Source organism: Streptomyces sp. CA-278952 (assembly GCF_028747205.1).
In the GTDB taxonomy this organism is placed as follows: domain Bacteria; phylum Actinomycetota; class Actinomycetes; order Streptomycetales; family Streptomycetaceae; genus Streptomyces.
Genome location: NZ_CP112880.1, coordinates 7,176,843 through 7,234,513, shown reverse-complemented (window position 1 = coordinate 7,234,513; position 57,671 = coordinate 7,176,843). Strand labels below are relative to the sequence as shown.

The window sequence follows — 57,671 nt, the reverse complement described above, 5'->3', positions numbered from 1 at the left end:
TCGAGTTCCCGACGGTGGCGGGACTGGCCCAGTGGCTCGACGCCGCGGGGACCGGGCCCATCGACGCCCCGCGCCGCCCGGAACTGGCACCGGGGCAGCGCCCCGACGTGCTGCCGCTGTCCTACGCGCAGCAGCGGCTCTGGTTCCTCCACCAGTTGGAGGGTCCGTCGGCGACGTACAACATGCCGTTGGCGCTGCGCCTGACGGGCGAGCTCGACGAGGCCGCGTTGCGCGGGGCGCTGGACGATCTGCTGGCGCGTCACGAAGCCCTGCGCACCGTCTTCCGCGACACCGAAGGCGGCCGGCCCGAACAACTGGTCCTACCCGCCGGACACATACGCCTCAACTGGCAGACCATGCGCCCCGACGCGGCGGACCTCCAGGACGCACTCGCCGCAGCGGCCCGCCACGCCTTCGCACTGGACACCGACATCCCCATACGCGCAACCCTGTTCAGCACCTCCCCCGACGAACACGTGCTACTGATCCTCCTGCACCACATCGCGGGCGACGGCTGGTCGCTGACCCCCCTGGCCCGCGACCTGATGGACGCCTACACCGCCCGCGCGCAGGACCGCACCCCGGACCTGGCACCGCTGCCGGTCCACTACGCCGACTACACCCTCTGGCAACGCGAACTGCTCGGCCAGAGCACCGACCCCGACAGCACACTGAGCCGACAGGTGGCGTACTGGCGCGAACAGCTCGCCGACCTCCCCGAGCTGGTGACCGTCCCGACCGACCACCCCCGACCCGCCGTGGCCACCTACGCCGGCGACGCACAGCCCTTCCACATCAGCGCCGAACTGCACACACGGATCACACAGGTGGCACGCGCATGCGACGCCACGATCCACATGGTGCTCCAAGCCTCCCTCGCCGCACTCCTCACCCGCCTCGGCGCAGGCACCGACGTGCCGATCGGCAGCCCCATCGCCGGACGCACCGACGAAGCACTCGACCACCTCATAGGCGTCTTCATCAACACCCTCGTCCTACGCACCAACACCACAGGCGACCCGACCTTCACCGAACTCATCGGCCGCGTACGGGAAACAAACCTCGGCGCCTACGCCCACCAGGACGTCCCCTTCGAACACCTGGTGGAGGAGCTCAACCCGCAGCGCTCAACCGCCCACCACCCCCTCTTCCAGATCATCCTCACCCTCCAGAACAACGAACAACCCCACTTCGACCTCCCCGGACTCCACGTCCGCCCCGAAGCCCTGCACTCCGGAGTCTCCCGGGTCGACCTCACCCTCAGCCTCACCGAACAACACGACACACACGGACAACCCGCAGGCATCGAAGGCTTCGCCGAGTTCGCCACCGACCTCTACGACCCACACACCATCACCACCCTCACCACCCGCTGGACCAACTACCTCACCACCCTCACCACCCAACCCCACCAACCCATCACCCACCCCGACATCCTCACCGCGCAGGAGAGCGAACGCTTCCAGGCGGACTGGGAGGCGGCGGCGCATCCCCCCGCCGCACGGACGCTCGCCGAGGCGTTCCGCGCCCGGGTCGAGAGCGAGCCGGACGCCGTCGCGGTAGTGGCGGGCGAGGTCTCGCTGACGTACGCACAGCTCGACGCGCGGGCGGACCGGCTGGCCCGGGACCTCGTGCGCCGAGGCGTCGGCACGGAACGCGTGGTGGCGCTCGCCATGGCACGCTCGGCGAGCTTCGTGGTGGCCGTGCTGGCCGTCATGAAGGCGGGCGGCGCCTACGTCTCGCTCGACGAACGGTACCCACAGAGCCAGATCCGGCTGATGTGGACGGACAACGAGGTCACGCTCCTGCTGACCGACAGCGCCTCGCGCGTGCCTGAGTTCGTGCCCGCGTCTCAGGTGCTGCTGCTCGGCGCGGCAACCGCCACGGACACCACCGACGCCCCGGGAGCGGCTCTCGCATCCGGCGATGCAGCGAACTCTGCACCCCAACGCCTCTATCAATGCGACCAGTTGGCGTGCGTGATCTACACGTCGGGTTCCACGGGCAAGCCGAAGGGCATCGCACTCACCCACGCCGACATCACGGCGCTCGCCGACGATCCGACCGTCGGCCGGCACCCCGAGCGCGTGCTCCTGCACTCACCGACCGCCTGGGACGCGCTGCCCCTGGAACTGTGGATGCCGCTGCTGCTCGGCGGCCGGGTCGTCATCGCGCCGGACGTACGGCTCGACGCGGCGGCCCTGCGTGACATCCTCATGGAGCACCGCATCACCTCGATGTGGATCACGGCGGGTCTGTTCAAGGTGATGGCCGAGGAGTGCCCCGAGGCCTTCGTCCACATGAAGCAGGTCTTCACCGGTGGCGAAGTGGTACCGCCGCAGGCGGTCCGGCGGGTGCTGGACGCCTGCCCGCAGACCGCTGTGATCAATGGTTACGGCCCCGGCGAGACGACCACCTTCGCCACCCTGCACGTGATGGCGTCGCAGGACGCACTCGCGACGAGCCTGCCCATCGGCCGCCCGGTCACCGGCATGCGGGTCTACGTCCTCGACGACCGGCTGCGGCTGACTCCGCCCGGCGTCCCGGGCGAGCTGTACGTGGCCGGGACCGGCATGGCACGCGGTTATCTCGGCCGCCCCGGCCTCAGCGCACAGCGCTTCGTCGCCGACCCCTACGGCCCCGCGGGTGCACGGATGTACCGCACGGGCGACCTCGCCCTCTGGAACGGCACGGGCCAGGCCGAGTTCGTAGGCCGCGCCGACCATCAGGTCAAGGTCCGCGGCTTCCGCATCGAGCCCGGCGAGGTCGAGGCGGCGCTGCGCGGGCTGGACGGCGTGACGCAGGCCGCCGTAGTAGTGCACGAGGTCCAGGAGGGCGACCGCCGTCTTGTCGGCTACGTCGTGGCCAAGGAGGGCGCCGACCTCGCCGACGCGCGGGATCTGCTGCGGCTCGTCCTGCCGGAGTACATGGTGCCGTCGGCCGTCATGCCGCTGGCCTCCCTGCCGTTGACGCTCAACGGCAAGCTGGACCGTCGTGCACTGCCCGCGCCCGACTTCTCCTCCCAGGTCGGCGGACGGGAGCCGCGCACGAAGCAGGAGAAGGTGCTGTGTGCGTTGTTCGCCGACGTGCTCGGCCTGAACCGGGTCGGCGTGGACGACCGGTTCTTCGAACTGGGTGGCCACTCGCTGCTCGCCACCGTGCTCGTCAGCCGCATCCGCGGGGAACTCGGCGTCGAACTTCCGCTGCGCGCCCTGTTCGAGACGCCGACCGTGGCCGGACTCGCCGCGCGGCTCGACGAGGGCACCGGTCTGGACCTGTGGCCGCGCCCGGAACTGCGCCCGGCGGTCCGTCTGGAGGCGCCGCCGCTGTCCTTCGCGCAGCAGCGGCTCTGGTTCCTCCACCAGTTGGAGGGTCCGTCGGCGACGTACAACATGCCGTTGGCGCTGCGCCTGACGGGCGAGCCGGACCGGGAGGTGCTGCGGGCCGCGCTCGATGACGTCGTGGCGCGCCACGAGTCCCTGCGCACCCTGTTCGCGGACAGTGCCGGGACTCCCCGCCAGGCCGTCCTCGCCCCGGACGAAGCCCGGGTGACGTTCACGGCCACCGACACCACGGTGACCGAGCTGACCGGCGCGCTGGAGAGGGCAGCACGGTACGCCTTCGACCTGGCCGCCGAACTGCCCATACGGGCGACCCTGTTCAGCACCTCCCCCGACGAACACGTGCTGCTGATCCTGCTGCACCACATCGCGGGCGACGGCTGGTCGCTGACCCCCCTGGCCCGCGACCTGATGGCCGCCTACACCGCCCGCGCGCAGGACCGCACCCCGGACCTGGCACCGCTGCCGGTCCACTACGCCGACTACACCCTCTGGCAACGCGAACTGCTCGGCCAGAGCACCGACCCCGACAGCACGCTGAGCCGGCAGGTGGCGTACTGGCGCGAACAGCTCGCCGACCTCCCGGAACTGGTGACCGTCCCGACCGACCACCCCCGACCCGCCGTGGCCACCTACGCCGGCGACGCACAGCCCTTCCACATCAGCGCCGAATTGCATACACGGATCACACAGGTAGCACGCGCATGCGACGCCACGATCTACATGGTGCTCCAAGCCTCCCTCGCCGCACTCCTCACCCGCCTCGGCGCAGGGACCGACGTGCCGATCGGCAGCCCCATCGCCGGACGCACCGACGAAGCACTCGACCACCTCATAGGCGTCTTCATCAACACCCTCGTCCTACGCACCAACACCACAGGCGACCCGATCTTCACCGAACTCGTGGGCCGGGTGAGGGAGTCGAGCCTCGGCGCGTACGCCCACCAGGACGTCCCCTTCGAGCACCTGGTGGAGGAGCTCAACCCGCAGCGCTCAACCGCCCACCACCCCCTCTTCCAGGTGATGCTCACCCTCCAGAACAACGAACAACCCCACTTCGACCTCCCCGGACTCCACGTCCGCCCCGAAGCCCTGCACTCCGGAGTCTCCCGGGTCGACCTCACCCTCAGCCTCACCGAACAACACGACACACACGGACAACCCGCAGGCATCGAAGGCTTCGCCGAGTTCGCCACCGACCTCTACCACCCGCACACCATCACCACACTCACCACCCGCTGGACCAACTACCTCACCACCCTCACCACCCAACCCCACCAACCCATCACCCACCCCGACATCCTCACCACACACGAGTACCACCAGGTGCTCACGGCGTGGAACGACACCTCGCACGAGGTGCCCGACACCACCCTGCCGGAGCTGTTTGCGGCGCAGGTCGCACGCACCCCGGACGCCCTCGCGCTGGTCCACGAGGCCACGGAGCTGACGTATGCGCAGCTCGACGCCCGCAGCAACCTGCTGGCCCACCAGTTGATCGAGAGGGGCGTACGGCCCGGTGGCACCGTCGGCGTGGCGCTGCCGCGTTCGGTGGAGCTGGTCGTGGCGCTGCTGGCCGTGCACAAGGCCGGTGCGGCGTACCTCCCGCTGGATCTGGACTATCCGGCAGAGCGGCTCGCCTTCATGCGTGCCGACGCCAGGCCCGAGCTCGTACTCGACGATCGCAACGCCCTCGCCGCCCTGACCGGCGCGGCCACCTCGGACGGTACGCACGGGCCGTCCGTGGCGCTCTCGCCCGAGCTTCCCGCGTACGTGATCTACACCTCGGGTTCCACGGGCACGGCGAAGGGTGTCGTGGTCCCGCACCGCGGGGTCGTGAACCGGCTGCTGTGGATGCAGGACGCCTACCGACTCGCGCCCGACGACCGGGTCCTGCAGAAGACCCCGTCGAGCTTCGACGTGTCGGTGTGGGAGTTCTTCTGGCCGTTGATCACCGGTGCGGCGCTGGTCATGGCCGCGCCCCAGGGGCACAAGGACCCGGCCTATCTCGCCGAGCTGATCAGGACGCGACGGATCACCACCGCGCACTTCGTTCCGTCGATGCTGGACGTCTTCCTCGCCGAACCCGCCTCCGCGCGGTGCACCACGCTGCGCCGGGTGATCTGCAGCGGCGAGGCGCTGTCCGCCGCTCTGGCGGAGCGCTTCCGGTCAACCGTCGGAGCCGAGTCGACTGTCGGTGCCGAACTGCACAACCTCTACGGCCCCACCGAAGCCTCGATCGACGTCACCGCCTGGCACTGTCGCGCGGACAGCGGGGTGGTGCCGATCGGCCGCCCGGTCTGGAACACTCGCACCTATGTGCTCGACGCGACGCTGCGCCCGGTCCCGCCGGGTGGCACCGGAGAGCTCTATCTGGCCGGCACCCAGCTGGCTCTCGGCTACCTGAACCGTTCCGGGCTGACGGCCGAGCGGTTCATCGCCGACCCGCACGGTCCCGCGGGATCCCGGATGTACCGCACCGGGGACCTCGCCCGCTGGACCGGGGACGGGATGCTGGAGTTCCTCGGCCGGTCGGACGACCAGGTCAAGATCCGCGGGATCCGGATCGAACTCGGCGAGATCGAAGCTGCGTTGACCCGTCACCCGTCCATCGGCACAGCGGTGGTCGTGGCCCGCCAGGATCAGCTGGCCGCCTATCTGGTGCCCTCGGCGGACTTCTCGACGCCCCCCGGCGCGGAGGAGATCCGTGCGTACCTCGGCACCTCGCTGCCCGCCTACATGATTCCGGCGGCCTTCGTCACCTTGCCGCAGCTGCCGCTGACCACCAACGGCAAGCTGGACCGTCGTGCGCTGCCCGCGCCCGACTTCTCCGCCCGGGTCGGCGGACGGGAGCCGCGCACCGAGCACGAGAGCTCGCTGTGCGCGGCCTTCGCCGACGTACTGGGGCTCGATACGGTCGGCGCCGACGACGACTTCTTCACCCTCGGCGGCCACTCGCTGCTGGTGATGCGACTGGTGAGCAGGGTCCGGGACCGCCTGGGCGTGGAGATCCCGGTGCGCGCCGTCTTCGACGCCCCGACGCCCGCCGGGCTCGCGCTGCACATGGACGCGGACGGACAGGCCAGGAAGCGGCTGACGGCGGGCGAGCGGCCCGAGGTGCTGCCGTTGTCGTTCGCGCAGCAGCGGCTGTGGTTCCTGTACGAGCTGGAGGGTCCGTCGGCGACGTACAACATGCCGTTGGCGCTGCGCCTGACGGGCGAACTCGACGAGGCCGCGTTGCGCGGGGCACTGGACGATCTGCTGGCGCGTCACGAAGCCCTGCGCACCGTCTTCCGCGACACCGAAGGCGGCCGGCCCGAACAGCTGGTCCTGCCCGCCGGACACATACGCCTCAACTGGCAGACCATGCGCCCCGACGCGGCGGACCTCCAGGACGCACTCGCCGCAGCGGCCCGCCACGCCTTCGCACTGGACACCGACATCCCCGTACGCGCGACCCTGTTCAGCACCTCCCCCGACGAACACGTGCTACTGATCCTGCTGCACCACATCGCGGGCGACGGCTGGTCGCTGACCCCCCTGGCCCGCGACCTGATGGCCGCCTACACCGCCCGTGTGGACGGTCGTGCCCCGGACCTGGCACCGCTGCCGGTCCACTACGCCGACTACACCCTCTGGCAGCGCGAACTGCTCGGCCAGAGCACCGACCCCGACAGCACACTGAGCCGACAGGTGGCGTACTGGCGCGAACAGCTCGCCGACCTCCCCGAGCTGGTGACCGTCCCGACCGACCACCCCCGACCCGCCGTGGCCACCTACGCCGGCGACGCACAACCCTTCCACATCAGCGCCGAACTGCACACACGCATCACACAGGTGGCACGCGCATGCGACGCCACGATCCACATGGTGCTCCAAGCCTCCCTCGCCGCACTCCTCACCCGCCTCGGCGCAGGCACCGACGTGCCGATCGGCAGCCCCATCGCCGGACGCACCGACGAAGCACTCGACCACCTCATAGGCGTCTTCATCAACACCCTCGTCCTACGCACCAACACCACAGGCGACCCGACCTTCACCGAACTCATCGGCCGCGTACGGGAAACAAACCTCGGCGCCTACGCCCACCAGGACGTCCCCTTCGAACACCTCGTCGAAGAACTCAACCCCCAGCGCTCAACCGCCCACCACCCCCTCTTCCAGATCATCCTCACCCTCCAGAACAACGAACAACCCCACTTCGACCTCCCCGAACTCCACATCCGCCCCGAAGCCCTGCACTCCGGAGTCTCCCGGGTCGACCTCACCCTCAGCCTCACCGAACAACACGACACACACGGACAACCCGCAGGCATCGAAGGCTTCGCCGAATTCGCCACCGACCTCTACCACCCACACACCATCACCACCCTCACCACCCGCTGGACCAACTACCTCACCACCCTCACCACCCAACCCCACCAACCCATCACCCACCCCGACATCCTCACCACACACGAGCAGGAACAGCTCCTCCAGGCTCAGGAGCAACCCGAGCACCCCGGCCCAGAAACCGCCTGGATCACTGATTTCCAGGACCTGGCGTCACGCATCCCGGACGCCACTGCCCTGGAGCACGACGGCAGGGCCGTGACCTACGGCGAGCTCAACGCCCGGTCCAACCGCGTCGCGCACTGGCTGACGGGGCTCGGGGTCGGCGAGGGCACGGACGTCGCCGTACTGCTGGACCCGTCCTTCGACCGCGTCGCCACCTTGCTCGGCGTCCTCAAGACCGGCGCCGCGTGCCTGGCACTGGACCCGGCCCACCCAGCCGCGTACACGACACGCCTCATCAACGAGGCGCATCCCGCGCTGGTGATCACAGCAGGCCCGGCCGCAGATCACATCGTGGGCCCGCTGCCCGACGCGTGCGTCGCCGTGTCCCTCGACGGGCACGACGCGGCGGCCGTCCCGCGGACACGCCCGCAGACGGGCCCCGTGCGAACGGATCCGGCCGACCCAGCCGCCTGGACGCGCCCGGCATTCGTGACGTACGCGGCCGGCGCCGACGGGCGCCTGGCCCGCGTCGTCGTACCCCATCCGCACCTTGCCCGGCTCGCACGCTCACTGCGCCACGGGGCCGCTGTGAACGGCGACTCCCGCGTCTCGCACCTGGCATCGCCCGGTACCGGCGCCGAACTCCTCGAACTGGCTGCACTTGCGACGGGAGCCGCACTGGTGCTCGCCGGAGCGCGCGAGCCGGCGGGCGAAGAGCTGGCCCGGGTGCTCGATGAACACCGGATCACCTACACGGTGCTCGCGCCGTCGCAGTTGGCCTCGCTCGCCGGCGACGCGATGCCCTCGCCGGCCGGGGTGACCACGCTCGTGGTCACCGGCGAACCGGATGCGCCAGGACTCCTCGCGCGTTGGTCGGCGGGCCGCCGGATCCTGCGGGCCCTCGGGTCCGTCGGGCTGCCGCACCTCGACCCGACGGCCCATGTGCTGGACGGACGACTCCGCCCGACGCCGTACGGCGTACCCGGATCCCTGTACCTCGTCGGCTCCGGCCCGGCACCAGAGGACACCGGTGCGGTCGGCAGCAGCACGGCGTGGATGCCTGCCGCACTGCGCGGTCCGGCAGGGGCATGGATCTACCGCACCGGCGACGTGGCGCGCCGCGAGCGCGACGGCCGCCTGCGGCTGCTCGGCCGGGACGACGCGCGCGTCGTCCTGCGGGGGACCGCCTTCGCCCTCGCCGAGGTCGAGACGGTACTGCGCGAGCGGCCCGGCGTGACCCAAGCGGCCGTGTCGCTCCACGAGGACGCGGCGGGCGAACGGCGAGTGGTCGCCTATGTGGTCCCCGCCGTCGCCAACCAGTTCTCCGCCACCCGGGTGCACGAGGAGCTGGCGGAGCTGCTGCCCGCTCCGCTGGTGCCGTCCGCGGTGGTGGTGCTGACCGCCCTGCCGATCGCCTCCGACGGAACGCTGGACCGCCGGGCGCTGCCCGAACCGGACTACGCGCCGCTCACCGAACGCGCACCGCGCACCGCGCGCGAAGAAGTGCTGTGCGGGCTGTTCGCCGAGATGCTCGGTGTGACCAAGGTCGGCGTGGACGACGGATTCTTCGGCCTTGGCGGGCACTCGTTGCTCGCCACCCGGCTGGTCAGCCGCATTCGCAGGGAACTCGGCGTGGACCTGTCGCTGCGTGCCCTGTTCGAGACACCGACCGTCGCCGGGCTCACACGACGCCTCGACGAGGCCGACGCACAGCAGCGCGCCGCCTTGGTGCCCGTACAGCGGCCCGAGGTGCTGCCGTTGTCGTTCGCGCAGCAGCGGCTGTGGTTCCTGTACGAGCTGGAGGGTCCGTCGGCGACGTACAACATGCCGTTGGCGCTGCGCCTGACGGGCGAGCTCGACGAGGCCGCGTTGCGCGGGGCGCTGGACGATCTCCTGGTGCGTCACGAAGCCCTGCGCACCGTCTTCCGCGACACCGAAGGCGGCCGGCCCGAACAACTGGTCCTACCCGCCGGACACATACGCCTCAACTGGCAGACCATGCGCCCCGACGCGGCGGACCTCCAGGACGCACTCGCCGCAGCGGCCCGCCACGCCTTCGCACTGGACACCGACATCCCCGTACGCGCAACCCTGTTCAGCACCTCCCCCGACGAACACATGCTACTGATCCTCCTGCACCACATCGCGGGCGACGGCTGGTCGATGACCCCCCTGGCCCGCGACCTCGTCGCGGCGTACACCGCCCGTGTGGACGGTCGTGCCGCACGGCGGGAGCCATTGCCGGTGCATTACGTCGACTACGCGCTGTGGCAACGCCAGTTGCTGGGTGACGCCACTGATCCCGGCAGCACGCTGAGCCGGCAGGTGGCGTACTGGCGCGAACAGCTCGCCGACCTCCCGGAACTGGTGACCGTCCCGACCGACCACCCCCGACCCGCCGTGGCCACCTACGCCGGCGACGCACAGCCCTTCCACATCAGCGCCGAACTGCACACACGGATCACACAGGTGGCACGCGCATGCGACGCCACGATCCACATGGTGCTCCAAGCCTCCCTCGCCGCACTCCTCACCCGCCTCGGCGCAGGCACCGACGTGCCGATCGGCAGCCCCATCGCCGGACGCACCGACGAAGCACTCGACCACCTCATAGGCGTCTTCATCAACACCCTCGTCCTACGCACCAACACCACAGGCGACCCGACCTTCACCGAACTCATCGGCCGCGTACGGGAAACAAACCTCGGCGCCTACGCCCACCAGGACGTCCCCTTCGAACACCTGGTGGAGGAGCTCAACCCGCAGCGCTCAACCGCCCACCACCCCCTCTTCCAGATCATCCTCACCCTCCAGAACAACGAACAACCCCACTTCGACCTCCCCGGACTCCACGTCCGCCCCCAAGCCCTGCACTCCGGAGTCTCCCGGGTCGACCTCACCCTCAGCCTCACCGAACAACACGACACACACGGACAACCCGCAGGCATCGAAGGCTTCGCCGAGTTCGCCACCGACCTCTACCACCCACACACCATCACCACCCTCACCACCCGCTGGACCAACTACCTCACCACCCTCACCACCCAACCCCAACAACCCATCACCCACCCCGACATCCTCACCACACACGAGCGCAAGGGCATCGTCGCGGAGTGGGACGCCACCCGTGGGGAAGTCCCGTGCGAAACGGTTCCCGAGCTCTTCGCCGCACAGGCCGCCCGTACCCCCGACGCGACCGCCCTCGTCCACGACGGCACCGAGTGGTCGTACGCCACGCTCGACGCACGGGCCACCCGCATCGCGCACTGGCTGGCAGCACACGGAGCGGGTCCCGGACAGCTCGTCGCGGTACTGCTCGATCGCTCCCCCGATCTGATCGCCACCCTGCTCGGCGTCCTCAAGACCGGCGCCGCCTACCTGCCTGTCGACCCCGAGTACCCGGCATCCCGCGTGGCGCACATGCTCACCGACGCGCGTCCGGTCCTGGCGGTGACCACCGCAGTGCTCAGCGGGATGCTGATGGACGGGACGGGCACCCCCACCCTCGCCCTGGACACCCCGGACGGCCTGTCCGCGCTGGACGCGCTGCCCGACACGGCACTGCCCGGCACGACTTCGGTGGGCATCGGCGGGCCGTTCGACCCGGGCCACCCGGCGTACGTCATCTACACCTCGGGTTCCACCGGCACGCCCAAGGGTGTGGTGCTGCCCCACGGTGCGCTGACGAACTTCCTCACGGACATGGCAGTGCGGTTCCCGCTCGGTGCCCGGGACCGCTGGGTCGCGGTGACCACCGTCGGGTTCGACATCTCCGCCCTGGAGATCTACCTGCCGCTGCTGCACGGGGCGACCCTGGTGCTCGCCGGCCGCGACACCGTCCGCACGCCGGCCGCGCTGGCCGACCTCATCAGGGACAGCGGGGCCACCCTCGTCCAGGCCACCCCCACCCTGTGGCGTGCGCTCGCCGACGAACGGCCGGAGGTGCTCGACGGGTTGCGCGTCCTGGTGGGCGGCGAGGCCCTCCCCGCCGACCTGGCGGGGACTCTGGCCGGGCGTGCGAAGGCCGTGACCAACCTGTACGGGCCGACGGAGACCACCATCTGGTCCACCGCCTCCGCCGTCCTGCCGGGCACGCCCCCCGGCCTCGGTGGGCCGATCCTCAACACCCGTACCCATGTGCTGGACGAGGGCCTGCGCCTGGTTCCCCCGGGTGCGCCCGGTGAGCTGTACATCGCCGGTGCCGGTCTGGCCCGGGGCTATCTCAACCAGCCCGGGCAGAGCGCCCAGCGGTTCGTCGCCGATCCCTACGGCCCGCCCGGTTCAAGGATGTACCGGACCGGGGACCTCGTCCGCCGGACCGAGGGCGAGGGTCTGATATTCCTCGGCCGCGTCGACCAGCAGGTGAAGATCCGCGGTTTCCGGATAGAGCCGGGCGAGACCGAGTCGGCGCTGCGGGCACAGCCCCAGGTGTCCGATGCGGTCGTCGTCGTGCGCGAGGACCGGCCGGGCGACCGCCGGCTGGTGGCGTACGTCGTCGCCGACGCGGACGCCGACCTTCCCCAGATCCGTGACGCGCTGCGGCAGCGGCTCCCGGGGCACATGGTGCCCTCGGCCCTCGTACCGCTCGATGCGCTGCCGATGACGCCGAACGGAAAGCTCGACCGGCGGGCCCTGCCCGCGCCCGACTACGCGGCCTCGGTCGGCCGTGCGCCGCGCACACCGGGTGAGGAGGTGCTGAGCGCCCTGTTCCGTGAGGTGCTGGGCACCGACCGGGTCGGCGTCGATGACGGCTTCTTCGACCTGGGCGGCCATTCACTGCTCGGCGCCCGGCTGATCGGCCGCATCCGCAGTGTGCTCGGCGTCGACATCCCGCTGCGGGCCCTGTTCGAGACGCCGACCGTGGCCGGGCTGGCACGACGGCTGGACGGGGGCAGGAGCACGGGTGACGCGTTCGACGTGGTGCTTCCGCTGCGTACCCGGGGCGGGCAGGCGCCGCTGTTCTGCATCCACCCGGGTGGAGGGCTGAGCTGGTCGTACGCGGGTCTGCTGCCGTACCTGGACGCGAACATCCCGGTGTACGGCATCCAGGCCCGCGGACTGTCCACGCCCGGCCATCTCCCTCGGTCCGTCGAAGAAGTGGCCGACGACTACCTCGCCGAGATCACCCGTATCCAGCCGCACGGCCCGTACCGCCTGCTGGGGTGGTCCTTCGGAGGGGTCGTGGCCCACGCCATGGCCGCCAAGCTGCGCGAACGCGGCGACGAGGTGCCCCTGCTCGTCCTGCTCGACGCACAGCCCGCCCGCCCGCGCACCGAGGAGGAAGTGGCGGAAGAGGCCCAACTGGACACCGCCATGGTGTATCTGACGCTCCTCAAGGCCATCGGAGCCGACCCGAGGCAGGACGTGGACAGCGGGCAGGACGCAGGGGGTGCCGCGCTGACGTACGAGGAGTTCACCCGGCTCGCGCGCGAGCGCAACTCCGTCTTCGCCGACTTCGAAGAGGAGCAGTTCGCCGCGATCCTCCAGGTCATGATCAATGACATCCGGATCAGCCCCGCGTACCGGCACGCACGCGTGCGCACCGACGCGTTGGTCTTCGCGGCCACGGACAAGCCCAAGGACCGGCTCAGCGCGGACATGTGGGACTCGTACATCGACGGCACCATCGATTTCCACGAGGTCGACTGCGAACACGCCGCGATGGCGACTCCGGGTGCGCTGAGCGTGATCGGCCCGATCCTGGCCGACAGGCTCCACCGACTCGCCGGCCGGCCCCCGGCAACCGGGGAAGAGGGCACCGCCTGAGCAACCCCGTACGGCGCGGAGGGTCGGCAGTCTATTCCCTGCGCCCGGCGACGAACTGCGTGGCGGCGGTGAACATGGCAAGGATCACCACGGAGATCGCCAGCATGATCCCGGCGGGGGCGAGCAGTTCTTCCGCGTCGGAGGTCGTGGACATCAGGGTGAACAGGCGGTTGACCGGAGGCATGCCCTTGACGAAGAGAGCTCCCATCACCAGCGCGAGAGCGGCGACCAGCCCGTACCCCTGCCGTCTGAAAACCAGCCGCGAGCACAGCACGCCGATGGCGATGCCGATGAGGGCACAGGTGAGCTGCGCCTCAAGACCCACCAGAAGGTCGACCGTGGTCACCACGTAGTCGCCCATCCACAACGGGAAGAGCAGTCCGAAAACCATCAGAACGAGACAGCTCAGCAGGGCCGTGCCGATCGCCGCGAGGAGGACCGTGAGCGGTCGGCCGCCTGCGGTGATGACGACGATCGCCCGCTGCGGCGGGTCGTCCAGACTCATCAGAGCGATGGTCAGCCAGGTCGAGCAGACGAACAGCGCACCGGCGGAGGAGGCGTAGGCGGGGGCCAGCGGGCCGCTGCCGTTGACGGTCAGCACGCCCATGAGGCCCATGAAGAGGAGGAACGGGGCGAGGTAACGCTGCGTGTGCAGCACGGTGGCAAAGGTATAGCGGATGAGCGCGATCACCGCATGTCTCCCTTGGTCGCGGCGTTCGGCGTCTCGTGGTGGTCCGTGGTCGTCCCGGTGACGCGCTCGACGGACCAGCCGTGCTGGAGTGCGGTGAACAGCAGAGCGTCGGTGGACTCGCGCCCCACGCTCATCCTGACGCCCATGACGTCCCGGCTCACCGTCAGTACGCCGTCGAGTTGTTCCCAGCCGAGGTCCTGCGGTACCCGGCCGTCCCGGCCCGCGGTCAGGACGACGTCGGACACGGGCCGCTGCTCGGTGGCCCGCGTCTCGGGCCCCTTCAGGGCCACGTGGCCCCTGCTGACCGTGTAGGTCCGGGTGGCGCGGGCCCGGGTGACCGATTCGCGGTGGTCGGTGAACACGACGGTGCCACCGGAGGCCGCGACCTCGGTCATGATCTCGGCGAGCACACCGTGGGCGTCAGCGTCCAGCCCGGACCACGGCTCGTCCAGGACGAGCAGCCCGGGGTCCACCAGGAGGGCCTGGGCCAGCGCGACCTTCTGCGCGTTGCCCTTCGACAGGCTCCGCAGGGGGGCGTGCTTGCCGCCCACCAGGGCGAGCCGGTCCAGCAGCCGGTCGGCCCGCGCCGAAGCGACCGAGGTGGTCAGCCCGCGGACGCGGCCCATGTGTGTCAGGTACGCCACGGCCGACATGCGTTCGTTGGGTGAGAACCGGTCCGGGACGTACCCGACGACGGGCGGCCGGTCGACCACCGTGCCGCGAGTCGGCCGCGACAGGCCCACCGCGATCCGCAGCAGTGTCGACTTACCCGATCCGTTCCCGCCTGCGAATGCCACAACCTCGCCGGCCGGGGCCTCCACGTCCACGTCTCTCAGGATCCAAGCGCCGCGGCCATAGCGCTTACTCACTGCTTGAAGACGTAACAACTGATCTCCTTCGTCCGGCGTAGCACCCCACATGCTCGCAGATTACGGGGCTCGGTCTCCGCTGTGCACAAACCGCATATTCACGGAGCCACGACTCCGTTCGACGAAGAGAGCGGCGAGCCGGTCGAGTCCCTCCTCGATCTCGGCACCGCTGAGCGAACTGACCGAGAGACGCAGCTCGTTGGAGCCGCCCGGTCCGCTGTAGAAGTGGCACATCGGTGTCCAGAGCACGCCGAAGCGCCGTGCGGACACCTCCAACAGGTCGTCGTCGACCGTGAAGGGCACGGTCACGCTCACGAAGAACCCGCCGGCCGGGGTGTTCCAGGAGACGCCTGGGCAGTCGGCGAACCTGGCCTCCAGTCCGTCCACGACCTGGCGGAGGTTGCGCCGGTAGACCTCCTGTTCCCGGCCGTTCGCCGAGTCCAGGCTGTAACCGTTCTCCAACAGCGCTCCGCCGACCACTGCTTGGGCGATGGGTGAGGTGTTCACCGTGACCATGCTCTTGATCTTGGAGAGCTGGTCGGCGAACAGGCCGGTGGTGCCCCGCGCGTCGCGGACGCGCTGATCGGCCACCGCGTAGCCGACCCTGGCGCCGGGCAGCACCGTCTTGGCGAAAGAGCCCAGGTAGACCACGCGGCGCGCGCTGTCCAGCGCCTTGAGGGTGGGCGGCTTTCCCCCTCCGCCGTGGAACAACCCGTACGGGTTGTCCTCCAGCAGGAGGATGTCCTCCCTCTCGGCCACCTCCAGCAGCGCGCGGCGGGTGGCCAGGTCCATGCTGAGACCGGACGGATTGGCGAAGTCGGGCATCACGTAGCACGCCCGCGGACGCAGGCCCCGCTGCCTCGCGCCGTGGATCCGCGCGACAAGGTCGTCCAGGTCGATACCGGCCGCGCCGCCGGCGACGGGCAGCACCGGCATGTCGACCAGCCGTGCCGCACCGGTGAGGCCGACGTACATGGGCGAGACCGACAGCAGAACATCGCGCGGGTTGGCGCGCAGCGCCCGCAGGACCAGGAACATCGCCTCCTGGCAGCCGACGGTGACCACGATCGACTCCGGGTCGGCGTCGATGCCCTCGTCGCGCGCGAGGCTGCGGGCAACGAGGCCGTGCACGATGCCCTTTGTACGGCCGTACTGGCACAGTGTCCGGCTCACCTCCCCCTGGGAGTAGCCCAGTTCGCCGGAGAGGTGGTCGGTAAAGGTCCGCAGGCGGCGGTGGACGGACTCCACATCGAAGAACCGTTCCACGGGGCGGCCCGGCGCGAAGGACAGCGCCTCGGGGTAACGCCCGGTGATCTCGTTGAGGAAGTTCATCGACGTGAGCGCCGGGTCCTCCAGCGATCCGTGCAGCTCCGCCGTGACCAGGTCCACGGATTCCGTGTCAGGCATGGGCGCCCGTCCTCTCCGTACGCAGCGCCGCCGCGGCCGTGGCGTCAGCGCATCCGGCCAGCGTCATGCCCTGGCCCAACTCGGTTCGCACCAGGCCCAGTACCTGCTCCACGCCCCGCTCTCCGCCCGCCGCGAGGCCCCACAGCACCGGGCGGCCGAGCAGGACGCCCCGGGCCCCGAGGGCTAGCGCCTTCAGCACGTCCATGCCGCCGCGCACGCCGCTGTCCAGCAGGACTTCGCAGTCGCCGCCGACGGCCTCGGCCACGGCAGGCAGCGCCCGGGCGCTGGGCACGGCGCCGTCCAGCTGGCGGCCCCCGTGGTTGGACACCACGACGGCGTCGGCTCCGACATCCACGGCCGCGCGGGCGTCCCGCTGGTCGAGGATTCCTTTTACCACCACGGGCAGCGACGTCCTGGCGCGCAGCTCGGCCAGGTCGCGCCAGTTCAGCCCGGGCGCGAACGCGCTGCTGGTGTGCACGGCGAGCGCCGAGCCGCCGCCGAACCGGCGATGCGCCTCGGTGGCCGGACCGCTGTCCAGGTTGGCCGCCCGCACGTGGCGGGGGAGCGTGAAGCCGTTGCGGACGTCCCGGAGCCTGCGACCCATCAGCGGAACATCGACGGTGACCATGAGCGCCTCGCAGCCGGCGGCCTCGGCACGGGCGACCAGTTCGTGGTTTTTGGCCCGGTCGCGCAGGCAGTAGAGCTGGAACCAGGTGGTCGCCCCGGTCGCGGCGATGTCCTCCACGCGGTGGCTGCTCAGGGTGCTCACGACGAAGGGGACGCCGGCCGTGCGGGCCGCCAGGGCGGTGGCGAGTTCGCCGTCCTCATGGACCAGCCGCTGGTAGGCCATGGGCGCGACGGCGACGGGCATCGCGGCGTGGCTGCCGAGCAGCCGGGTGCGAGTGTCGGCCTCGGCGACGCCGGTGAGGACCCGCGGCACGAGCGCGATGTCGGCGAAGGCGGCGCGGTTCGCTGCCAGGACCGCCTCCGTACCGCTGCCGCCCTCGACGAAGTCCCAGACGCCGGGGTCCAGCACCGCGCGGGCGTCCGCCCGGACGTCGTCCAGGCACACCGGATCGGGGTCCTCGAGCACCTCGGCGACCGTCATCCCAGCTGCTCCGCTTCGACGGCCTCGTACAGCGCCTTGATGTTGCCGCTGCCGAAGGTGGTGGCCCCCGCCCGCTCGATGACCTCGAAGAACAGCGTCCTGCGGGGGTGGACCGACCTGGTGAAGATCTGGAAGAGCTGACCGGCGTGGTCCTCGTCGGCCAGGACGTCGAAGTCGGCGAGCCGGTCCGCGGAGTGCCGTACCAGCCGCAGCCGGTCACCCAGCATGCGGTAGTAGGTGGCGGGGGTGGTCAGGAAGTCGACACCCCGGGTGCGCATGGCGCCCACCGACTGGACGATGTCCTCGGTACGGAAGGCGATGTGCTGGACGCCGGCGCCGCCATGGTTCTTGATGAAGAAGTCGATCTGACCGGGCTCTCGGCGGGTGTCGGGCTCGATGAGGGTGAGCGTCACCGTGCCGGACGGGTTCTGGACGACCTCGGAGTCCATCGCCTGCGAACCGACGACGATCTTCTCGGTGAAGGTGTTGCGGAAGTCGAGGACCCGCTCGTAGAACTCGACGACCGGCCGAAGTGCGCCCGGTTCCAGGCAGACCGCGAAGTGGTCGATCTCCAGCAGTCCGGTCGGGGCGGGCGGTGCGCCGCCGGTTGCGGGGACGAAGCCCGGGAGCCGGTCGCCGGGAACGCCTTCGAGGCGCTGGACCAAGGTGTGCCGGACGTCACCGAAGGCCATCACCGAGGCGGTGACGACGCCGTCGCGCTCGGCCGGTTCCGCGACCGGTCGGGCACCTCGGCGGACGGCCTCGGCGAAGGCGGCCGAGGCGTCGGGCACCCTCAGGGCGATGTCGGCGACCCCCTCGCCGTGCAGCCGGGTGTACACGGCGGCCGGGTGGTCGTCGGCCACCGCCTCGGTCAGGACCAGCCGTATCCGCTCGCGGCCGACCGCGGCAGAACGCGCCCCGTCCTCCGCGACGGCCGTGGCGTACACCTCGAGGCCGTAGGCGCGGGCGAGTTCGTCCGCCTTGGCGTCGAGATCCTCGACGTACAGCGTCACATGATCGATGGACATGTCCTGGAAGCCGGTGTTCCGTGATGCGTTCACAGCCGTGTTCCCCTGAGTAGTGCCGTTCGTTCCCCCGCCTGTGCGCGTCATTCGGCACTGTCTCCCATCGCCGCGACCAGGCTGGCGGGACGCATGTCGGTCCAGTTCTCCTCGATGTGGTCCAGGCAGGCCTGTCGGCCGGCCTCGCCGAACACGGCCGTCCAGCCGGCGGGTACGTCGGCGAACGCCGGCCACAGGGAGTGCTGCCCTTCGTCGTTGCGCAGCACGAAGTAGGTGCCGTTCTCGTCCTCAAAGGGGTTGGTCACGATGTTTCCTCTCCATACTCTTCGGTGATCAAGCGCGGTGGGTGGGGTGCTCGTCGTGCCGTGCGGTCAGGCCGTGGGCCAGCTTCCCGGCCAGTACGGGGCCGATGGCCGACAGCGGCCCGGGACGGGTCATCTCCTCGTGGCCGCACGCCACGTGGTGCTGCTCCACGTGTCCGCCGATGTGCGGCAGCCACAGTCGGGGCGTCAGCGTCCCTGTGGCGTCCTGGTCGGCCGAGAAGAGCACGAGGTCACCCTCGAAGATGCCCGGGGTGAAGGCGCGGGCCGCCCGCGCGTTGCCGAGGTAGACCTCGACGAGCCGCTCGGTGGCGTCGTCGTCGAGGTGGTTCCCGCCGGCCTGGCCGCGCACCGTCTCCGCCACTTCCGCGCGGTCCGGCGGCGTGGCGGGAGTGCCCGCCAGAGGGTAGGCGTCCAGGGCTGCCAGCAGGGCGACTTCGGCGCCGGCGGCCCGCAGCCGTACAGCCATCTCGTGGGCGATCAGCCCGCCGACCGACCAGCCGACGAGGTGGTACGGGCCGTTCGGGTCGACCTCGCGGATTCGCTCCACGTACCGCGCGGCCGTCTCCTCGACGGTGGCGGACCGCTCGCACGGGTCCGTCAGGCCGGGCGACTGGAGGGCGTACAGCGGGTGCAGCCCGGGGATGTGCGGGGCGAGCCCGGCGAACGACCAGCCCAGTCCGCCGGCGGCGGGGACGCAGAACAGCGCGGGCCCCTCGCCTCCGGGGCGCAGCGGTAGCAGGACGTCGAACTCTCCCCCGCCTGGGCCGGAGCCGGTCTCCAGCCGCTCGGCGAGCTCGGCGACGGTGGGGGCCTCGAACAGGCTCCGCAGGCCGATCTCGACGCCCAGCGCCTCGTGCAAGCGGCCGATGAGCGCGGCGGCCAGCAGCGAGTGTCCGCCCAGGGCGAAGAAGCTGTCGTCGATTCCGACCCTCGGCACGCCGAGCGCCTCCGCGAACAGCTCGCACAGCAGTTCCTCGCGCGGGGTGCGCGGGGCGCGGCCGGACGCTCCGGAGGTGGATCCGGGAGCGGGCAGCGCCTGCCGGTCGAGCTTGCCGTTGGGAGTGAGCGGGAACCGCTCCAGCGGCACGACCGCCGCCGGCACCATGTGACCGGGCAGCGCGGTGGCCACGTGGCGCCGCAGTGCTGTGGCGTCGGCGGTGTGCCCGGCGGCGGGCACCACGTAGCCGGTCAGCGTCCGTCCGCCGCGCCCGTCGTCGTAGAGGATCACCGCGGCCTGCGTGACGGCCGGGTGGGCCAGGAGCGCCGCCTCGACCTCGCCCGGCTCGACGCGGAACCCGCGCACCGAGAGCTGGTGGTCTGCACGCCCGCCGAAGTGCAGCCGGCCGTCCCGGTCCCAGCGCACCAGGTCACCCGTGCGGTACATGCGCGCACCGGGCGGGCCGTAGGGGTTGGCCACGAAGCGCGCCGCGGTCGGTCCCGGCCGGCCGGCATAGCCGCGGGCCAGCCCCGGTCCGCCGACGTACAGCTCGCCGGTGGCACCGGGTGGAACGGGGCGCAGCCGGTCGTCGAGGACGTGGACGCGAACCCCGCCCAGGGGTCGGCCGATGGTCGGCTCGTCGTCGCCGTTCAGCGGCTCGCTCATGGTGGCGCACACGGTGGCCTCGGTCGGCCCGTAGGCGTTGACAAGACGGCGGCCCGGTCCCCAGCGGCGGACCGCGTCCCGCGGCAGGGCGTCGCCCGCGGTGACGAGGGTGGTGACGGAGGCGAGCGCCTCCGGCGGGAGCAGCGGCAGGGCGACGGGCGGCAGGGTCACATGGGTGATCCGGTGCCGGGCGAGCACCTCGGCCAGCGGGCGGCCGGGGGTCAGTTCGTCCTTGGTGGCCAGGACCAGTTCCGCGCCCGCCAGCAGCGCCGTGGTGACTTCGGAGAAGGCCGCGTCGAAGCTCGGGGACGCGAACTGGAGCATCCGGTCCCCCTCCTCCACCCGGAACCACTCGATCTGGCGGACGGCCAGGTTGGCGGTGCCCGTGTGGGTCACGATCACGCCGTTGGGCCGGCCGGTGGAACCGGAGGTGAAGATGAGGTAGGCCGGGTGTTCGTGCCGCAGGGGCGCGGTCCGGTCGCTGTCGGTGGGGTCGGTGTTCGGCGCGGCGGCGATCGCCGCGGCGGTCGCCGGCTCGTCCAGGTCGAGGACGCGCATGCCGCCGGGAAGCGGCGACGGGAGCGCGCCGAGGGCGTCCTGGCGGGTCACCACCAGCGCGGGCCGGGCGTCGCCGAGCATGGTGCGGAGGCGCTCGGCGGGGTAGTCCGGGTCGGCCGGCAGGTACGCGGCGCCCGCCTTGAGCACGCCGAGGAGGGCCGTGATCTGGTCGGCCGAGCGGGGCAGGGCGAGTGCGACGAAGCTCTCCGGCCCGATACCGAGTCCGGCCAGGGTGTGCGCGACGCGGTTGGCGCGCCGGTTGAGCTCCGCGTACGTCAGGGTGGACGCGCCGGACCGCAGGGCGACGCCGTCGGGCATCCTCGCCGCCCGGGCCTCGAACAGCGCGGTGACGGTGTCGTCGGGCACGGTTGCACCGGTGCCGGACCAGTCCTCGATGGCACGGGCCTCGTGCGGCAGCAGTACCCGGGCGGCGGCGAGGGGCTTGTGCGGGTCGGCGGTGAGGTCGTCCAGCAGGAGCGCAAGCCGGGTGACGATGTGCTGGGCGGTGATGTCGTCGAAGAGGTCCTTGCTGTAGCGCAGTTCGACGGCGATGCCGGCGGGCTCGGTGGCCTCGAAGGTCTCGCCGAAGGTGAACTCCAGGTCGAATTTGGCCACGCCCGGGTCCACGAGTACCTCGGTGACGGTCGTGCCGACGATCTCGGCCGTCGACGGCCGATAGTCCCGGACGGTCGCGAGGACTTGGAACAGCGGGTGGCGGGACATGCTGCGTTCCGGGTTGAGCGCCTCGACGAGCCGTTCGAACGGTACGTCCTGGTGGGCGAGCGCGGCGAGCGTGTTCTGCCGGACCCGCCGGACCAGGTCGGCGAAGGCCGGGTCGCCCGAGGTGTCGGTGCGCAGCACCAGGGTGTTGACGAAGAAGCCGACGAGCCCGCCGAGCGCCGTGTCGCCGCGTCCGGCGACCGGGGTGCCGACGGGGATGTCGGTGCCCGCGCCGAGCCGGGTGAGCAGGGCGGCGAGGCCCGCCTGGAGAACCATGAAGGGCGTGGCTCCGGTCTCCCGGGCCAGGTCCCGCAGCCGGTGGTGCAGCGTCGCGTCGAGCTCCGCCGTCACGGTGCCGCCGCGGTGGCCGAGCACGGCGGGGCGCGGGCGGTCCACGGGCAGGGGCAGTTCCTCCGGCAGACCGGCCAGTGCCGTCCGCCAGTGGGCCAGTTGGCGGGCGACGAGGCTGTCCGGGTCGTCCTCGGAGCCCAGCACCGCGCGCTGCCACAGGGTGTAGTCGGCGTACTGGACCGGCAGCGGACTCCAGTCGGGGGCGGCGCCGGAACGTCGCGCCCGGTAGGCGGCGCCGAGTTCGGCGGCCAACGGGCCGAGCGAGGCTCCGTCGCAGGCTATGTGGTGCAGCACCAGGAGCAGGACGTGCTCCTCCCTGCCGAGCCGGAACACGGTGGTGCGCAGCGGGAGGTCGGCAGTCAGGTCGAAGCCGCGTCCGGCGGCCTCCGCGAGCGCGGCGGGCAGCCGCTCCTCGATGGTGTCCATCACGGCCGGTCGGGGCGCGGCCGCGGCGGTGTCCCTGACTGCCTGGGAGGGGACTCCGCGGACGGCCGGGTACACGGTGCGCAGGGTCTCGTGGCGGTCCACCAGGTCGGTCAGGGCGGCCCAGAGGGCGTCGAGGTCCAGGGGCCCGGTCAGCCGCAGAGCCATGGGCACGTTGTAGGTGTCACCAGTGCCGTCGAGCTGGTTCAGCAGCCACAGCCGCTGCTGGGCGTAGGAGAGCGGGATCCGCTCCGGGCGCTCGGCCGGGGTCAGGGGCGGGCGGGCCGTTCCCGCGGAGGGGAGCCGCTCGACGAGGCCGACGGGGGTCGGTGCCTCGAAGACCGCCCGCAGGGCGAGTTCGGCGCCGAAGGCGGTACGGACGGCGTTGACCAGCCGGGTGGCCAGCAGGCTGTGCCCGCCGTGGTCGAAGAAGCTGTCGTCCGCGCCGACGGAGGGCACGCCGAGGACGTCCGCGAAGAGGGCGCACATCAGCTCCTCGGCGGGGTTGCGCGGGGCGCGGCCTGGCGTGTCGGTGTCGAAGTCGGGTGCGGGCAGGGCCTTCCGGTCGAGCTTGCCGTTGGCGTTGACCGGCAGGGCGTCCAGGACCACGGTGGCGGCCGGCATCATGTGCTCGGGGAGCGTGGCGGTGATGTGCCGGGTCAGTTCCCCGTGGGTGGGGCGGGCGCCCGGCACCGTGGTCACGTAGGCGACGAGCCGGCGTTCACCGGTGGGGGCGGTGTGGGTGGTGACGATGGCGTGGGTGACCGCGGGGTGGCGGGTGAGGACGCTCTCGATCTCCCCCGGTTCGATGCGGAATCCCCGGATCTTGACCTGCTGGTCGGCGCGGCCAAGGTAGTGCAGGACGCCGTCGGCGTCCCAGCGGGCCAGGTCACCGGTGCGGTACATGCGGGAGCCGGCGGGGCCGTGGGGGTCGGGCACGAAGTGGTGGGCCGTGAGGCCGGGCCGACCGAGGTAGCCGTCGGCGACCTTGGGTCCGGCCAGGTACAGCTCACCGGTGACCCCGGCGGGCACGGGGTGCAGCCGGGCGTCGAGGACGTGCACGCGGGTGCCGGGCAGCGGCTGCCCGATGGGCGGCGCGCACACCTGGCCGGAGGCGGTCTCGTACCAGCCGGTGGCGTAGACGGTGGATTCGGTGGGCCCGTACAGGTTGGCGATCCGGACGCCGGGGGCGTGCTGTCGCAGCCTGCGGACGAGGTGCTCGGGCAGTGCCTCGCCGGCCAGGACGATCCGGTCGCAGTCCAGCGATGTGCCTGCGTCCAGCAGGGCCGACACGACCGACGGCACGCCGCTGATCAGCGTTCCGGACCAGGGCCGTTCGGCGAGCGCCAGGAGGTCGGTGACGACCTCGACGCAACCGCCCGCGAGCAGCGGCGCGAAGATCTCGAACACCGACACGTCGAAGGACAGCGACGTCGAGGCCAGCACCTTCGCCAGGCCGTCGGCGCCGAAGCTGCGCACCGCCCAGGACAGGAACACCGACATGGACCGGCGGGAGACGACCACGCCCTTCGGCCGGCCGGTCGACCCCGAGGTGTAGATGACGTACGCGGGTGAGGCGCCCGGGACCGGTGTGCGGTTGGTGAGCGACGTGCCGGGCATCCCGGCGAGCGCGTCGACGGTGTCGGCGCCGTCCAGCACGATGGCCTCGGCGCCGGCAGGCAGGCGGTCCGACACCGACGTCCGCGTCACCACCAGGCCGGGTGCGGCGTCGGCGAGCATGAACGCGATGCGTTCAGCCGGGTACGCCGGTTCGACGGGCATGTATCCGGCGCCGGTCTTGAGCACCGCCCAGACCGCCACGATCATGTCGGCGCCGCGGGGCAGCGCCACGGCGACGAGATCGCCCGGGCGGACGCCACGCGCCTGGAGGAGGTGTGCCAGCCGGTTCGCCCGGCCGTCCAGTTCCGCGTAGGACAGGGCGGTGCCGCCACTGACCACCGCGGTGGACCGGGGCGAGGCGGCCGCGGCGGTCTCGAAGGCCGCGACCACGTCCGTCACCGGGCCGGGGCCAGTAGTGCCGCCCCACTCCTCCACGATGCGAGTGTGCTCGTCCGGCGAGAGGATGTCGACGGCTCCGAGGGGCAGCCCGGGGGCGGCAGCGACGGCCGCCAGCAGGTGGACGAACCGGTAGCCCAGGCGGGCGACCGTGTCCTCGTCGAACAGGTCGGCGCTGTAGGCGATCCGGCCGGTGACGCCGGACGGTGCCCCGCTCTCGTCGAAGCGCTCGCTCAGCTGGACGTCGAGGTCGAACTTCACCGAGGTGGGGTCGATATCGGGGACGCCGACCCGCAGGCCGGGCAGGCGGGGGTCTGGCTCCGCGTTGTTCTGGAGCGCGAGCATGACCTGGAAGAGGGGGTGCCGTCCCAGGGAGCGGGGCGGGTTGAGGACCTCGACCAGGCGCTCGAAGGGCACGTGGGGGTTGCCGTACGCGGCCAGGTCGGCCTCGGCCACCCGGCCGAGCAGTTCGGCGAAGCCGGGGTCGCCCGAGGTGTCGGTGCGCAGCACGAGGGTGTTGACGAAGAAGCCGACGAGGTCGTCGAGCGCCGTGTCGTCCCGTCCGGCGACCGGGGTACCGATGGGGATGTCGGTACCGGCGCCGAGCCTGGTCAGCAGTGCGGCGAGGCCGGCCTGGAGCACCATGAAGAGGCTGGCGTTGTGTTCGCGCGCCAGGCGGGCGAGCCGGTTGTGCAGGGCGGGGTCGATGGTCAGGGGCACGGACCCGCCTCGGTAGCTGAACTCGACGGGCCGGGGGCGGTCCGTGGGCAGGTCCAGCTCGGCGGGCAGCCCGGCCAGGGCGCCCCTCCAGTGGGCAAGCTCCTCGGACAACCGGCTGTCGGGGTCCTGCTCGCTGCCGAGGACCTCGCGCTGCCACAGGGTGTAGTCGGCGTACTGGACGGCCATGGGCGGGAAGCCGGGCGCGCGGTCGTCGGCTCGGGCGGCGTAGGCGGTGGCGACGTCCCGGGCGAGGGGCGCCATGGACCAGCCGTCGCCCGCGATGTGGTGCAGCACCACCAGCAGGACGTGCTCAGCGGGTGACAGAGCGAACAGGGTCGCCCGGAAGGGCAGTTCGTGGGTGAGATCGAAGTCGTGACCGCAGGCCTCCGCGATGGCGGACCGCCAGGTCTCCTCGTCGGCCGGGACCACGTCGATTCCGACGGTCACGTCCGCCGGGTCGTGGACCAGCTGGCAGGGTTGGCCGTCGGCCTCGGGGAAGGTGGTGCGCAGGCTCTCGTGGCGGACCACCACGTCCCTCAGGGCCTCGGTCAGGGCCTGCCGGTCGAGGTCGCCGGAGAGCCGGAGGGCGACGGGGATGTTGTACGCGCCGCCGGCCTTGCCCAGGCGGTTGAGGAACCACAGCCGCCGCTGGGCGTACGACAGGGGCACCACGGCGGGCCGGTCCGCCGGCACGAGGGCCGGCCTTCCAGGGCCGGCGGGGCCAAGGCGCCGGGCCAGCTCCGCCACCGTCGGCGCCTCGAAGACGGCCCGCACGGTCAGCTCGGCGCCCAGGGCGGTGCGCACGGCGTTGACCAGGCGGATCGCCAGGAGCGAGTGGCCGCCCAGCGCGAAGAAGCCGTCGTCGACGCCGACTCCGGGCACGCCCAGGACCTCGGCGAACAGTCGGCAGAGGGTTTCCTCTTCCGCTGTCCGGGGTGCGCCGCCGCGTACCTCGGCGTCCAGGTCGGGGACGGGCAGGAGGGCGCGGTCGAGCTTGCCGTTCTCGGTGACCGGGAGCGAGTCGAACACGACGAACGCGGCGGGGATCATGTAGTCGGGCAGCCAGTCGCGCAGGTACTCCCGCAGAGATGTGGTGAGCTGACCGGACTCGCGGAAGGCGACCGGGGCGTTGGTGAGCGCGCCGCCGTACGCCCGCTCGCCGTCGTCGGCACCGTGGGTGACGAGGGGCACCGTCGGCGAGCCGGCCGAGGCGGTGGCGAACAGCACGTCCAGGCGGCCCTCGGTGTCGCCCTCGGTCCAGGTGAGCGCGGTCCGGTAGCCCAGTTCGGAACCGAGCGCGGTGAGGTCGTCGGGGTCGATGCCCTCGGCGCCGGCGTACGCCTCGCGGATGCGCGCGAGGTCCTCGCCCGCCACCAGTGCCCGCGCGGCCGCGGCCTCGGCCGCCGTGCGCGCGTTGGGGACTCCGGTCACGCGGAGCGCCTGCGGCCGGCCGGAGGCCAGGGCGTCCCGCAGCGCGGTCAGGCCCGTGACGTCGTCGGCCCAGTTCAGCACCGGGGCGCCGGTGACGGTGAGCAGGTCGCCCGGCCCCTTGCGGTGGAGGACGACGTCGTACCGGTAGCGGCTGAGCTCGTTGTGGAAGCCACCGCTCTTGACTCTGATGTCCACGCCGCCCACCAGCGCGTTGCCGGAGCCGAAGCGCTGGAAGAAGGCGGGAGCGACGAGCAGTTCCTTCTCCCGCAGCACGCGCCGGTCGACGTCGCGGCGCAGCTCGGACGCGTCCGCCGGGTCCGGCGTGCGGGCCAGGGCGACCGCGGTGTGAAAACCGCGCAGGAGCGTGTGGTTGCGTATGTCACCGACGAACACCGAGCCGCCGGGGGCGACCAGGCCGACCACCCTGTCGAGCACGGATTCCAGGTACCCGGCGTGCGGGAAGTACTGGGTGACCGAGTTGATGACGACCGTGTCGAAGTAGCCCTCGGGCAGCCCGTCGACATCGTCGGCCGGCTGGACGCGCAGCTCCACGCGGGAGCCCAGCTCGGGCAGGTCGTGGAGGCGGTCGCGGAGTGTGGCGATGGCCTCGGCGGAGAAGTCGGTGGCCCAGTAGGCCTCGCAGTCCCCGGCGAGCCGGCTGAGGATCAGCCCGGTGCCCACTCCGATCTCCAGCACGCGCCGAGGGCGCAGTGCGCGAACGCGGTCGACGATGGACGCGCGCCACTCGCGCATCTGCTCCAGCGGGAGCGGCTCTCCGTCGTAGCTGCTGTCCCAGCCGGTGAAGTCCTCACCGAACTCGGCGCCAGTGGCACGGCCGTACATGCCGTCATAGATTTGCTGCCACTCGGTGACCTGCTCGCGGGTGCCGGTCTCGACGCGCTCGTCCAGGCGCTGCCAGTCGACCACCACATAGCCGACGAGCCGCTGTTCGCCCAGGTGGTCGGGGCGGGCCAGGACCTCTGCCTCCCGTACGTCCGGGTGCCTGGCGACGGCCGCGGCGACTTCGCCGGGCTCGATGCGGAAGCCGCGGATCTTGACCTGGTGATCGGCGCGTCCGCCGAACTCCAGTCGCCAGTCGGTGTTCCAGCGGGCCAGGTCCCCGGTGCGGTACATCCGGGACCCAGGAGGGCCGAAGGCGTCGGCGACGAACTGCTCGGCGGTGCGGCCGGGGAGGTTGACGTAGCCGCGGGCGAGTCCGGCGCCGGCCAGGTACACCTCTCCGGTCACACCCCGGGGCACGGGGCGGAGCAGGTCGTCCAGGAGGTACACCCGGGTGTCCGCCAGCGGGCGGCCGATCGGCACGGTCGTGCCCGCCTCGAAGGGGGCGCGCACCTCGTGCTGGGTGGCGCAGAGGGTGGTCTCGGTCGGCCCGTAGAGCTGGCGCACGACCGCCCCCGGGGCGTGCTCCAGGACGCGCTGCACGGCGACCGGCGAGACGACGTCGCCGCCGGTGAGGACTTCCCGCACGCCCGCGAGGCAGCCGGGCTCGTCCTCGGCGAGTACCCGGAAGAGGCCCGCGGTGAAGTGCACCGCGGTGATCTCCTCCCGCTCGATGAGGCGGGCGAGCGTGCCGGTGTCCAGGCGTCCGGGCGGTGCGAGCACGACGACCCCGCCGGCCAACAGGGGCACCCACAGCTCGTAGTCGGAGATGTCGAAGGCGTACGGCGCGTGGAGCAGGACGCGTTCGTGGTGCCCGGTTTCCCAGCACGGGTCGGCCGCCAGTGCGAGGACCTCCCGGTGGGCGACGGCGACGCCCTTGGGCAGGCCGGTGGAGCCGGAGGTGTACATGATGTAGGCGAGATGGTCCGGGTGTACCCGCACGGCCGGCGGGCCGGAGGGCACGGGCTCGTCGTCGAGCGGCTGGTCGTCGAGGACCACGACGGTGGCGTCGTGGTCGAAGCGGCGGGCGAGCATGGCCCGGTCGGTGAGCAGCACGCTGGAACCGGTGTCGGCCATGACCCACGCAAGCCGCTCGGCGGGGAATGCCTCGTGGAGGGGCACATAGGTGCCGCCCGCCTTGAGCACGGCGAGGATGGCCACTGCCAGCTCCGGGGAGCGCTCCAGGAAGACGGCCACCCGGGTCTCGGCGCGCACGCCGAGCCCGACGAGCCGGTGGGCCAGCCGGTCTGCGCGGTCGTCCAGGTCGCCGCGGGTCAGCTCACGGTCGCCGGCGCGGACTGCGGGCGCGTCGGGTGCGGCGGCGGTGATGACGGTGAAGCGCTCGTGGAGGGTGGTGCCGGTGTGGGCGTCCTCAGGCAGGGCGGGGTGCGCGCCTGCGGGGTGTGCGGGGGCGGTGCGGCAGAGGAGGCGGTCGCGCTCCTCGGCGGTGAGGATTTCGATGGCGCCGATGCGCCGACGGGGGTCTTGTGCCACGGACGCGAGAATGCGAACGAGGCGCTGGACCAGCCCGGCGGCGCCGGCCCGGTCGAAGAGGTCGGTGCTGAATTCCAGGACGCCGGTGATCCCGGCGGGCGTCTTCCCGTCACCGAAGGTCTCCGCGATGTCGAACGCCAGGTCGAACCTGGCGGGCCGCAGGGCGTCGGGCTCGACGGCTACGGTCAGGCCCGGAAGGGTGAGCTCGGCGGCGGCGTTGTTCTGGAGGGCGAGGAAGACCTGGAACAGGGGGTGCTGGGACAGCGAGCGGACCGGGTTGAGCAGCTCGACCAGCCGCTCGAAGGGCACGTCCTGGTGGCTGTAGGCGGCCAGCGCGGTATCGCGGACGCGGCGCAGCAGGTCACTGAAGCGGGGGTCGCCGGAGGTGTCGGTGCGCAGCACCAGGGTGTTGACGAAGAACCCGACCAGTTCGTCGAGGGCCGCGTCCGTACGGCCCGAGATGGGGCTGCCGACGGGGATGTCGGTGCCGGCGCCCAGCCGGGTGCACAGGGTGGCGACGGCGGTCTGGAGGACCATGAAAAGGGTGACGTTGTGGCGCTGGGCGACGTCGAGGAGGCGGGCGTGCAGCTCGGCGTCGAGCGCGATGTCCACGGTGCCGCCGCGGAAGCTGAGCTTGCGGGGCCGCGGCCGGTCGGTGAGCAGGGTCAGCTGCTCGGGCAGGTCGCCGAGGGTACGCCGCCAGAAGTCGGTCTGCGCGGCGAGGACGCTCTCCGGGTCGTCTTCCGCGCCGAGCACCCGGCGCTGCCACAGGGTGTAGTCGGCGTACTGGACGGGGAGCGGTGCCCAGTCGGGGGCCCGGCCGTCGAGCCGGGCGGCGTACGCGGTGCCGAGGTCGCGGGCGAGGGGCGCCATGGACCAGCCGTCGCCGGCGATGTGGTGCAGAACCAGCAGCAGGACGTGCTTGTCCGGTGCGAGCGGGAAGAGGTTGGCGCGCAGGGGCAGTTCGGTGCCGAGGTCGAAGCCGAGTGCCGAGACCGCCGCGAGTTCCGCAGGCAGCAGTTCCTCGCTCACCGGGGTGACGGTCAGGGCGGGGCGCGCGGTCGCGGCGTCGAGAATGACCTGGCGGGGTTCGCCGCCGGCCTCCGGGTAAACGGTGCGCAGCGATTCGTGCCGGGCCGCGAGGTCGGCCAGGGCGTCGGCGAGAGCCGCGCGGTCCAGGTCGCCAGTGATCCGCAGGGTGGCCGGGATGTTGTAGGCGGCGCCGCCGTCCTCCAGACGGCTGAGGAACCAGAGCCGTCGCTGGCCGTGGGAGAGAGGCAGCTCCGCGGGCCGGTCGCCAACGGCGAGTGGGGGGCGGGCCCGGTCGCCGCCGGCGAGGAGGGCCGCGAGCGCCCGCACGGTGGGTGCCTCGAAGACGGCGCGGACGGGGAGTTCGACGTCGAGCCTGGCGCGGACGCCGTTGGTCAGACGGGTGGCGAGCAGCGAATGGCCGCCCAGGTCGAAGAAGTTGTCCTCGATCCCGGCGGACGGTACGCCGAGGACCTCGGCGAACAGTCCGCACAGGATCTCTTCCTGCGGGGTGCGTGGTCCGCGGTAGGTGCCGGTGGCGGCGGCGAAGTCAGGTGCGGGCAGGGCCTTGCGGTCGAGCTTGCCGTTGGGGGTCAGGGGCAGTGCGTCCAGTCCGACGATCGTGGAGGGCACCATGTGGGCGGGGAGCCGTTCGGCGAGGTGTGTGCGGAGCGGGGTGGTGACCGCGGCGTCGTGGCCGGGGGCAGGCACCGTGTAGGCGACGAGGCGCTTCTCGCCTGCCTGGTCCTCGTGCACGACGACCGCTGCCCGGGCAACCGCCGCGTGCTGGGTCAACGCGCCCTCTATCTCGCCGAGTTCGATGCGGAAGCCGCGGATCTTGACCTGGCGGTCGACCCGGTCCAGGAACTCCAGGTTCCCGTCGGCCCTCCGGCGGACGAGGTCGCCGGTGCGGTACATGCGGCCGCCCGCAGAGCCGAAGGGGTCGGCGACGAAGCGCTGGGCGCTGAGGGCGGGCCGGTTGAGGTAGCCGCGGGCCACGCCCGCGCCGGCGAGGTAGAGCTCTCCCGCCACTCCGGAGGGCACCGGCCGCAGCGCACTGTCGAGCACGTACGCCCTGGTGTTGGCGAGCGGCCGGCCGATGGGCGGGCGGGCGGCGCCCTCCTCGTCCAGGAGTGCCGCCGTGGACCAGATGGTCGTCTCGGTGGGCCCGTAGACATTGGTGACCTCGCGCGCGGCCCCGTGCAGCGCGCTCGCCAGCGGCTGGGGCAGCGCCTCACCACCCACGAGGACCCTCAACTGCTGGGGATCCTCGGGGTTTCCCGAGGCCAGCAGGCTCTGCCACAGCGAGGGCGTCGCTTGCATCACGGTGGCGCCCGAGGCCGAGATGAGCTTGCCCAGGGCGTTCGGGTCCTGGCTCGTCTCCTTCGAGGCGAGCACGACCCGTCCGCCGCTGATGAGCGGAAGCAGCAGTTCGAGGTTGGCGATGTCGAAGCCGAACGTCGTCACCGCGAGCAAACGGTCCTCCGGGCCGAAGGAAAGCCGGTCCCGGAAGTCCGAGAGCAGATTGACGAGGTTCTCACCAGTGACGACGGTGCCCTTGGGAGCCCCAGTGGATCCAGATGTATAGATGACGTAAGCGGGATTTTCAGAATGGAAGCAATTGCTTTGCTCGAGCGGCATACTTCAAATCCTCGTCACGATGCGATGTTTGCCCGGCGGACAGCTCGCTGGTTCAGCGGCGGGTGAAAAGGGTGGCCGGGAGCCGTGTGGGGCCCAGTACGCCAATCGATTCGTGGAACTCCACGGATTCGTTCCGGGAAATCTCGATGCGCTCGAAACGCCGCAGCAGGGTCTCTGCGGCGATACGGGCCTCCAGCCGGGCCAGTGGCGCACCCAGGCAGTAGTGGATACCCTTTCCGAACGCTAGGTGGCGACCGGAATTACGGTGGATGTCGAACCGGTCGGGATTTTCGAACCGCAGCGGGTCGCGGTGCGCGGAGGCCAGCCACACGCAGACCATGGAACCGGCGGGAAGGGTACGCCCGCCCAGGTCCGCATCACGGGTGGTAAGGCGCTGGTCGCGGACCAGCGGGGGCCTCCAGCGCAGCACTTCCTCGATGGCCCCGGGCAGCAACGCGGGGTCGCTCCGCACCTCCGCCAGCGCGGCCGGGTGCTCGTCGAGCGCCATCACAGTGTTCGCGGTCAGCACGGACGCGGGCAGGTATCCGGCGATGAGGAACATGCCGATGACGCCGACGATCTCCTCGTCGTCCAACGTCCGGCCGTCGACCTCCGTGGTGGCGAGCCGACTGGTGAGGTCGCCCTGGGGCCGGGCGCGACACTTGGCGATGTGGTGGACGAGGTACTCGCCGGCCCGCCGTACGAGGTCCGCCACATTCTGCATGGCGGCCTCGTCGGCGACGCTCAGCTGACCTGCGGGACGCGATCCGAGCAGGGCTTTTGCCCATTCCGCGATCATCGGATGGTCGCTCTCGGGGATGCCGAACAGCTCGGCGATGACGATCGCGCTGAGCGGGCCGGCGAACTCTTCGACCAGGTCGCAGCCTGCCCTGTCACCGCGCTCCGCGACGATGTCGTCCAGAAGCCGCTCGGCGAGCCGGCCGATTCGCGGCTCCAGGGCCGCGGTGACCCGTGGGGAGAACGCCTGGCTGACGAGACCGCGCAGATGGGTGTGGTCCGGCGGGTCGATCCCGACGAAGTTGCCCCGGGCCGCCCGCGCGAGCTGGCGCTGGCCCTCGGGGATGAAGTGGTTCATGTCGCTGGAATAGGTCCGGTGGTCGCCCAGGACCTGCACCGCCTCGTCGTAGCGGAAGACTTCCCAGACCCCTGGCTCGCGGCCCTCGCCGACCGCCTCGGCCCCGCGCCTGCCGTCCAGGTAGGCAAAGAATTCCTCGATACGCCGATCGAAAGGCAGGCGCGATAACACAGTTAAGTCAGTCAACGAAATCCCCCGCGAGATATGCGCACCCACCGGGCGCAATTGACGACGGCGCGTGAAGGGGGTTACCCAGTTGAGGCATCCCCTAATTGCACCCGCCTCATTCTTTCAGTTTCAGCGATGACGGAACTTTTCCGACGCTACCTGGATCAAATTTGGACTGTCAAGGGCGATTTTCGACCGTCCGATGGCGACTTGACGGCACGGTCCGGGCCGCCCACGAGAACCGGACAAACCATGATGCAAGGCACCGTACTCACTGACACGGGGGTGGCGAGAAATCGCCTGCCATACGCAAATGGGTCATGTATCGTCGCCACCAGAGCGCTTGAACACGTTCGGCGGTCCACGGGGGACAGTGGGGGGGCGTAATCGCTTTGCAGCGTTCGGGATTCCCTCTGCACGCTTCTCTTGTCCCTTCCTCGGTCACTGGCGTGGCGCCACACCCTCCACCAAGTCACTCTGAATGGTCGGCGCCATTCTCGGCTTCCCTGCACCACGGAACCGACGCGTCGGCAGCGACCGCGAAGGAACGATCATGTCCGCTTCTCCGGACCGGCAGCTTGCCCTGACGTCCGCTCAGGCTGGGATGTGGCTCGCGCAGCGTTTCGCTGCCGACCGCCTCGACTACAGCATCGCCCAGTACGTCGAGATCCGGGGCGCGCTGGACACCCGACTCTTCGTCCGGGCCGCGCGCCGCGCCTTCGACGAGGCCGACGCCGTCCGCGTGCGGTTCGTGGAGACACAGGGCGATCCCGTCCAGCTCCTCGACCCGGACCGGTCGTGCGCCGTGCCCGTCCTGGATTTCACCGACCGGCCCCGGCCGGCGGAGGCGGCTCGGCGGTGGATGGCCGACGAGCTGGACCGGCCGCTGTCCCTGGAGGGCGGCCGGGTCTTGTCGCTCGCCCTGCTCAAGGTCTCCGAGGAGACCCACTACTGGTACCTGCGGGCCCACCACGCGGTGCTCGACGGCTACAGCGGCTCGCTGCTCGTACGGCGCGCCGCAGACGTCTACCGGGCCCTCGTCGAGGGCGGGCCCGTGCCGGAGTGCCCGTACGGCGCTGCCGAGGACCTGCTCGCGCACGACCGCGACTACCGTGACTCCCCCGCCTTCGCCGCCGACCGCTCCTACTGGGCCCAGATCCTGGCGGACCATCGGGTGCCCGCCTCCTTCGGCCGCGCCGGGCACGGTCGGACGCCCGGGCGGATCCGGGTGTCGGCCCTGCTGGACCAGGAGCGGATCAACGCCCTGCGGAGCGTCGCGGCGAGCTGCCGGGTGGCCCTGCCCGCCCTGTTCGTTGCGGTCGAGCTGCTGCACGTCGCCCGCCTGACCGGGGAGCGGGACATCACCCTGGGACTGCCGGTGACGGCGCGGACCAGGGCCGTGCGCGCCACGCCCGGCATGGTGTCCAACGTGGTGCCGTTGCGGCTGACGATCGACCCGGACGAGCGTCTGTCCGCACTGCTCGGGCGCATCGGGAAGGCGATGCGGCTGTCCCTCGCCCACCAGCGCTACCGCTACGAGGACATCCGCCGCGACCTGCGGCTGAGCGATGACGGCGAGCCGCTGACCGGGCCGCACGTGAACCTCCAGATCTTCGACTACGAGCTGGACTTCGCCGGTGCCCGGGCGAGCGTGCACAACCTCACCAACGGCCCGGTCGAAGACCTGGCGTTCGTCGTCTACAGCGGCACCGCGGACACCCCTTGGCGCGTCGACCTCGACGCCAACGCTGAGCTGTACAACACCGTGGACCTGGCCGTCCACCAGGAAGCCGTCCTGCGGCTGATCGACGGCCTCACCGCCGCCGGTGCCGACACCGTTGTCGGCACCCTCGGCGTCCTCGCCCCCGCGGAGGAGCGGCGGATCCTCACCGAGTGGAACGACACGGCGCACCGTTATCCCGATACGACGCTGCCGGAGCTGTTCGAGGCGCAGGCTGCCCGCACGCCCGGCCGCGAAGCGGTCGTGTACCTGGGCGAGGCACTGTCGTACGAGGAGCTCGACACCCGCGCCGACGCGCTGGCACACGTCCTGCGCGGGCTGGGCGCCGGCCCCGAGGGGCTGGTGGCGCTCGCCGTGCCCCGCTCGGCCGAGCTGATCGTCTCGCTGCTCGCGGTGCTCAAGACCGGGGCGGCGTACCTGCCCCTCGACCCCGACCATCCGGCCGAGCGCATCGCGGCGATGCTCGCCGACGCCTGCCCGACGGTACTGGTCACCACCACGGCCGCCCTCGCCCGCCTGCCTTCGGCGGAGGCCCTGCCGCGGCTGCTGCTCGACAATCCCACGGCGTCGGCCGCACTGTGCGAGGCGCCCTCCCCGCGCCCGGCCGGTGACGGCGCCGTGCGCCTACTTCCGCGGAACCCGGCCAACGTGATCTACACCTCGGGCTCGACGGGCACCCCCAAGGGTGTCGTCAACACCCACGAGGGCCTGGTGAACCGGCTGTTGTGGATGCAGGACCGTTACGGCCTCGACGCCACGGACCGAGTCCTGCAGAAGACCTCCTGTGGCTTCGACGTCTCCGGGTGGGAGTTCTTCTGGCCGCTCGTCACCGGCGCCACCCTGGTGGTCGCCGAGCCGGAGCGGCACAAGGACCCCGCGTACCTGGCGGCGCTCATCGCCGAACAGAACATCACCACCGTGCACTTCGTGCCCTCCATGCTGAAGGGCTTGCTGGCCGAGTCCACCGCCGCCGGGTGCGTCTCCCTGCGCCGGGTGCTGTGCAGCGGCGAGGCCCTCCCGGCCAACCTGGTGACCCGCTTCCACGCCGTCCTCGGCTGCGAACTGCACAACCTCTACGGCCCCACGGAGGCGTCCATCGACGTCACGGCGTTCGCGTGCGACCCGGCCGACACCTCCGGCTCCGCCCCGCCGATCGGCACCCCGATCGCCAACACCCGGGTCTACGTCCTCAACCGCGGCCTCCAGCCGGTGCCCACGGGCGTCATGGGCGAGCTGTACCTGACCGGCACCGGCCTGGCGCGGGGGTACCTCGACCGCGCCCCGCTCACCGCGGAGCGGTTCGTGGCGTGCCCGTACGGCCCGCCGGGCTCACGCATGTACCGCACCGGCGACCTCGCCCGCTGGGACACCGACGGCCGGCTCGTCTACATGGGCCGCGGCGACGAGCAGGTGAAGATCCGCGGTGTCCGCATCGAGCCCGCCGAGGTCGCCTCCGCCCTCGTCGGCCACCCGGACGTGGGCGAGGCGGAGGTCGTCGCCCGTGAGGACGGGCCCGGCGGCACGCACCTCGTCGGGTACGTGGTGCCCGACTGGCGTTCCCTGGAGGACCGGCTGGAGCGGGGCCGGCAGGAGAAGGTCGAGCAGTGGGAACAGCTCTACCAGACGATGTACGGCAGCACGGAGCCGACCGGCTTCGGCGAGGACTTCACCGGCTGGGACAGCAGCTACGACGGGACGCCCCTCCCTCTCGATGACATGGAGCGGTGGCGGACGGGCACCGTGGAGCGCATCCGCGCCCTCTGCCCGCGCCGCGTGCTGGAGATCGGCGTGGGCAGCGGTCTGCTGCTGTCCCGGCTCGCCGAGGCCACCGAGGCGTACTGGGCGACCGACTTCTCCGACTCCGTCGTCGAGCGGCTGCGCCGGCAGACGGCCGCCCGCCCCGAGCTGTCCGGCCGGGTCGAGCTGCTGGCCCGGCCGGCCCACGACCTCGACGGGCTGCCCCGGGAGTTCTTCGACACCGTCGTCATCAACTCGGTGGCGCAGTACTTTCCCAGCGCCGACTACCTCGCCTCCGTGCTGCGGGGCGCACTGGACCTGCTCGTCCCCGGCGGCTCCCTCTTCGTCGGCGACGTCCGGAACCTGCGCCTGAAGCGCGCCCTCGACACCGCGGTGCAACTCGCCCGCGGAGGCCAGGACACCGATCCCGGCGCCGTCCGCCAAGCGGTGGACCAGCGGGCGGCCCAGGAGAACGAGCTGCTGGTCGATCCGGAGTTCTTCCACACCCTGGCCGCGGCGGACACCGAGCGGTTCGGCGGGGTCGACATCCGCGTGAAGACCGGCGCCTACGACAACGAGCTGGTCCGGTACCGCTACGACGTCCTCCTCCACAAGAAGTCCGGCCGGACGCCCGTCTCCGCGGCTGGGGCAGCGCGCTGGCAGTGGGGCGAGGATGTCGGAACGGTCCAGGAGCTCGCGGACCGGCTCGCTTCCGAGCGCCCGGCCGGGCTGCGCGTCACCGGCGTGCCAAACGGCCGCACGGCGCGCGAGGCCGCCGCCGCCCGCGCCCTGTACGCGGGCGCGCACCTGACCGAGGTCCGCGCCGCGCTGCTCCGCACCGGCGCCCCGAACGCAACCGCGGACACGCTGGTGGCCCTCGGCGAATCGCTCGGCTACCGGGCGGCCGTCACCTGGTCGTCCGAGGGCCGGGACGGCGAACTGGACGCCCTCTTCCTGCCGCCCGGCACCGGTCCCCTGACCGACGTGTACCTGCCCGCGGAGAGCCGACCCGCCGGCCGCGCCCTCACCAACAACCCCGCGCTCGGCCATGTGGCGGGCGAGCTGGGCGTGTCCCTGCGCGGCCACCTGAGGGACGTGCTGCCCGACTACATGGTGCCGTCGGCGGTCGTCGTCCTGGACTCGCTGCCGGTGAACGCCAACGGCAAGCTGGACCGGCGGGCCCTGCCCGCACCCGACTTCCAGGCGCAGGTGGCCGGGCGGGCCCCGCGCACCGTGAACGAGGAGCTGCTCTGCGGCCTGTTCGCCGAGGTCCTCGGGCTCCCGGCGGTCGGCATCGACGACAGCTTCTTCGACCTCGGCGGCGACAGCATCAGCTCCATCCAGCTCGTCAGCCGGGCCCGCAAGGCGGGTCTGACCGTCTCGCCGCGCGACGTCTTCCGCCACAAGACCGTCCTCGCCCTTGCCGACGTCGCCACCCCCATCGCCGGGACCGTCGAAGAACGCCCCGAGGACGGGGTGGGCGAGGTGCGGTGGACGCCGATCACCCATCACCTTCACGGGCTGAACGGCCCGGTCCGGCGCTTCCACCAGTCCACGGTCCTCCGTGTCCCAGGAGGCCTGCGCGAGGACGTGCTCACCGACGCGCTGCAGAGTCTTCTCGACCACCATGGCGCGCTGCGCCTGTGGATGGCGGGCGAGGACCGCACGTGGAGGTTCGAGGTAACCGGGCCGGGTGCGGTGAGCGCCGGTGAAGTGCTGCGCCGCGTGGACGTGACGGGGCTGACGGACGACGAGCGCCGGTCGGTGTTCGCCGAACGGACCGCCGAGGCGGTGGACCGGCTCGACCCCGCTGCCGGGGTGATGCTCCAGGCCGTATGGTGCGACGCCGGAGCGCGGGAAGCGGGCCACCTCGTGCTGGTGATCCACCACCTCGCCGTGGACGGCGTCTCCTGGCGCATCCTGCTTCCCGACCTCGCCCAGGCCTACGCGGCGCACGCCGAAGGCAGCCACCCGGCCCTCCAACCAGTGGGCACCTCCATCCGCAAGTGGGCCGAAGCACTGCACGGGCTGGCCCACACCCCTGAACGCGAGGCCGAACTGCCCCTGTGGTCCGCGATGCTCGCCGGTGCGGACCCACTGCTGGGCCGACGCACCCTCGACCCCACACGCGACGTCCACGCCCGGCGCCACACGATATCGCTCACCCTGCCCGGCACCTGGACCACCGAAGTGCTGACCGGTGTCACCAAGGCGTTTCACGCCCAGGTGAACGACGTGCTGCTGACGGCGATGGCGCTGGCCGTGCAGGACTGGCGCCGCCGCCGCGGACTGCCGGGCTCCACCGTGCTGCTCGACGTGGAAGGCCACGGCCGCGAGGACGTCACCGACGGGACCGACCTCTCCCGCACCGTCGGCTGGTTCACCAGCCTGTTCCCCGTGCGGCTCGAAGCCGAACTGTCGGACTGGGACGACATCTGGGCGGCGGGCCCGACAGTCGGTGCGGCCCTCAAACAGGTGAAGGAACAGCTGCACGCCCTGCCCGACCACGGCATCGGCTACGGGCTGCTGCGCCACCTCAACACAGCCACGGCCGAGGTCCTCGCAGAGGCGGGCCGCCCGCAGATCGGCTTCAACTACCTCGGCCGCTTCACCACCGCGAGCGGCTCCCCCGACTGGGAGCCCGACCACGACTTCGGCGGATTCTCCGGCGGCGCCGACCCCGAACTGCCCATCACCCACGCCCTGGAACTGGACGCGCTCACCGAGGACGGCCCTGACGGCCCACGGCTGGTGGCCCGCTGGTCATGGGCGGAAGACGTCTTCTCCGAAGAAGACGTCCAAGACCTCGCCCGCACCTGGTTCAAGGCCCTCGAAACCCTCGCCACCCACGCCCGGAACCCCGACACCGGCGGCCACAGCCCCTCCGACCTGCCCTTCGTCACACTCACCCAGGACGACATAGACCAGCTGGAGCGTGCGACGCCCGACCTCGTCGACGTCCTGCCGCTGACGGCGCTGCAGGAAGGGCTGGTGTTCCACGCCGCGTACGACGACCGGGCCCCGGACGTGTACAACGTCCAGCTGGGCATCGACCTGGAAGGCCCGCTGAACGCCGGCACGCTGCGCGAGGCCGCCGAGGCGCTGCTCAGCCGCCACGGCAACCTCCGGGCCGGTGTGCGGCAGCCCGACCGGGGGGGCCATGTCCAGGTCGTACGGGCCCGGGTGGAGCTGCCGTGGGAGGAGGCCGACGCCGCGGACGACGCGGAGGCCGACCGGCTGGCCCGGGAGGACCGGTCGCGGCGCTTCGACCTGGAGGAGGCACCGCTGCTGCGGTTCACCCTCGTGCGCCTCGGCGAGGAGCGGTACCGCTTCCTGTTCACCACCCACCACCTTCTGCTCGACGGCTGGTCCATGCCCCTGGTGATGCAGGAACTCTTCACCCTCTACGGCAACCGCGGGGACACCCGAAGCCTGCCCCCCGCAGTCCCCTACGAGAACTACTTCCGCTGGCTCACCGCACAGGACACCCCCGCAGCCGAGAACGCCTGGCGCACAGCCCTCGCCGACCTCGACGGACCCACCCGCCTCGCCCCCCACGCGGACAGCCACGCGTCGGTCGCCCCGCACCACCACTCCGTGGGGCTGCCGCGCGAGCTGACCGAGGCCGTTGAGCGTCAAGCCCGCCGCCACGGCATCACGCTCAACACCGTCGTCCAGACGACCTGGGCCCTGCTGCTGGCCCGCCTGACGGGCCGTGAGGACGTTATCTTCGGGACGACGGTATCGGGCCGCTCGCCCGAGGTGCCCGGCATCGAGTCGATGATCGGCCTGTTCATCAACACCCTGCCCGTGCGGGTCCGCCTCGACCCGACCGAGCCACTGCTGGACCTGGCGGCACGCCTCCAGCGGGAACAGGCCGAGCTGTCCGCCCACCAACACCTGGGCATGGCCGACATCCAGCGACTGACGAACACCGGCGGCGAACTCTTCGACACCCTGACCGTGTTCGAGAACTACCCACTGGACCCGGACGCCCTGTCCAAAGCACACGGCCTGCGCTTCACGGGACTGCACACCCACAACGACGTCCACTACCCGCTGGCCCTCATCGCTCTCCCCGGCCACCAGCTGACCCTGGACCTCACCTACCGCCCGGACCTCTTCGGCGAGGACGAGGTCGTGCTCCTCGCCGAGCGCTGCACACAGCTGCTGCGGACCTTCGCCGACGCAGGTCCCGACCTCCTCGCCGGCGACGTCGAGGTCCTCTCCGGCGCCGAGCGGCATCAGGTGCTGGAGGAGTGGAACAGCCCCGTGCCCACCAGGCCCGTGCGCGGTGTGGTCGAGCGGTTCGACGCCGCGATGGCGGCCGCCCCGGACGCGACGGCGGTGGTGTGCGGGTCAATGCGGCTGACGTACGCGGAGCTGGACGCGCGGGCGAACCGGCTGGCGCGGGTCCTGCGGGCGCGCGGCGCCGGCCGCGGCGATCTGGTGGCGGTGGCCCTGCCGCGGTCGGCCGAGATGGTCGTGGCGGTGTTCGCGGTACTCAAGGCAGGCGCCGGATACGTTCCCCTGGACGTGGCCTACCCGGCGGACCGGATCGCTTTCATGCTGGACGACGCCACTCCCCGGCTGGTGATCACCGACCGGTCGGTGTCGGGCGCGCTGCCGGACACCGGGGTCGAGGCGCTGGTGCTGGACGACCCGTCGTGCGTACGGGAGCTGGCGGCGGTGCCCGGCGGGCCACTTCCGGAGGAGGAGCTGGGCGGCGCGGTCCCGGAGGGGGCCACCGCGTACGTCATCTACACCTCAGGGTCGACGGGCCGCCCGAAGGGTGTGGTCGTCTCGCGGCGGGCGATGGCGGTGTTCCTGTCGTGGGCGGTGGACGAATTCGGGCCCGAGGGGCTCGCATCGGTCCTGGCGTCGACGTCGTTGTCGTTCGACGTGTCGGTCTTCGAGATCTTCGCACCGCTGCTGGCGGGGGGCCGGATCGAGGTTGTACCAGACCTGCTGACGCTGGCCGAGCGCCCGTGGTCGGGCTCGCTGGTCAGTGGCGTGCCGTCGGTGGTGGCGGCACTGCTGGAGGCCGGGGCACGTCTGGACTGCGAGCGGTTGGTGCTGGCCGGCGAGGCGTTACCGGAGCACGTGATGCGCCGGCTGCGGACCGACGCGCCCCAGGTGCGGGTGGCGAACCTGTACGGCCCGACCGAGTCCACCGTGTACGCCACCGGCTGGCACGAGAGCGACCCGGACGAGGCGCTGGCGCCGCCGATCGGGCAGCCCCTGTCCGGCACCAGGACGTACGTGCTCGACGGGCGGCTTCGCCCGGTGGCTGCCGGAGTCACCGGTGACCTGTACCTGTCGGGGCCGAAGGTGGCCGACGGCTACCTGGGCCGCCCAGGCCTGACGGCGTGCCACTTCCTGCCCGACCCGTACGGCCCGGCCAGTGCGCGGATGTACCACACCGGTGACCTGGCGCGCTGGGACGAGCAGGGAACGCTGCACTACCTGGGGCGCGCCGACGACCAGGTCAAGGTCCGCGGTTTCCGCATCGAGCTGGGCGAGATCGAGTCGGTGCTGGCACGCCATCCGGACGTCACCCGGGCGGCGGTCACCACCCACACCGCCGCGACGGGCGAGCACCTGCTGGTCGCCCACGTCCTGACGGCTTCGAGCGCCCGCCCCTCCCAAGAGGAGCTGGCCCGCCACCTCGCCGCCGCACTGCCGGCCCACATGGTGCCGTCGGCGTTCGTCCACCTCGACTCGCTGCCGGTGAACGCCAACGGCAAGCTGGACCGGCGGGCCCTGCCCGCACCAGACTTCCAGGCGCAGGTGGCCGGGCGGGCCCCGCGCACCGTGAACGAGGAGCTGCTCTGCGGCCTGTTCGCCGAGGTCCTCGGGCTCCCGGCGGTCGGCATCGACGACAGCTTCTTCGACCTCGGCGGCGACAGCATCAGCTCCATCCAGCTCGTCAGCCGAGCCCGCAAGGCGGGTCTGGTGATCACGCCCAGGGACGTCTTCCACTCCGAGACGGTGGCCGGGCTCGCCGAGCTCGCCCGGACCACGGGTGCGGCGGTCGTCGAACGGACCGAGGAGGGAGTGGGCGAGGTGAACCTCACACCGATCGTGCACCACCTGCGCGAGCTGGGCGGTCCGGTGCGGAGGTTCCACCAGTCGATGGTGGCCAGGGTCCCGGCCGGTCTGCGCGAGCCGGCGCTCATCGCCGCTCTCCAGACGCTGCTGGACCACCACGGCTCCCTGCGGATGCGGCTGCGCGTGGGCGGGACCGGGGACGAGGATTGGGCCCTCGTCGTCGCCGGGCCGGGTGCGGTGAGCGCCGGTGAAGTGCTGCGCCGCGTGGACGTGACGGGGCTGACGGACGACGAGCGCCGGTCGGTGTTCGCCGAACGGACCGCCGAGGCGGTGGACCGGCTCGACCCCGCTGCCGGGGTGATGCTCCAGGCCGTATGGTGCGACGCCGGAGCGCGGGAAGCGGGCCACCTCGTGCTGGTGATCCACCACCTCGCCGTGGACGGCGTCTCCTGGCGCATCCTGCTTCCCGACCTCGCCCAGGCCTACGCGGCGCACGCCGAAGGCCGCCACCCCGCCCTCCAACCAGTGGGCACCTCCATCCGCAAGTGGGCCGAAGCACTGCACGGGCTGGCCCACACCCCTGAACGCGAGGCCGAACTGCCCCTGTGGTCCGCGATGCTCGCCGGTGCGGACCCACTGCTGGGCCGACGCACCCTCGACCCCACACACGACGTCCACGCCCGACGCCACACGATATCGCTCACCCTGCCCGGCACCTGGACCACCGAAGTGCTGACCGGTGTCACCAAGGCGTTTCACGCCCAGGTGAACGACGTGCTGCTGACGGCGATGGCGCTGGCCGTGCAGGACTGGCGCCGCCGCCGCGGACTGCCGGGCTCCACCGTGCTGCTCGACGTGGAAGGCCACGGCCGCGAGGACATCACCGACGGGACCGACCTCTCCCGCACCGTCGGCTGGTTCACCAGCCTGTTCCCCGTGCGGCTCGAAGCCGAACTGTCGGACTGGGACGACATCTGGGCGGCGGGCCCGACAGTCGGTGCGGCCCTCAAACAGGTGAAGGAACAGCTGCACGCCCTGCCCGACCACGGCATCGGCTACGGGCTGCTGCGCCACCTCAACACAGCCACGGCCGAGGTCCTCGCAGAGGCGGGCCGCCCGCAGATCGGCTTCAACTACCTCGGCCGCTTCACCACCGCGAGCGGCTCCCCCGACTGGGAGCCCGACCACGACTTCGGCGGATTCTCCGGCGGCGCCGACCCCGAACTGCCCATCACCCACGCCCTGGAACTGGACGCGCTCACCGAGGACGGCCCTGACGGCCCACGGCTGGTGGCCCGCTGGTCATGGGCGGAAGACGTCTTCTCCGAAGAAGACGTCCAAGACCTCGCCCGCACCTGGTTCAAGGCCCTCGAAACCCTCGCCACCCACGCCCGGAACCCCGACACCGGCGGCCACAGCCCCTCCGACCTGCCCTTCGTCACACTCACCCAGGACGACATAGACCAGTTCCAAGAGGAGCTCGACGAAACATGGGAGATCTGACGGTGGCGAAGACGCTCCGGAGCAAGCCCACGATCGAGAACGTCCTGCCGCTGACGGCGCTGCAGGAAGGGCTGGTGTTCCACGCCGCGTACGACGACCGGGCCCCGGACGTGTACAACGTCCAGCTGGGCATCGACCTGGAAGGCCCGCTGAACGCCGACACGCTGCGCGAGGCCGCCGAGGCGCTGCTCAGCCGCCACGGCAACCTCCGCATCAGCGTGCGCCGGCGTCCGCAGGGCGACAGTGTGCAGGTCGTGCAGTCGCACGTGGTGCTGCCATGGACCGAGGCGGTGGCCAGCAGCGGGGCGGAGGCGGAAGAGATCGCCCGTGCCGAGCGGGAGCGGCGGTTCACCCTCTCGACGGCACCGCTGCTGCGGTTCACCCTCGTGCGCCTCGGCGAGGAGCGGCACCGCTTCCTGTTCACCCACCACCACCTCCTGCTCGACGGCTGGTCCATGCCCCTGGTGATGCAGGAACTCTTCACCCTCTACGGCAACCGCGGGGACACCCGAAGCCTGCCCCCCGCCGTCCCCTACGAGAACTACTTCCGCTGGCTCACCGCACAGGACACCCCCGCAGCCGAGAACGCCTGGCGCACAGCCCTCGCCGACCTCGACGAACCCACCCGCCTCGCCCCCCACGCGGACAGCCGCCAGTCCGTCACGCCGCACCATCGTGTCGTCAGCCTTCCGCCGGAGCTGACGCGGGCCCTCACCGGCCAGGCGCGCCGCCACGGGCTGACGCTCAACACCGTCGTCCAGGTGGCATGGGCCCTGCTGCTGGCCCGCCTGACGGGCCGTGAGGACGTAATTTTCGGGACGACGGTATCGGGCCGCTCGCCCGAGGTGCCCGGCATCGAGTCGATGATCGGCCTGTTCATCAACACCCTGCCCGTGCGGGTCCGCCTCGACCCGACCGAGCCACTGCTGGACCTGGCGGCACGCCTCCAGCGGGAACAGGCCGAGCTGTCCGCCCACCAACACCTGGGCATGGCCGACATCCAGCGGCTGACGAACACCGGCGGCGAACTCTTCGACACCCTGACCGTGTTCGAGAACTACCCACTGGACCCGGACGCCCTGTCCAAAGCACACGGCCTGCGCTTCACGGGACTGCACACCCACAACGACGTCCACTACCCGCTGGCCCTCATCGCTCTCCCCGGCCACCAGCTGACCCTGGACCTCACCTACCGCCCGGACCTCTTCGGCGAGAGCGACGTCGACGACCTGGTCGATCGGTACACCCGGGTCCTCACCACCCTCGCCGAGGCCACGGCGCGGCTCCTCACCCACGAGGTCGGCCTCCTCACCCCGGAGGAACAGCGTCGGGCCGTGGAGGAGTTCAACGACACCGCCCGCGAGGTGCCCGCGGTCGCGGTCCACGAACTCTTCGAGGAGCAGGCGCGGCGCTCACCCGAGGCGACTGCCATCGTGTTCGAGGACAAGGAGGTGTCGTACGCCCGACTGAACGCGCGGGCCGACGACCTGGCCCACACCCTGCGCGGCCTCGGTGTCGGACCGGAAAGGCTCGTGGCGCTGGCCGTACCCCGTTCCGTGGAGATGGTGGCGTCGATGCTCGCCGTACTGAAGACCGGCGCGGCGTACCTGCCGATCGACCCCGATTACCCGAGTGAACGCATCGCGTACATGCTCGGCGACGCCGCGCCCGCGCTGGTGGTCGTCACCGAGGTCACCCAGCACCTCGCCGAGGCTGCTGGGACGCCGTGGCTCCTCGTATGAGTCCCGCGCCAGGCCGACGCCGCCGTTCCGCTTCCGACGCCCGGGAGTGAGGGAGTGCACGCCCACCGGACCGACCGTCCGGCATTTCCCTCTGGCCCCCTACCTGCGCGCCGCTCAGGCGCACGGCGGCGCCCGCCGGGCGGGACACCCGCTGTTCAGGCTACGGAGTGGCTGCCGGGTGTGTGGTGTTCCTCGCCGTGGGCGGAGTCGAGCTGTGTCTGCAGTCCCGCCAGGCCCCGGGCCAGAGCGCCGCGTTCGCCGGGGGACATGCCGGCGATGGCCTGGTGGAGCATGGTGTCGCGCTGTTCGCGGATGCGTTGCAGGTGCTCTCTGCCGGTGGGAGTGAGCCGGAGGATGATCTCGCGGCCGTTGTCCGGGGACGGCAGGCGTTCGAGGAAGCCGATGGCTTGGAGACGGTCGCACATGCGGGTCACGGTCGGAGGAGCGGAGGCCAGGCGTTGACACACGGTGCGCATACGTACGCCCTCTCCACGGTCGACGACGTACATCAGGCGGAGCTGGGATGTGGAGCCGGGTGCTGTCATGCCCGTGGTGGCGTTTCTGGCGTGGTCCCACATCACGTCGAGGAGTTCGACGATGGAGCTCGCGGAGTGGGTGGCCTCCTGCCAGGCCCTGCTGGAAGCGGCCTCTGCTGCGGTCATGATTACCCGTCGGGTGTGTGCTTCTGCCTGGTGAGGGGCCGGGCAGTGGCTCAGGTGGTGTTGTCCGGTCCGGTGGGCCGGGCCTCCATGGGGCTTCCCTCGGCGACCGATCCGGTCGGGGGCGGGGCCGTGAGGTGGTCAAGGGTACCGGTGAGGGCCAGGAGCCGGTCCAGTCTCGCCGGCCGGGCGTCCAGGTGCATCCGCACCCCTGCCTCGGTGGTACGGCGGCTGATCATCAGCAGGGCGCGGAGTCCCGTGGAGTCGACGGCGCGGAGGCCCGCGCATCCCAGGTGCAGGTCGGTCACGGTGGGCCGTGCGGTGAGCTGGGCGAGGGCCTCCTGCACGAGGAGATCGGCGTTGTCGTAGTCGAGGTCCCCGTGGAGCTCGATGCGGACGCGGTCCTGGGCGTCGACCGTGGTCAGCTGCAGGTGGTCGGGGTGTGTGGTCATGCGGTGTTCCCGGCGGCGGTGGGATGGGCGGTGGCAAGGGTGCGTGTCCCGGCCCGGAGGATGCGGGAGGCCCGGGGGAAGTCCTTGAGTTCGCGGGCCAGGAGGTGCAGGGCCGGCGGCAGACTCGACGCGGGGACGCCCCGGGCCACGAGGACCTGCGCGGTCCAGGCGATGAACCGGGTGAAGAGTTCCTCGTCGTCGAGGTAGAGGGCGGTGGCGAGGAACTCGACGATGTGCGCGAGGTCTTCCGCGGTGCGCTCGCGCTGCAGATCACTGTAGGCACGCATCGCGGGAAAGGCGTCTTCCAGTGCGGTGAGAACGTGACGCACGAGCGAGGCGCCGCTGCGGGAGACCACGGTGTACTCCTGGTCGGCCAGGTGCGGCAGGTCGTCGAACTGCTGGTGGTCGGTCTCCGGCCTGGCAAGCGGCTCCTGGGCGAGGAGGTCGGCGGCGGCGCGGGCGTCGGGGGCCCAGGCGTCAGCGCCCAGCGGCTTCGCGTATCGGCCCCGGGGCCCGAAGGCGGCGCCGCCGACGAGGACGGGGACGCCGACGGCCTGGCAGGCGGTGATCGCCGCGTGCGCGGTGGGGAGCCGGGTGGCGATGGAGCTGGAGAGCGCGACCGCGTCCGCCCGGGTGTTGTGGAGGTGGACGATCAGGTGGGGGGTGGGGACCTGGGCGCCGAGATAGTCGACTCGCCAGCCGCGCAGCTTCAGGACTTCGGCCAGCAGGCGGGCCGGCAGCCCGTGCCACTCACCGTCCACACAGGCCACGGTGATCCGGCCCCGGGTGGCAGCGACGCGGGCGGCGGGGTGCCCGCTCACCACTGCGACGACCCGTTCGTTGATGGCGGTCGCCGCGTGCTCCTGGGCGACGCTGAGCCTGTTGGCCGCCCATTCCTCACCGACGCGGCCCTGCACCCTGGCGATCACGTCCAGCAGGACGCTCTCGGGGTCGGCCCCGTCGTCGAGTATGCGCAGCACGAGCTCTGCGGCCGCGTGTTCGTCCGCGGTCGAGACGGCGTCCCACAGAAGCCTGGCCGACTGCTCCGCGTGTTCGTGGGGAAGGCGGGGCGGGGTGCTCGTTCTCATGCGGTGAACCTGCCCCGGGTATGGCCGTTCACCGCACTGAGATGGTGGGTGCGAGGCGCGGAGATCACGACGACGGCCATGTCGTCGTGGGGCCGGTTGCCCAGCCACCGGGCGGCCAGCATCTGCACGTGTTCCACGATCCCCTCGGCCGGCATACCCGCACATCCGGCGAGCGCGCGCTTGAGGCGCTCGTCCCCGAACAGGTCGTCGCCCATCGGGCCGCCCTTGGCCTCGGTGATGCCGTCGGTGTACAGGACGCAGGACTCCCCGGGGGCCAGCGACACGGCGGCGGTGCTGGCGGAGATGTTTGGGATGGCCCCGATCAGGGTGCCGTGGGTGTCGGCTTCCTCGACGGTGCCGTCCGCGCGGATGATCAACGGGCTGGGATGGCCACCGCTGGTGAGCTTGAGGTCCACCGCACTGCCGCGGCGTACGGCGGAGGCCAGGACCATGGTCGCGAAGCGGGTGTGGTGGGAGCTGAGCAACGCGGTGTTCAGGAGGCCGAGCATCCGCTGATGGTCATCGGCCAGTGGCAACAGGGCGTGCAACGTGTTGCGGATCTTGCCGGTCAGCACGGCGGCCTCCAGGCCCTTGCCGCACACGTCCCCGAGCGAGACCAGGGTGCCTTCGCCCTCGACGGTCGCCGGGTGGACGTCGTAGAAGTCCCCGCCGATACGCTCATGGTCCGCCGAGGGCCGGTAGCCGCCGGCGAAATCCACTCCGGAGACCTGGTGCAGGACCGGGGGCAGGAGTTCACGCATCAGCATGTCGCTGACCGTGCTCTGCTCCGCGTACAGCCGGGCGGCCGACATCGCCGCTCCCGCACGGGCGGCGAACAACCGGGCGAAGACCTCCTCCTCGTCGCTGAAGGCGGCGGTCTGGGTCGCGCGCAGAAGGATGAGCGCTCCGGCCGGGATGCCGTGCCCGGGCAGCGGGGTGATCACGATCGAGCCGACCGGCCCGAACCCCTCGGGCATCATCCACTCGGGGGCCGTGGCCGGGTCGATCCAGCGCGAGGGCACCGGGGGGAACCCGCGCAGCGCCTCCGCCAGCCCCGGCACGCCGTCGAGGTCCCCCGTCACCGTGGTCGTCGCGGGGACACCGCCGCGCACACAGGTCACCACCGGGAGGCGCTGACCACGCGCCGGCGCGATCACGAGTGCCGCGTCGGCGAGGTTTTCGGCGGCCATGCGCGCGGTCACGTCCATGCAGCGTCCGAGATTGAGGGAGGCGAGCAGAACGTTGGACGCCTTCGCGAGGAAAGCGCTTCGCTCGCGCTCTCTGCGCAGAGCTTCCCGGACGAGCTGATGGGGGGTGTCATCCACCAGCCACCAGGCCACCGAGCCGTCGCCCCGCACCGTGGGGTGCGCCTCGAAGTGGCGCCCGTCGATGTCGCCGCGCACCGTCGGTCCGGTCTCCGGGACGGCGTGCGGGCCGACGGAGGCGAGCCTGGAGTGTGCGGCACAGAGCCAGGCCGGAGCCACATCCACCAGGGCTGTCCCGGGGGCCGCGGCAGGCAGAAGGGGGTCCGCCGCGTCATTGCGCCGCACCACCACGCCTTGGGCGTCAGCGACCAGCACCGGATACGGGGGCCGGCCCCACGGGGAGTCCGACCGCGTGTCCGCAAGGGTTCGCGCTTGGGTGGAAGCCAAATATCGAGGACCCGCTGGGCGGATCCCTCACCTCATCAACTAGACGATTGCCTGAAGGCAACCATCCCTCACCCTGTCGCCGCCTGACAACCCGCCCCCGCTCCGTGCGGGCCCCACTGCGGAGAAGGTCGCAGGGTCTTCACCTGGCGATCACATACCCCGCATCCGAAGGGCTAGCCCTGTCGTCGGACTCCCGCCCGACCCCGCGGGGCCGCCCTTCGGTCGACGCCCGACGACAGGCCTGGCGATCTCAGCTGCCCTAACGGCCGTGCCAGTCCAGGCACATCACGAGGGAGTCGTCCGCGGCGGGGCCGGAGCCGCGGTGTCCCAGCAGTTCCTGCAGCATCACTCTGGGCACCTGCGGAGCAGGCAGCAGACGGGTGCTGTTGATCGACGCGGCGAGTGCGCGAAGGCTGTACTTCTCACCGCCCGGCGACAGCGCGTCGTAGACGCCATCGCTGATGAACAGCAAACGGTCTCCGGGTTCGACCCGGAAGTGCTGCGGACGGTAGGCAGTGTCCTCGAACATACCCAGAGGCATCTGCTCCTCCAGCTCGATCGGCTCGACCACACCACCGCGCACCCGCCAGACCCGCGGCGAACCGGCGTCGATGACCTCCACGTCCCCGGTCGGGAGGTGGAAGCGGAAGAGCAGGGTCGACAAATACCGGCTTCCCCCGTGCTGCCCGTACACCGCTTGATCGGCCAGGTAGGCCTGGTCGCTCAGGCTCAGGCCCGCGCGGCGGGCGTTGCGCAGCGCGTTGACGCAGAGGTTCGTCAGCAAGGCGGCGTCGATCCCTTCGCCCATGCCGTTGCTGACCGTCACATACAGGTCGTCGGCCGACGCCGACCAGTCGAAGCTGTCGCCGAAGATGGCGTAGGCGGGCTCCAGCTGGGCACCCAGACTGTACTCCGGCCGGGCACATGAACGCCCGGGCAGTAGCTGCCACTGCATCTCGGCGGCGAGCGTCAGACGTGTCGCCCGCCGTGCCTGCAGGAAGAGGTCGGTGTCCCGCTCCGCGACGACCACCTCGTGCGCCAGGGCATCGGCGCATTCCCGCAGATCCTCCAGCACGTCAGCGGCCGGATCGGCGCCTTCTTCCACCCGCAGGGTGACGCTCAGGACGCCCAGCCGGTCCCCCCGGACGCTGACCGGGAGGTGAGCCGTCACGGTGGAAGCGGAGCGGTCGTACGAACAGTGCGGTTCCTGGGCGCCGAACGCACGGCCCGGATCACTGTCATGCACCGACACCGGGGGACGGGTGTGCGGAAGCACCCCGACGGGCTGCAGCCTCGTCATGGCGTAGTCCGCCAGCAGCAGCTCCACCGCCCGGGCACCGTGGCGGCGCTCGATCTCGGAGCGGATCACATCGAGAATCTCATGGGGCGCGGCCTCGCGCAGGGAGCGCTCGACCGCGCTGGGTCTGTCCACCGGTACCGGACCTGCTTTCTTGCGCACTTCTCCGTCGGGGCGGCTGTCGACAGCGACCAGCCGGAATGGGTACGAATGCCCCCACGGCAGTTTCACATGCCTCGGGACAGCCCCGGCGGCAACGGTGCCGCCCGTTCCCCCAGGCCGTCGGCGGCTGGAGTGTCAGGGCCCCGACGGCGTCAGACCGGTGGCGGACAGGACCGCGTCGACCGTCTCGTCCACGGTCAGCTCCGCGCTGTCGATCCAGATCTTCTCGTCGGCCAGTTCGGCGCGCATGATGTCGTCCAGCGGGGACCAGTCCGTCGTCAGCGTCTTGTCCCGGGCGAGGTTGCGCTCCAAGGCCTTCGCGGCGCCCGGTGCCAGGACCACGCGGTGCAGCGGCACGCCGGTGAGCGTGGCGCGGTAGAAGTCGAGGTGGGCACGGCGTACGACGACGTCGTCGATGACCGGGAGGAAGCCCGCGGCGGCGAAACTGCCGGCCAGCAGGCAGGCGTTGCGGGCCCGGAGGAAGATCTGCCGGTCCGCCTCCTCGTCCCCGTCGGGCGAGGGCCACCGGCCGCCGGAGACGATGAGTTCCTGGAGGGCGTCCACCTCGATGTGGGCGGAGGCGGCGAAGCGGTCGGCGAGGGCGGCGGCCACGGTGCTCTTGCCGCTGCCGGGGATGCCGATCAGCAGGACGGCGCCCGCCGCCGGCGCGGTGTCCACCGGTACTTCTGTCCACCCCATGGGGTCGCGCTCCCTCGTTCAGTACACGTCACGCACGTATCTGCGGTCCGAGGCTAGCTGCTTGACCTGCGCGGCCGCCGCGTCGGGTTCGAGTCCCCCGTGGGCGACGGCGATGTCGCGCAGGGCCCGGTCGACGTCCTTGGCCATGCGGGAGGCGTCGCCGCAGACATAGAGGTGGGCGCCGTCGCGGAGCCAGGACCAGAGCTGGGCTCCGTGCTCGCGCATCCGGTCCTGGACGTAGACCTTGGCCCGCTGGTCGCGGGAGAAGGCGGTGTCCAGCCGGGTCAGGGTGCCCGAGCGGCTCAGCGCGTCGAGTTCTTCGCGGTAGTAGAAGTCCGTGGATCGGTGCTGCTCGCCGAAGAACAGCCAGTTGGCGCCGGGGTGGCCGAGCGCCCGGCGTTCCTCCAGGAAGCCCAGGAACGGGGCGACTCCCGTACCGGGCCCGATCATGATCATCGGGGTGGCCGGGTCGGCGGGCGGGCGGAAGCGCTCGTTGCGCTGGACGAACACCGACAGAGGGCTGTCGGGTTCGGCGTCGGCCAGGAACGTGGAGGCGACGCCCTTGCGCATCCGGCCGCGGTGGCTCTCGTAGCGGATCACGGAGACGGTCAGCCGCATCCGGTGGGGGTCCACGAGCGGGCTGGAGGCGATGGAGTACAGCCGGGGCCTCAGCGGCCCGAGCACCTCGGCCCAGGCGGCGGCCGTGGCCCGTACCGGGTGTTCGGCGAGGACGTCGACGGCCTGCCTCCCCCAGATCCACCGGTCCCTCTCGCCCTTGTTGTCGGGGCGCAGCAGCTTCTTCAGGGACCGGTCCCCCGTGTGGTCGGCGACCAGGCGCAGCAGGTCCGGGGTGATGCGGGCGATGTCGAGGTGGCGGTGCAGGGCCGTCTCCAGGGCGACCGGGCCGTGCCCGGGGACGTCCACCTCGGCGGCGGGGTCGAGTCCGGTGACGGCGAGCCATTCGGCCACCAGGTCCGGCGAGTTGAGGGGCTGTACGCCCAGCGCGTCCCCGGCCGTGTACGCCAGGGGGGTGTCGGCGCCCCGCGTGTCGATCGTGAAGGCACGGACCTCCTTGGTCGCGCCGGGCAGGCTCAGGAGGCGGTTCCCGGTGAGGAGCGCGGTGACGGGCGTGGCCCTGGAGGGGCGGGCGGGGGCCGTCCCGACCGGCGACGCCGTCGCCGCGGTGGCGGCGGCGGCGGGCGGTGCGGTGGCGGCGGCGGGCGGTGCGGTGGCGGGCGGTGCGGCCGCTGCCGGCTCCGCCGTCCCTTCCGGTGTCGTCGTCGCCTCCAGCGCGGCCCGGACCTCCTTGAGCCACTGCTCGAAGGGCTGTTCGTACTCCGGTTCGCAGTCGGTGCGCGGGACCAGCCGCTCCGCGCCCAGTTCGCCGAGGCGTTCGTCCAGACGGCGGCCGTGGCCGCAGAAGTCGTCGTAGCTGGAGTCGCCGAGCGCGAGCACGGCGTAGCGGAGGCCCTCCAGGCGCGGGGTCCCGGAGGCGTTCAGCGCCTCCCAGAAGCCGGAGCCGTTGTCGGGGGCGTCGCCGTCGCCGAAGGTGCTGGTGACGACGAGGAGGTCGGCCGGGCTCGGCAGGGCGTCGGGCGTCCCGTCGTCCATGCCGAGGAGCGTGGTGCGGTACCCCTCGGCGGCCAGCTTTCGGGCGGCCGTCGCGGCGGCCTCCTCGGCGTTGCCGGTCTGCGAGGCCCACAGCACGACGACCGGCCGGCCCTGTCCGTCCGGGGCGCCCGCCGACGCCGCGGGTCCCGGCTCCGGGGCCCCCGCGAGCCGGGAGTACGTCCCGGCGAGCACTCCGTTGACCCACAGCGCGTGGTCCGGGGCGAAGGGGGCGCCCGCCGGAAGCACCGGGGTGCCTTCGGACCGGGCGCCGAGGCCCGCGAGGAATCCGGCCAGATAGCGGCGTTCCGTCTCCGTGAGGACGGGTGGGGCGGTGTCCACCAGGCCCAGCGCGCCCACCAGACCCGAGGCGTTCACCGGGCCCGAGGCGTTCACCGAACCCGACGTGCCCACGAAGCGGAGAGCGGGGCCACCGGTGGGCGCGGGCCGTTCCGCCTCGGCCGGTCCGTGGCCCGGCGCGGGTACGGCGACCTTCGCCAGCCGGACCGCGCACACCTTCAGCTCGGGCTGGAACGAGATCGGGTCGACCGCGTCGTTGGTCACGGCGTTCACACCGAGGTACTCGCCGAACAGGTCGTTCCAGTGGAACGGGGCGAAGCACTCCCCCGCCCCGACCCGGTCGGTGATCCGGGCCGGGAGCACCGCGCGGCCGCGCCGCGAGGCGACCTCGACGCCGTCGTCCTCCCCGATGCCCAGCGCGGCGGCGTCGTCGGGGTGGATCTCCACGAACGGCCCCGGGTCCAGCCGGTTCAGCTTCGCGATCTTCGCGGTCTTGGTGAGGGTGTGCCACTGGTGCTGGAGCCGCCCGGTGTTGAGGACGAAGGGGAAGTCCTCGTCGGGCATTTCGGCCGGCGGAACGTGCGGGCGGGCGTGGAAGACGGCCCGGCCGCTCGGCGTGGGAAAGGCCAGCCTCGGCACGCTCCCGTCGGGCCGTACGGTCAGCTCCTGGCTGACGCCGTCGTTGACGTAGCGCACGGGGTTGCGGGCCGGGCCGTCGACCTCGGCGCTGGGCCACTGCACAGGCGTTCCGCGCAGCCGCTCGTACGTCACTCCGCGCAGGTCGTAGCCGGTGCGCGGGTTCGACGCCCGGGTGATCTCGGCGAAGACCTCCTCGGCGCTCGTGTAACTGAAGGCGTCCTCGTACCCCATGGCGCAGGCCACCTCCGCGATGAGCCGCCAGTCCGGCCAGGCCTCTCCCGGCGGGTCGGTGGCGCGGCGGGAGAGGGTGAGGGTGCGCTCCGAGTTGATCATCACGCCCTCGGACTCGGCCCAGAGGGCGGCGGGCAGGACGACATCGGCGTACGCGTTGGTCTCGGTGTCGGCGAACACGTCCTGGGTGACGACGAATTCGGCGGCCTCCAGGCCCTCGATGACGGTCCGGCGGTTGGCGACCGAGGCGACCGGGTTGGTGCAGATGATCCAGCAGGCCTTGATCTCCCCCTCGGCCATGCGCCGGAACATGTCGACGGTGCCGCTGCCCGAGCCGTCCGCGCGCAGGGTGCCGGGCGGAACACCCCACAGCTCCTCCGTGAAGGTGCGGTCCTCGTCGACGAGGACCGATCGCTGCCCGGGCAGTCCGGGGCCCATGTAGCCCATCTCGCGCCCGCCCATGGCGTTGGGCTGGCCGGTGAGCGAGAACGGGCCGCTGCCGGGGCGGCAGATCGCCCCGGTCGCCAGGTGCAGGTTGACGATCGCGTTGGTGTTCCAGGTGCCGTGGGTGGACTGGTTGAGGCCCATGGTCCAGCAGCTCATCCAGTCGCCCGCCTCGCCGATCCAGCGGGCCGCCCGCCGGATGTCGTCCTCGGGGATGCCGGTGATCTCCGCGACCGCGGCGGGCGGGTAGTCGCGGAGGAAGGCGGGCATCCGCTCCCAGCCCTCGGTGTGCTCGGCGATGAACCCGGGGTCGGTGTGCCCGTTCTCGACGAGGAGGTGCAGCAGCCCGTTGAGGAGGGCCAGGTCGGTGCCGGGCCGGATCCGCAGGTACAGGTCGGCCTTGGCGGCGGTGGCGTTGCGCCGGGGGTCGACGACGATCAGCTTCGCGCCCGCCTTGACGCGCTCCATCATCCGCAGGAAGAGGATCGGGTGGCAGTCGGCCATGTTGGCGCCGGTGACGAGGAAGACGTCGGCGTGGGCGAAGTCCTCGTAGGACCCGGGCGGCCCGTCCGCGCCGAGGGACAGCTTGTAGCCGCTGCCCGCGCTCGCCATGCAGAGCCGGGAGTTGGACTCGATGGTATTGGTCCCGATGAAGCCCTTGGCCAGCTTGTTGGCGAGGTACTGCGCCTCCAGCGTCATCTGGCCGGAGACGTAGAGGGCCACCGCCTCCGGGCCGTGGGTGTCCAGCACGGACCGCAGCCGCCGCGCCGTCTCGGCGATGGCGGCGTCCCGGCCGAGCGGGGCGGGCTGCTCGCTGCGGTCGGGGCGGGCCAGGGCGGTGGTCAGCCGTCCGGGGGCGGCGAGGAGGTCCGCGCCGGTGGCCCCCTTGGTGCAGAGCCGGCCGGCGTTCGACGGGTGCTCCTTGTCCCCCGACGCCTTCACGACGGTGCGGCGGCCGTCGGGGCCGGCGGCGATGTCGAGGACGATCCCGCAGCCGACACCGCAGTACGAGCAGACCGTACGCACCCGGTCGGTGGCGGGAGCGTCCGGAGGCGGGGTCGGCACGGTCATGGGGGCCCTTCGGGGGTGTGCGTTCCCGGAGGGACGCGGGGGCGGGCTGCGGTCTCCCCCGAATCTAGGAAGGGCCCGTTACCCGGGGATGACACCGGGCGAACAACGACGGTTACGTCGCCTGCACACCGCCCGGGGACCACCGGTGAGGCTCGGGCGATCACCGAGCGGTGGCCCCGCACCGCCCGGTGATCGCGGGGAACTTCCCGGCCGGGACGGCCGACTACTGGAGAGACGCCGGGTGCGGGAGGCCCGTCCGGTGACGGAAGCGGCGGCCGGTGGCGTGACACGGCTGCCGGGCGACGGCAGCAGGACACCCACGGGCCCCGGGCCCGGGAGGAGGCCGCGAGGCATGCACTGGTACGAGGACGACGCGCTCTGGTCCGATTTCGCCCCGACGATGTTCTCGGCGGCGCGGGCCGAGTCCGCCGCCGCCCTGGTCGCGTCCTCTCCCCTGCTGGACTTCCCACCGGGCACGAGAGTCCTGGACCTGTGCTGCGGGCCGGGTCTCTTCGTGGTGCCGCTGGCGGAGCGCGGGTACGAGGTGACGGGGGTCGATCTGTCGCCCTCCCTGCTGGAGAGCGCCCGGGCCGCCTGCGACGCGGCGGGCGCCGAGGTCCGGCTGGAGCGCGCCGACATGCTCACGTACCGGCAGCCTGGCGGCTTCGACGTGGTGCTCAACGTCTTCACGTCCTTCGGCTACTTCGACGAGGCGGAGGACAACCTCCAGGTGCTGCGCAACGCCCACGAGAGCCTCGCGCCGGGCGGGCAGCTCCTGGTGGACGTGATGGGCAAGGAGGTGCTGGCGGGCTGGATCGGGCGGCCGAAGGCGGTCGACCTGCCCGACGGCGCCTATGTCGTCCAGCGCGACACCGTCCTCGACAGCTGGCGGCGGCTGCGCACGGACTGGACGCTGGTGCGCGGCACGACGGCGCGGACGGCGTCCATCACCTCCTGGCTCTACTCGGCGGCCGAGCTGCACGCCCTGTTCGAGAGCGCGGGCTTCACCGACGTGGAGTGCTTCGGCGGGTTCGACGCGACCGGCTACGACCAGCGCTCGGACCGGCTGATCGTGCGCGGGCGGCGCAAGTGAGGGCCGGGGCGGACGCCCGTCCGCGCGCCGCGGGGCCGGACGCTTCAGCGCGCCCGGCCGCCGCGACGGTCCACGAGCACATCACCGACGCGGTGAAGACCCCGGACCTGATCCGGCTGACCGGCGACATCGTCCTCGCCCGCTTCGAGACGATGAAGGTGTACGCGGCGCTCGGCGCGGTCCGCTCGCTGCTGCGCCGGGGCCGGGTGGCCCCCGGGCAGACCCTGGTCGACAGCTCCAGCGGGATCTACGCACTGGCGCTCGCCATGGCCTGCCACCGCTACGGGCTGCGCTGCCACATCGTCGCCTCCACCACCGTGGACGCCAC

20 protein-coding genes (2 of these 20 cut by a window edge) are annotated in these 57,671 nt (G+C 71.8%); 5 read left to right on the top strand and 15 right to left on the bottom strand.

Going from position 1 to position 57,671, the window contains the following annotated elements:
• Nucleotides 1-13,604: the 3' portion of a non-ribosomal peptide synthetase/type I polyketide synthase gene (locus N7925_RS31810; RefSeq protein ID WP_274345897.1), read on the top strand. 10,141 nt of this gene lie to the left of the window's left edge; 13,604 of the gene's 23,745 nt are visible here — the last part of the coding sequence; its start codon lies off the left edge, out of view; its stop codon occupies nucleotides 13,602-13,604.
• Between the two features lie 31 nt (nucleotides 13,605-13,635).
• Here N7925_RS31810 and N7925_RS31805 read toward each other — a convergent pair whose 3' ends face one another.
• From N7925_RS31805 to N7925_RS31770, 8 genes are all read right to left on the bottom strand, one after another.
• Nucleotides 13,636-14,295 carry a hypothetical protein gene (locus N7925_RS31805; protein WP_274345896.1) on the bottom strand — a complete coding sequence of 220 codons (660 nt, stop codon included), beginning with the start codon at nucleotides 14,293-14,295 and terminating at the stop codon, nucleotides 13,636-13,638.
• On the bottom strand, nucleotides 14,292-15,122 hold the full coding sequence (locus N7925_RS31800; RefSeq protein ID WP_274345895.1) for an ATP-binding cassette domain-containing protein: 831 nt from the start codon (nucleotides 15,120-15,122) through the stop codon (nucleotides 14,292-14,294). Before N7925_RS31800 ends, N7925_RS31805 begins: the two co-directional genes overlap by 4 nt.
• A 102-nt stretch (nucleotides 15,123-15,224) precedes the next feature.
• A complete protein-coding gene (locus tag N7925_RS31795) occupies nucleotides 15,225-16,571 on the bottom strand; it encodes an aminotransferase-like domain-containing protein (RefSeq protein ID WP_274345894.1) in 1,347 nt (448 codons plus the stop codon).
• Nucleotides 16,564-17,679 (bottom strand): alpha-hydroxy acid oxidase, encoded by a 1,116-nt coding sequence (locus N7925_RS31790; protein WP_274345893.1) that lies wholly within the window; start codon nucleotides 17,677-17,679, stop codon nucleotides 16,564-16,566. Before N7925_RS31790 ends, N7925_RS31795 begins: the two co-directional genes overlap by 8 nt.
• Entirely contained in the window at nucleotides 17,676-18,740 is a 1,065-nt protein-coding gene (gene hppD, locus N7925_RS31785; protein WP_265602913.1) for a 4-hydroxyphenylpyruvate dioxygenase, read from the bottom strand. The genes N7925_RS31790 and hppD overlap by 4 nt, the downstream gene beginning before the upstream one ends.
• Before the next feature lie 47 nt (nucleotides 18,741-18,787).
• Nucleotides 18,788-19,006 (bottom strand): MbtH family protein, encoded by a 219-nt coding sequence (locus N7925_RS31780; RefSeq protein ID WP_274345892.1) that lies wholly within the window; start codon nucleotides 19,004-19,006, stop codon nucleotides 18,788-18,790.
• A 28-nt stretch (nucleotides 19,007-19,034) separates the two neighbouring features.
• Nucleotides 19,035-31,910: a non-ribosomal peptide synthetase gene (locus N7925_RS31775; RefSeq protein WP_274345891.1), complete on the bottom strand. Its 12,876-nt coding sequence runs from the start codon at nucleotides 31,908-31,910 to the stop codon at nucleotides 19,035-19,037.
• A 52-nt stretch (nucleotides 31,911-31,962) separates the two neighbouring features.
• On the bottom strand, nucleotides 31,963-33,222 hold the full coding sequence (locus N7925_RS31770; protein ID WP_274345890.1) for a cytochrome P450: 1,260 nt from the start codon (nucleotides 33,220-33,222) through the stop codon (nucleotides 31,963-31,965).
• A gap of 505 nt (nucleotides 33,223-33,727) precedes the next feature.
• Between N7925_RS31770 and N7925_RS31765 the strand changes: the two genes are divergently transcribed.
• Both N7925_RS31765 and N7925_RS31760 read left to right on the top strand, forming a co-directional pair.
• The gene (locus tag N7925_RS31765) at nucleotides 33,728-44,206 is read left to right on the top strand and encodes a non-ribosomal peptide synthetase (protein ID WP_274345889.1); all 10,479 of its coding nucleotides are present in this window, start codon (nucleotides 33,728-33,730) and stop codon (nucleotides 44,204-44,206) included.
• Nucleotides 44,194-45,948: a condensation domain-containing protein gene (locus tag N7925_RS31760; protein WP_274345888.1), complete on the top strand. Its 1,755-nt coding sequence runs from the start codon at nucleotides 44,194-44,196 to the stop codon at nucleotides 45,946-45,948. Before N7925_RS31765 ends, N7925_RS31760 begins: the two co-directional genes overlap by 13 nt.
• A gap of 155 nt (nucleotides 45,949-46,103) precedes the next feature.
• Here N7925_RS31760 and N7925_RS31755 read toward each other — a convergent pair whose 3' ends face one another.
• The 7 genes from N7925_RS31755 to N7925_RS31725 all read right to left on the bottom strand — a co-directional run bounded on the left by N7925_RS31755 (nucleotide 46,104) and on the right by N7925_RS31725 (nucleotide 56,250).
• On the bottom strand, nucleotides 46,104-46,610 hold the full coding sequence (locus tag N7925_RS31755; protein WP_274345887.1) for a MarR family winged helix-turn-helix transcriptional regulator: 507 nt from the start codon (nucleotides 46,608-46,610) through the stop codon (nucleotides 46,104-46,106).
• 50 nt (nucleotides 46,611-46,660) lie between these two features.
• Nucleotides 46,661-47,059: an STAS domain-containing protein gene (locus N7925_RS31750; RefSeq protein WP_265602907.1), complete on the bottom strand. Its 399-nt coding sequence runs from the start codon at nucleotides 47,057-47,059 to the stop codon at nucleotides 46,661-46,663.
• Nucleotides 47,056-48,147 carry a cobalamin B12-binding domain-containing protein gene (locus N7925_RS31745; protein ID WP_274345886.1) on the bottom strand — a complete coding sequence of 364 codons (1,092 nt, stop codon included), beginning with the start codon at nucleotides 48,145-48,147 and terminating at the stop codon, nucleotides 47,056-47,058. The genes N7925_RS31750 and N7925_RS31745 overlap by 4 nt, the downstream gene beginning before the upstream one ends.
• The gene (locus tag N7925_RS31740; RefSeq protein ID WP_443032287.1) at nucleotides 48,144-49,727 is read right to left on the bottom strand and encodes a PP2C family protein-serine/threonine phosphatase; all 1,584 of its coding nucleotides are present in this window, start codon (nucleotides 49,725-49,727) and stop codon (nucleotides 48,144-48,146) included. Before N7925_RS31740 ends, N7925_RS31745 begins: the two co-directional genes overlap by 4 nt.
• 331 nt (nucleotides 49,728-50,058) lie before the next feature.
• Entirely contained in the window at nucleotides 50,059-51,231 is a 1,173-nt protein-coding gene (locus N7925_RS31735; protein ID WP_265602904.1) for a PP2C family protein-serine/threonine phosphatase, read from the bottom strand.
• 162 nt (nucleotides 51,232-51,393) lie between these two features.
• Nucleotides 51,394-51,957, bottom strand: a complete 564-nt coding sequence (locus N7925_RS31730; RefSeq protein ID WP_274345884.1) for an AAA family ATPase — start codon at nucleotides 51,955-51,957, stop codon at nucleotides 51,394-51,396.
• 18 nt (nucleotides 51,958-51,975) lie between these two features.
• Complete coding sequence (locus N7925_RS31725) at nucleotides 51,976-56,250, bottom strand: bifunctional nitrate reductase/sulfite reductase flavoprotein subunit alpha (RefSeq protein WP_274345883.1); 4,275 nt, start codon at nucleotides 56,248-56,250, stop codon at nucleotides 51,976-51,978.
• A 352-nt stretch (nucleotides 56,251-56,602) separates the two neighbouring features.
• On the opposite strand from N7925_RS31725, the gene N7925_RS31720 reads away from it, so the two are divergent.
• Entirely contained in the window at nucleotides 56,603-57,343 is a 741-nt protein-coding gene (locus tag N7925_RS31720) for a class I SAM-dependent methyltransferase (protein ID WP_274345882.1), read from the top strand.
• A protein-coding gene (locus tag N7925_RS31715; protein ID WP_274345881.1) for a pyridoxal-phosphate dependent enzyme crosses the window boundary here: on the top strand, nucleotides 57,340-57,671 show its 5' portion. Its footprint extends 799 nt past the window's final position; 332 of the gene's 1,131 nt are visible here — the first part of the coding sequence; it begins with the start codon at nucleotides 57,340-57,342; the stop codon falls past the right edge of the window. The genes N7925_RS31720 and N7925_RS31715 overlap by 4 nt, the downstream gene beginning before the upstream one ends.

Excerpts from the sequence above, each read along its gene's own strand:
- N7925_RS31795 (WP_274345894.1), bottom strand. The coding sequence starts at position 16,571 with ATGCCTGACACGGAATCCGTGGACCTGGTCACGGCGGAGCTGCACGGA.
- N7925_RS31755 (WP_274345887.1), bottom strand. The coding sequence starts at position 46,610 with ATGACCGCAGCAGAGGCCGCTTCCAGCAGGGCCTGGCAGGAGGCCACC.
- N7925_RS31775 (WP_274345891.1), bottom strand. The coding sequence starts at position 31,910 with ATGCCGCTCGAGCAAAGCAATTGCTTCCATTCTGAAAATCCCGCTTAC.
- N7925_RS31790 (WP_274345893.1), bottom strand. The coding sequence starts at position 17,679 with ATGACGGTCGCCGAGGTGCTCGAGGACCCCGATCCGGTGTGCCTGGAC.
- N7925_RS31760 (WP_274345888.1), top strand. The coding sequence starts at position 44,194 with ATGGGAGATCTGACGGTGGCGAAGACGCTCCGGAGCAAGCCCACGATC.
- N7925_RS31765 (WP_274345889.1), top strand. The coding sequence starts at position 33,728 with ATGTCCGCTTCTCCGGACCGGCAGCTTGCCCTGACGTCCGCTCAGGCT.
- N7925_RS31730 (WP_274345884.1), bottom strand. The coding sequence starts at position 51,957 with ATGGGGTGGACAGAAGTACCGGTGGACACCGCGCCGGCGGCGGGCGCC.
- N7925_RS31725 (WP_274345883.1), bottom strand. The coding sequence starts at position 56,250 with ATGACCGTGCCGACCCCGCCTCCGGACGCTCCCGCCACCGACCGGGTG.
- N7925_RS31720 (WP_274345882.1), top strand. The coding sequence starts at position 56,603 with ATGCACTGGTACGAGGACGACGCGCTCTGGTCCGATTTCGCCCCGACG.
- N7925_RS31750 (WP_265602907.1), bottom strand. The coding sequence starts at position 47,059 with ATGACCACACACCCCGACCACCTGCAGCTGACCACGGTCGACGCCCAG.
- N7925_RS31745 (WP_274345886.1), bottom strand. The coding sequence starts at position 48,147 with ATGAGAACGAGCACCCCGCCCCGCCTTCCCCACGAACACGCGGAGCAG.